Annotated in this window: 57 protein-coding genes, 1 tRNA gene and 1 pseudogene (1 of these 59 only partly in view); 31 read left to right on the top strand and 28 right to left on the bottom strand. The window is 71.6% G+C overall.

Annotation, left to right across the window (positions count from 1 at the left end):
- From AB0J46_RS14545 to AB0J46_RS14505, 9 genes are all read left to right on the top strand, one after another.
- Window positions 1-1,462, top strand: the 3' portion of a protein-coding gene (locus AB0J46_RS14545) for a CTP synthase (RefSeq protein WP_364331099.1). The gene continues 203 nt to the left of window position 1, outside the view; the window shows 1,462 of its 1,665 coding nt (coding positions 204-1,665); its start codon lies off the left edge, out of view; the stop codon is at window positions 1,460-1,462.
- Window positions 1,459-2,070 carry an NUDIX hydrolase gene (locus AB0J46_RS14540; protein ID WP_364331096.1) on the top strand — a complete coding sequence of 204 codons (612 nt, stop codon included), beginning with the start codon at window positions 1,459-1,461 and terminating at the stop codon, window positions 2,068-2,070. Before AB0J46_RS14545 ends, AB0J46_RS14540 begins: the two co-directional genes overlap by 4 nt.
- A 15-nt stretch (window positions 2,071-2,085) precedes the next feature.
- Window positions 2,086-2,991, top strand: a complete 906-nt coding sequence (locus AB0J46_RS14535; protein ID WP_352358212.1) for a site-specific tyrosine recombinase XerD — start codon at window positions 2,086-2,088, stop codon at window positions 2,989-2,991.
- 117 nt (window positions 2,992-3,108) lie between these two features.
- Window positions 3,109-4,050, top strand: a complete 942-nt coding sequence (locus AB0J46_RS14530) for a ParA family protein (RefSeq protein WP_352358210.1) — start codon at window positions 3,109-3,111, stop codon at window positions 4,048-4,050.
- Window positions 4,047-4,868: a segregation/condensation protein A gene (locus AB0J46_RS14525; RefSeq protein ID WP_364331091.1), complete on the top strand. Its 822-nt coding sequence runs from the start codon at window positions 4,047-4,049 to the stop codon at window positions 4,866-4,868. The genes AB0J46_RS14530 and AB0J46_RS14525 overlap by 4 nt, the downstream gene beginning before the upstream one ends.
- A 310-nt stretch (window positions 4,869-5,178) precedes the next feature.
- Window positions 5,179-5,700 carry an SMC-Scp complex subunit ScpB gene (scpB, locus tag AB0J46_RS14520; RefSeq protein WP_364332229.1) on the top strand — a complete coding sequence of 174 codons (522 nt, stop codon included), beginning with the start codon at window positions 5,179-5,181 and terminating at the stop codon, window positions 5,698-5,700.
- On the top strand, window positions 5,697-7,736 hold the full coding sequence (locus AB0J46_RS14515; protein WP_364331088.1) for a pseudouridine synthase: 2,040 nt from the start codon (window positions 5,697-5,699) through the stop codon (window positions 7,734-7,736). Before scpB ends, AB0J46_RS14515 begins: the two co-directional genes overlap by 4 nt.
- Before the next feature lie 71 nt (window positions 7,737-7,807).
- A complete protein-coding gene (gene aroH, locus AB0J46_RS14510; protein WP_357968329.1) occupies window positions 7,808-8,167 on the top strand; it encodes a chorismate mutase in 360 nt (119 codons plus the stop codon).
- A 91-nt stretch (window positions 8,168-8,258) separates the two neighbouring features.
- A complete protein-coding gene (locus AB0J46_RS14505; RefSeq protein ID WP_358293739.1) occupies window positions 8,259-9,353 on the top strand; it encodes a prephenate dehydrogenase in 1,095 nt (364 codons plus the stop codon).
- Between the two features lie 63 nt (window positions 9,354-9,416).
- Here the strand turns inward: AB0J46_RS14505 and AB0J46_RS14500 are convergent, their stop codons facing one another.
- Window positions 9,417-10,271 carry a glycosyltransferase gene (locus AB0J46_RS14500; protein ID WP_364331084.1) on the bottom strand — a complete coding sequence of 285 codons (855 nt, stop codon included), beginning with the start codon at window positions 10,269-10,271 and terminating at the stop codon, window positions 9,417-9,419.
- A 118-nt stretch (window positions 10,272-10,389) separates the two neighbouring features.
- On the opposite strand from AB0J46_RS14500, the gene AB0J46_RS14495 reads away from it, so the two are divergent.
- From AB0J46_RS14495 to aspS, 5 genes are all read left to right on the top strand, one after another.
- Entirely contained in the window at window positions 10,390-10,995 is a 606-nt protein-coding gene (locus AB0J46_RS14495) for a TetR/AcrR family transcriptional regulator (protein ID WP_364331081.1), read from the top strand.
- 13 nt (window positions 10,996-11,008) lie between these two features.
- Window positions 11,009-12,367 (top strand): carotenoid oxygenase family protein, encoded by a 1,359-nt coding sequence (locus AB0J46_RS14490; RefSeq protein WP_364331078.1) that lies wholly within the window; start codon window positions 11,009-11,011, stop codon window positions 12,365-12,367.
- Between the two features lie 54 nt (window positions 12,368-12,421).
- The gene (gene cmk / locus AB0J46_RS14485; protein ID WP_358293734.1) at window positions 12,422-13,078 is read left to right on the top strand and encodes a (d)CMP kinase; all 657 of its coding nucleotides are present in this window, start codon (window positions 12,422-12,424) and stop codon (window positions 13,076-13,078) included.
- Between the two features lie 36 nt (window positions 13,079-13,114).
- Window positions 13,115-14,506, top strand: a complete 1,392-nt coding sequence (gene der, locus AB0J46_RS14480; RefSeq protein ID WP_364331074.1) for a ribosome biogenesis GTPase Der — start codon at window positions 13,115-13,117, stop codon at window positions 14,504-14,506.
- Between the two features lie 272 nt (window positions 14,507-14,778).
- Window positions 14,779-16,035, top strand: coding sequence for an aspartate--tRNA(Asn) ligase (aspS, locus tag AB0J46_RS14475; RefSeq protein WP_364331071.1), 1,257 nt, complete (start codon window positions 14,779-14,781; stop codon window positions 16,033-16,035).
- 24 nt (window positions 16,036-16,059) lie between these two features.
- Here the strand turns inward: aspS and AB0J46_RS14470 are convergent, their stop codons facing one another.
- The 3 genes from AB0J46_RS14470 to AB0J46_RS14460 are packed head-to-tail and all read right to left on the bottom strand — an operon-like array spanning window position 16,060 to window position 18,794.
- Complete coding sequence (locus AB0J46_RS14470) at window positions 16,060-17,616, bottom strand: MFS transporter (RefSeq protein WP_364331068.1); 1,557 nt, start codon at window positions 17,614-17,616, stop codon at window positions 16,060-16,062.
- A gap of 5 nt (window positions 17,617-17,621) precedes the next feature.
- Window positions 17,622-18,275 carry an LppX_LprAFG lipoprotein gene (locus tag AB0J46_RS14465; RefSeq protein ID WP_364331065.1) on the bottom strand — a complete coding sequence of 218 codons (654 nt, stop codon included), beginning with the start codon at window positions 18,273-18,275 and terminating at the stop codon, window positions 17,622-17,624.
- 60 nt (window positions 18,276-18,335) lie between these two features.
- Complete coding sequence (locus AB0J46_RS14460) at window positions 18,336-18,794, bottom strand: MarR family transcriptional regulator (RefSeq protein ID WP_352321897.1); 459 nt, start codon at window positions 18,792-18,794, stop codon at window positions 18,336-18,338.
- Between the two features lie 80 nt (window positions 18,795-18,874).
- On the opposite strand from AB0J46_RS14460, the gene AB0J46_RS14455 reads away from it, so the two are divergent.
- On the top strand, window positions 18,875-19,801 hold the full coding sequence (locus AB0J46_RS14455; RefSeq protein ID WP_364331061.1) for a cation diffusion facilitator family transporter: 927 nt from the start codon (window positions 18,875-18,877) through the stop codon (window positions 19,799-19,801).
- 8 nt (window positions 19,802-19,809) lie between these two features.
- Here AB0J46_RS14455 and AB0J46_RS14450 read toward each other — a convergent pair whose 3' ends face one another.
- The 3 genes from AB0J46_RS14450 to AB0J46_RS14440 form a co-directional block, all read right to left on the bottom strand.
- Window positions 19,810-20,403, bottom strand: a complete 594-nt coding sequence (locus tag AB0J46_RS14450; RefSeq protein ID WP_364331058.1) for a 4'-phosphopantetheinyl transferase superfamily protein — start codon at window positions 20,401-20,403, stop codon at window positions 19,810-19,812.
- 17 nt (window positions 20,404-20,420) lie between these two features.
- Window positions 20,421-21,122 carry a hypothetical protein gene (locus tag AB0J46_RS14445; RefSeq protein WP_364331055.1) on the bottom strand — a complete coding sequence of 234 codons (702 nt, stop codon included), beginning with the start codon at window positions 21,120-21,122 and terminating at the stop codon, window positions 20,421-20,423.
- 103 nt (window positions 21,123-21,225) lie between these two features.
- Window positions 21,226-22,620, bottom strand: coding sequence for an aminopeptidase P family protein (locus AB0J46_RS14440; protein WP_364331052.1), 1,395 nt, complete (start codon window positions 22,618-22,620; stop codon window positions 21,226-21,228).
- 139 nt (window positions 22,621-22,759) lie between these two features.
- Here AB0J46_RS14440 and AB0J46_RS14435 point away from each other — a divergent pair, with 139 nt between their 5' ends.
- From AB0J46_RS14435 to AB0J46_RS14415, 5 genes are all read left to right on the top strand, one after another.
- Window positions 22,760-23,188 (top strand): CBS domain-containing protein, encoded by a 429-nt coding sequence (locus AB0J46_RS14435; protein WP_364331049.1) that lies wholly within the window; start codon window positions 22,760-22,762, stop codon window positions 23,186-23,188.
- Window positions 23,189-23,234: 46 nt separating this feature from the next.
- Window positions 23,235-23,828 carry a hypothetical protein gene (locus tag AB0J46_RS14430; protein WP_364331046.1) on the top strand — a complete coding sequence of 198 codons (594 nt, stop codon included), beginning with the start codon at window positions 23,235-23,237 and terminating at the stop codon, window positions 23,826-23,828.
- On the top strand, window positions 23,825-24,541 hold the full coding sequence (locus tag AB0J46_RS14425; protein WP_364331043.1) for a carbohydrate kinase family protein: 717 nt from the start codon (window positions 23,825-23,827) through the stop codon (window positions 24,539-24,541). The genes AB0J46_RS14430 and AB0J46_RS14425 overlap by 4 nt, the downstream gene beginning before the upstream one ends.
- 75 nt (window positions 24,542-24,616) lie before the next feature.
- A complete protein-coding gene (locus AB0J46_RS14420) occupies window positions 24,617-25,390 on the top strand; it encodes a cyclase family protein (protein ID WP_364331040.1) in 774 nt (257 codons plus the stop codon).
- Entirely contained in the window at window positions 25,387-27,066 is a 1,680-nt protein-coding gene (locus tag AB0J46_RS14415; protein WP_364331037.1) for a thiamine pyrophosphate-binding protein, read from the top strand. Before AB0J46_RS14420 ends, AB0J46_RS14415 begins: the two co-directional genes overlap by 4 nt.
- Before the next feature lie 22 nt (window positions 27,067-27,088).
- On the opposite strand, the gene AB0J46_RS14410 is transcribed toward AB0J46_RS14415, so the two are convergent.
- Genes AB0J46_RS14410 through dhaK form a run of 3 tightly spaced genes read right to left on the bottom strand, consistent with a single transcriptional unit; the run spans window position 27,089 to window position 29,093 of the window.
- Complete coding sequence (locus AB0J46_RS14410) at window positions 27,089-27,451, bottom strand: phosphoenolpyruvate--protein phosphotransferase (protein ID WP_364331034.1); 363 nt, start codon at window positions 27,449-27,451, stop codon at window positions 27,089-27,091.
- Between the two features lie 11 nt (window positions 27,452-27,462).
- On the bottom strand, window positions 27,463-28,113 hold the full coding sequence (dhaL, locus tag AB0J46_RS14405) for a dihydroxyacetone kinase subunit DhaL (protein ID WP_364331031.1): 651 nt from the start codon (window positions 28,111-28,113) through the stop codon (window positions 27,463-27,465).
- A complete protein-coding gene (gene dhaK, locus AB0J46_RS14400; protein WP_364331028.1) occupies window positions 28,113-29,093 on the bottom strand; it encodes a dihydroxyacetone kinase subunit DhaK in 981 nt (326 codons plus the stop codon). Before dhaK ends, dhaL begins: the two co-directional genes overlap by 1 nt.
- Before the next feature lie 155 nt (window positions 29,094-29,248).
- On the opposite strand from dhaK, the gene AB0J46_RS14395 reads away from it, so the two are divergent.
- Window positions 29,249-29,995, top strand: a complete 747-nt coding sequence (locus AB0J46_RS14395; RefSeq protein ID WP_352358146.1) for a lysophospholipid acyltransferase family protein — start codon at window positions 29,249-29,251, stop codon at window positions 29,993-29,995.
- 25 nt (window positions 29,996-30,020) lie between these two features.
- On the opposite strand, the gene AB0J46_RS14390 is transcribed toward AB0J46_RS14395, so the two are convergent.
- Together AB0J46_RS14390 and AB0J46_RS14385 are read right to left on the bottom strand one after the other, a co-directional pair.
- On the bottom strand, window positions 30,021-30,827 hold the full coding sequence (locus AB0J46_RS14390) for a serine/threonine-protein kinase (RefSeq protein WP_352358144.1): 807 nt from the start codon (window positions 30,825-30,827) through the stop codon (window positions 30,021-30,023).
- Between the two features lie 56 nt (window positions 30,828-30,883).
- Window positions 30,884-32,137, bottom strand: coding sequence for an MFS transporter (locus tag AB0J46_RS14385; RefSeq protein WP_364331025.1), 1,254 nt, complete (start codon window positions 32,135-32,137; stop codon window positions 30,884-30,886).
- 65 nt (window positions 32,138-32,202) lie between these two features.
- Between AB0J46_RS14385 and AB0J46_RS14380 the strand changes: the two genes are divergently transcribed.
- Window positions 32,203-32,811, top strand: a complete 609-nt coding sequence (locus AB0J46_RS14380) for a helix-turn-helix domain-containing protein (RefSeq protein ID WP_364331022.1) — start codon at window positions 32,203-32,205, stop codon at window positions 32,809-32,811.
- A 58-nt stretch (window positions 32,812-32,869) separates the two neighbouring features.
- On the opposite strand, the gene AB0J46_RS14375 is transcribed toward AB0J46_RS14380, so the two are convergent.
- Window positions 32,870-33,493 carry a DJ-1/PfpI family protein gene (locus tag AB0J46_RS14375; RefSeq protein WP_364331019.1) on the bottom strand — a complete coding sequence of 208 codons (624 nt, stop codon included), beginning with the start codon at window positions 33,491-33,493 and terminating at the stop codon, window positions 32,870-32,872.
- 4 nt (window positions 33,494-33,497) lie between these two features.
- Window positions 33,498-34,460 carry a DJ-1/PfpI family protein gene (locus AB0J46_RS14370; protein ID WP_364331016.1) on the bottom strand — a complete coding sequence of 321 codons (963 nt, stop codon included), beginning with the start codon at window positions 34,458-34,460 and terminating at the stop codon, window positions 33,498-33,500.
- 127 nt (window positions 34,461-34,587) lie between these two features.
- On the opposite strand from AB0J46_RS14370, the gene AB0J46_RS14365 reads away from it, so the two are divergent.
- Window positions 34,588-35,040 carry a helix-turn-helix domain-containing protein gene (locus AB0J46_RS14365; RefSeq protein WP_364331013.1) on the top strand — a complete coding sequence of 151 codons (453 nt, stop codon included), beginning with the start codon at window positions 34,588-34,590 and terminating at the stop codon, window positions 35,038-35,040.
- Between the two features lie 21 nt (window positions 35,041-35,061).
- The gene (locus tag AB0J46_RS14360; RefSeq protein ID WP_364331010.1) at window positions 35,062-35,640 is read left to right on the top strand and encodes a PIN domain-containing protein; all 579 of its coding nucleotides are present in this window, start codon (window positions 35,062-35,064) and stop codon (window positions 35,638-35,640) included.
- Between the two features lie 58 nt (window positions 35,641-35,698).
- On the opposite strand, the gene pruA is transcribed toward AB0J46_RS14360, so the two are convergent.
- Complete coding sequence (gene pruA / locus AB0J46_RS14355) at window positions 35,699-37,324, bottom strand: L-glutamate gamma-semialdehyde dehydrogenase (protein ID WP_358293699.1); 1,626 nt, start codon at window positions 37,322-37,324, stop codon at window positions 35,699-35,701.
- Window positions 37,325-38,242 carry a proline dehydrogenase family protein gene (locus AB0J46_RS14350; protein ID WP_364331007.1) on the bottom strand — a complete coding sequence of 306 codons (918 nt, stop codon included), beginning with the start codon at window positions 38,240-38,242 and terminating at the stop codon, window positions 37,325-37,327.
- 76 nt (window positions 38,243-38,318) lie between these two features.
- On the opposite strand from AB0J46_RS14350, the gene AB0J46_RS14345 reads away from it, so the two are divergent.
- Complete coding sequence (locus AB0J46_RS14345; protein ID WP_364331004.1) at window positions 38,319-39,386, top strand: helix-turn-helix domain-containing protein; 1,068 nt, start codon at window positions 38,319-38,321, stop codon at window positions 39,384-39,386.
- Here the strand turns inward: AB0J46_RS14345 and AB0J46_RS14340 are convergent.
- The 3 genes from AB0J46_RS14340 to AB0J46_RS14330 all read right to left on the bottom strand — a co-directional run bounded on the left by AB0J46_RS14340 (window position 39,371) and on the right by AB0J46_RS14330 (window position 43,248).
- On the bottom strand, window positions 39,371-40,093 hold the full coding sequence (locus AB0J46_RS14340) for a glycoside hydrolase family 16 protein (RefSeq protein WP_364331001.1): 723 nt from the start codon (window positions 40,091-40,093) through the stop codon (window positions 39,371-39,373). The genes AB0J46_RS14345 and AB0J46_RS14340 overlap by 16 nt on opposite strands.
- 112 nt (window positions 40,094-40,205) lie before the next feature.
- Complete coding sequence (locus tag AB0J46_RS14335) at window positions 40,206-41,309, bottom strand: glycosyltransferase (protein ID WP_358293693.1); 1,104 nt, start codon at window positions 41,307-41,309, stop codon at window positions 40,206-40,208.
- A 106-nt stretch (window positions 41,310-41,415) separates the two neighbouring features.
- Window positions 41,416-43,248, bottom strand: a complete 1,833-nt coding sequence (locus tag AB0J46_RS14330; protein ID WP_364330998.1) for a SpoIIE family protein phosphatase — start codon at window positions 43,246-43,248, stop codon at window positions 41,416-41,418.
- Window positions 43,249-43,306: 58 nt separating this feature from the next.
- Between AB0J46_RS14330 and AB0J46_RS14325 the strand changes: the two genes are divergently transcribed.
- A complete protein-coding gene (locus AB0J46_RS14325; protein WP_364330995.1) occupies window positions 43,307-44,029 on the top strand; it encodes a GAF and ANTAR domain-containing protein in 723 nt (240 codons plus the stop codon).
- A gap of 4 nt (window positions 44,030-44,033) precedes the next feature.
- On the opposite strand, the gene AB0J46_RS14320 is transcribed toward AB0J46_RS14325, so the two are convergent.
- Window positions 44,034-44,390 carry an STAS domain-containing protein gene (locus AB0J46_RS14320; RefSeq protein WP_358294288.1) on the bottom strand — a complete coding sequence of 119 codons (357 nt, stop codon included), beginning with the start codon at window positions 44,388-44,390 and terminating at the stop codon, window positions 44,034-44,036.
- A 175-nt stretch (window positions 44,391-44,565) separates the two neighbouring features.
- On the opposite strand from AB0J46_RS14320, the gene AB0J46_RS14315 reads away from it, so the two are divergent.
- Together AB0J46_RS14315 and AB0J46_RS14310 are read left to right on the top strand one after the other, a co-directional pair.
- Entirely contained in the window at window positions 44,566-45,339 is a 774-nt protein-coding gene (locus AB0J46_RS14315) for a SigB/SigF/SigG family RNA polymerase sigma factor (RefSeq protein WP_352330971.1), read from the top strand.
- 37 nt (window positions 45,340-45,376) lie between these two features.
- Window positions 45,377-45,790: an ATP-binding protein gene (locus AB0J46_RS14310; protein WP_352330973.1), complete on the top strand. Its 414-nt coding sequence runs from the start codon at window positions 45,377-45,379 to the stop codon at window positions 45,788-45,790.
- Window positions 45,791-46,047: 257 nt separating this feature from the next.
- Here the strand turns inward: AB0J46_RS14310 and AB0J46_RS14305 are convergent, their stop codons facing one another.
- The 4 genes from AB0J46_RS14305 to AB0J46_RS14290 all read right to left on the bottom strand — a co-directional run bounded on the left by AB0J46_RS14305 (window position 46,048) and on the right by AB0J46_RS14290 (window position 48,388).
- Window positions 46,048-46,242 (bottom strand): hypothetical protein, encoded by a 195-nt coding sequence (locus AB0J46_RS14305; RefSeq protein ID WP_358293688.1) that lies wholly within the window; start codon window positions 46,240-46,242, stop codon window positions 46,048-46,050.
- A 5-nt stretch (window positions 46,243-46,247) separates the two neighbouring features.
- Window positions 46,248-47,396 carry a hypothetical protein gene (locus AB0J46_RS14300; RefSeq protein WP_364330990.1) on the bottom strand — a complete coding sequence of 383 codons (1,149 nt, stop codon included), beginning with the start codon at window positions 47,394-47,396 and terminating at the stop codon, window positions 46,248-46,250.
- Window positions 47,397-47,402: 6 nt separating this feature from the next.
- Complete coding sequence (locus tag AB0J46_RS14295) at window positions 47,403-47,948, bottom strand: hypothetical protein (protein ID WP_358293686.1); 546 nt, start codon at window positions 47,946-47,948, stop codon at window positions 47,403-47,405.
- A gap of 71 nt (window positions 47,949-48,019) precedes the next feature.
- Window positions 48,020-48,388, bottom strand: a complete 369-nt coding sequence (locus tag AB0J46_RS14290; protein WP_357993900.1) for a hypothetical protein — start codon at window positions 48,386-48,388, stop codon at window positions 48,020-48,022.
- 150 nt (window positions 48,389-48,538) lie between these two features.
- Between AB0J46_RS14290 and AB0J46_RS14285 the strand changes: the two genes are divergently transcribed.
- A tRNA-Pro gene (locus AB0J46_RS14285) sits at window positions 48,539-48,612 on the top strand.
- Between the two features lie 81 nt (window positions 48,613-48,693).
- Here the strand turns inward: AB0J46_RS14285 and AB0J46_RS14280 are convergent.
- The 4 genes from AB0J46_RS14280 to AB0J46_RS14265 form a co-directional block, all read right to left on the bottom strand.
- Window positions 48,694-49,908 (bottom strand): site-specific integrase, encoded by a 1,215-nt coding sequence (locus AB0J46_RS14280; protein ID WP_364330986.1) that lies wholly within the window; start codon window positions 49,906-49,908, stop codon window positions 48,694-48,696.
- Window positions 49,908-50,168 carry a helix-turn-helix domain-containing protein gene (locus tag AB0J46_RS14275; RefSeq protein WP_364330983.1) on the bottom strand — a complete coding sequence of 87 codons (261 nt, stop codon included), beginning with the start codon at window positions 50,166-50,168 and terminating at the stop codon, window positions 49,908-49,910. The genes AB0J46_RS14280 and AB0J46_RS14275 overlap by 1 nt, the downstream gene beginning before the upstream one ends.
- Before the next feature lie 694 nt (window positions 50,169-50,862).
- A complete protein-coding gene (locus AB0J46_RS14270) occupies window positions 50,863-51,399 on the bottom strand; it encodes an NUDIX hydrolase (RefSeq protein ID WP_364330980.1) in 537 nt (178 codons plus the stop codon).
- Complete coding sequence (locus AB0J46_RS14265; protein ID WP_364330977.1) at window positions 51,368-52,666, bottom strand: hypothetical protein; 1,299 nt, start codon at window positions 52,664-52,666, stop codon at window positions 51,368-51,370. Before AB0J46_RS14265 ends, AB0J46_RS14270 begins: the two co-directional genes overlap by 32 nt.
- 259 nt (window positions 52,667-52,925) lie before the next feature.
- Between AB0J46_RS14265 and AB0J46_RS14260 the strand changes: the two genes are divergently transcribed.
- Together AB0J46_RS14260 and AB0J46_RS14255 are read left to right on the top strand one after the other, a co-directional pair.
- Window positions 52,926-53,249, top strand: a complete 324-nt coding sequence (locus AB0J46_RS14260; protein WP_364330974.1) for a hypothetical protein — start codon at window positions 52,926-52,928, stop codon at window positions 53,247-53,249.
- Window positions 53,250-53,653: 404 nt separating this feature from the next.
- Window positions 53,654-54,408 (top strand): annotated as a pseudogene (locus AB0J46_RS14255) (IS30 family transposase); the annotation flags it as partial.

Below are 54,408 nucleotides of genomic sequence, written 5' to 3'. Positions count from 1 at the left end.
CGACGGCTCCGAGACCGACCTCGACGTCGGCCACTACGAGCGGTTCCTGGACACCGATCTGCACGGCTCGGCCAACGTCACCACCGGCCAGGTCTACTCCAACGTCATCGCCAAGGAGCGGCGCGGCGAATACCTGGGCGACACCGTCCAGGTCATCCCGCACATCACCAACGAGATCAAGGACCGCATCCGGGGCATGGCCGGCCCCGACGTCGACGTCGTGATCACCGAGGTCGGAGGCACGGTCGGCGACATCGAGTCGCTGCCGTTCCTGGAGGCCGTCCGCCAGATCAGGCACGAGGTCGGCCGCGACAACGTCTTCTTCCTGCACGTGTCGCTGCTGCCCTACATCGGCCCGTCCGGCGAGCTGAAGACCAAGCCGACCCAGCACAGCGTGGCCGCGCTGCGCAGCATCGGCATCCAGCCCGACGCGATCGTGCTGCGCTCCGACCGTCCGGTCCAGACGGCGATCAAGCGCAAGATCAGCCTCATGTGCGACGTCGACGAGGACGCCGTCGTCTCGGCCGTCGACGCCGCCTCCATCTACGACATCCCCAAGGTGCTGCACGCCGAGGGCCTCGACGCCTACGTCGTGCGCCGCCTCGGCCTGCCCTTCCGCGACGTCGACTGGAAGGAGTGGGAGCAGCTCCTGCGCCGCGTGCACCGCCCGGCCAAGGAGGTCACGATCGCGCTGGTCGGCAAGTACATCGACCTGCCCGACGCGTACCTGTCGGTCACCGAGGCGCTGCGCGCCGGCGGTTTCGCCAACGACGCGCGGGTCAACATCCGCTGGGTCAAGAGCGACGACTGCGAGACCCCCGAGGGCGCCGAGCGCGAGCTCGACGGCGTCGACGGCGTGCTGATCCCCGGCGGGTTCGGCGTGCGCGGCATCGAGGGCAAGATCGGCGCCATCCGGCACGCCCGCGAGGGCCGGATCCCGCTGCTCGGCATCTGCCTCGGCATGCAGGGCATGGTCATCGAGGCGGCCCGCAACATGGCCGGCATCGAGGACGCCAACTCCGCCGAGTTCGACCCCGACACCAAGCACGCGGTCATCTCCACCATGGCCGACCAGGAGGACGTCGTCGCCGGCGAGCGCGACATGGGCGGCACCATGCGGCTCGGCAGCTACACCGCCAAGCTCGGCGAGGGCACCCTGGCCAGGCAGCTCTACGGCGGCAAGGCCAAGGCCGACGAGCGCCACCGTCACAGGTACGAGGTCAACAACGCCTACCGCGAGCGCCTGGAGAACGTCGGCCTGGTCTTCTCCGGCCTGTCGCCCGACGGCCGCCTGGTGGAGTACACCGAGCTGCCCGTCGACGTGCACCCGTTCTTCATCGGCACGCAGGCGCACCCCGAGTTCCGCTCCCGTCCCACCCGGGCCAACCCGATGTTCAAGGGCCTCATCGGCGCCGCCCTGACCTACGCCGACAGCCGAGTGAGCACCAAGGTCGGCAAGTGAAGATCCAGGACACGCCCGAGGCGTGGGACGTCGTCGCGTCCAAGGAGCACTTCCAGGGCTACGTGATCAAGGTCGTCACCGACACGGTCAGGATGCCCCAGGACGAGGTCGCCGACCGCGACTACGTCGTCCACCCCGGCTCGGTCGCCGTACTCGCGCTCGACGACCACGACCGCGTCCTGATGATCAGGCAGTACCGCCACCCCACCCGGCAGCTCATGTGGGAGCTGCCGGCCGGCATCCGCGACGTGGCGGGCGAACCGCTCGCCGACACCGCGGCCCGCGAGCTCGCCGAGGAGTCCGGCTACCGCGCCGACACCTGGCACACCCTGGTCGACCTGCGCTCCTCTCCCGGCATGACCGACGAGCGGATCAGGGTCTTCCTCGCCCGCGGCCTGAGCAGGATCCCCGACGAGGAGAACACCTTCGTCCACCGGCACGAGGAGATCGGCATGCCGGTCGAATGGGTGCCGCTGTCCGACGCGGTCGAGAAGGCGCTCATGGGAATGATCCACAATTCCCCGGCTGTGGCCGGTATCCTCGCCGCATATGCGGCTTCGGTTGAGGGATTCGCCCTGTTGCGCCCCGCCGACGCCCCGGAGGCGTGACGGAAGGACCATGTCGTGGAGGCGGTGCTCTCCAGCTACCTCGCCCATCTGGCGGTGGAGCGGGGCCTGGCTGCCAACACGCTCGCGTCCTACCGCCGTGACCTGCGGCGATACTTCGAACATCTGCAGGCGCGCGGGCGGCTGAAGCTCGACGAGGTGGGGGAGGCCGACGTCCAGGCCTTCCTCGCCGCGTTGCGCGAGGGCGACCGGGAACATCCCGCCCTCGTCGCCAGCTCGGCCGCGCGGGCCGTCTCGGCCGTACGGGGGCTCCACCGGTTCGCCCTGCGCGAAGGCGTCACGGCCCACGACCCCGCCCACGAGGTACGCCCGCCGCGCCAGCTCCGCAGGCTGCCCAAGGCGATCGCCGTCGACGAGGTCGAACGCCTCATCGCCGCCTCCGGCCCCGACGGCGCCCCGCTCACCCTGCGCAACCGCGCCCTGCTGGAGGTCCTGTACGGCACCGGCGCCCGCATCTCCGAAGCCGTCGGCCTGGCCGTGGACGACCTCGAACCCGACCAGGTGCGACTGCGCGGCAAGGGCGGCCGCACCCGCGTCGTCCCGCTCGGCCGCTACGCCCGCTCGGCGCTCGACGCCTACCTCGTCCGCGCCAGGCCCGGCCTGCTGGCCCACGGCCGCGGCACCCCCGGGGTCTTCCTCAACGCCCGCGGCGGCCGGCTGACCAGGCAGGGAGCCTGGGAAGTGCTCCAGGCCGCGGCCGAACGCGCCGGCCTGGCCGGCATCAGCCCGCACGTCCTGCGCCACTCCTTCGCCACCCACCTGCTCGACGGCGGCGCGGACGTCCGGGTGGTCCAGGAGCTGCTCGGTCACGCCTCCGTCACGACCACGCAGGTCTACACCCTGGTGACGGTCGACAAACTCCGCGAGGTCTACGCCGCGGCGCACCCGCGCGCCCGGCAGTGATCTATAGTCTTTTGCGCGTGCGCGGTGCCCCGGCGTGCCGCCTTGCCGCGTTTAGTGGTGACGCCATAGTGTCCGTCCGGACGGTCCGGTTCGGGATCGTCAGGGAGGTTCGAGCTGGTGACTGTGACGACCAAGGGTTCGACCCCGGGGACCCCCGACAACCCCTGGGGTGACACCAAGACCAACGCGCCTTCCAACGGCGTCAACCTGGGCCCCACCCAGCGCCCGCGGCCGGTGTTCCCTGAACCGGTCCCGCCGCAGGTGCACGGGCCGGCGCGAGTGGTCGCGATGGTCAACCAGAAGGGCGGCGTCGGCAAGACGACCACCACCATCAACCTGGGCGCGGCGCTGGTCGAGTGCGGGCTGAAGGTGCTGCTGGTCGACTTCGACCCGCAGGGCGCGCTCTCGGTCGGCCTGGGCATCAACCCGCTCCAGCTCGACCTGACCGTCTACAACCTGCTGATGGACCGCGGCGTCACCGCCGAGGACGTCCTGCTGGAGACCGGCGTCGAGGGCCTCGACCTGCTGCCCAGCAACATCGACCTGTCGGCCGCCGAAGTGCAGCTCGTCACCGAGGTCGCCCGCGAGCAGGTGCTCGGCCGGGTGATCAAGCCGCTGCTGCCGCACTACGACGTCTGCCTCATCGACTGCCAGCCGTCGCTCGGCCTGCTCACCATCAACGCGCTGACCTGCGCCCACGGCGTCATGGTGCCGCTGGAGTGCGAGTTCTTCGCGCTGCGCGGCGTCGCGCTGCTCATGGACACCATCTCCAAGGTCCAGGAGCGGCTCAACGAAGACCTCGAGATCGAGGGCCTGCTCGCCACCATGTACGACGCCCGTACCCTGCACGGCCGCGAGGTGCTGGCCCGCGTGGTGGAGGCGTTCGGCGACAAGGTGTTCCACACGGTGATCAACCGTACGGTCCGCTTCCCCGACGCCACCGTCGCCGGCGAGCCGATCACCACCTTCGACCCGTCGTCCCTCGGCGCCAACGCCTACCGCGAACTGGCCCGCGAGGTGCTCTCGCGCTGGCCGGCTCCTGCGACAATGGCCAGGTGACCGCAGAGCAGACCGAGGCCCCCCAAGGCTTCCAGGTACACCTGGACGTCTTCGAAGGCCCCTTCGACCTGCTCCTCGGCCTGATCGCCAAGCACAAGCTCGACATCACCGAGGTCTCGCTCTCCAAGGTCACCGACGAGTTCATCGCCTACATCCGGTCCAAGGGCCCGGAGTGGGACCTCGACCAGACCAGCCACTTCCTGCTGGTCGCGGCCACGCTGCTCGACCTGAAGGCGGCCCGGCTGCTGCCCTCCGGCGAGGTGGAGGACGAAGAGGACCTCGCGCTCCTGGAGGCCAGAGACCTGCTGTTCGCCCGGCTGCTGCAGTACAAGGCGTACAAGGAGGTCGCGAAGGTCTTCGCGGGGCGGATGGCCGAGGAGGCGTTGCGTTTCCCCCGCACGGTGTCGCTGGAGCCGCAGTTCGCCAACCTGCTGCCCGAGCTCATCCTCGGCATCGGGCCCGAGCAGCTCGCCCGCATCGCGGCCAAGGCGTTCACCCCGAAACTGCCGCCCACCGTCAGCGTCGGCCACATCTACCAGCCGCTGGCCAGCGTCAAGGAGCAGGCGGCCATCCTGGTCATGCACCTGCGCAGGCTGCGCCGGGCCACCTTCCGCGCGCTGACGGCCGACTGCGAGGGCACCTTCGAGGTCATCGCCCGCTTCCTGGCCGTGCTGGAGCTGTTCCGCGAGTCCGCGGTGACGTTCGAGCAGGTCGAGGCGCTGGGAGAGCTCCACGTGACCTGGACGGGCGCCGACGACGGCGACGTCGCGGTGGGGGACGACTACGAGGAATCCGCGGAGAAACCATCGAATGACTGACAACCCCAACCCCCTGCCAGGCCCCCGCAAGGCCCCCGACTCGGGGTCGCCGCTGCCCGCCTGGATGACGCTCCCGGGCTCTCTCGTCCAGCCGTCGTCGCCGGAGGAGGCGTCCGCCCTGCCCGCCGGCCCCGACCTGCCGGTCGCGCCGCCGAAGCCCTCGCCTGAGTCGCCGGCCCCTGAGTCGTCCTTCACCGAGTCGCCTTCCGTGGGCCCCGAGCGGCCCGCGGACACCGCCGCCGACCTGGAGGAAGAGCAGCAGGGCCCGGAGGAGGGCGTTCAGGCGGAAGGGCCCGCTCTTGAGACGGCCCTGGAGGCCATCCTGATGGTCGTCGACGAGCCCGTCGCCGAGATCACGCTGGCCCAGGTGCTGGAGCGCCCCACCCACGAGGTCGCTTCGGCACTCAGGGGGCTGGCGGCGGAATATACGGCCGCCGGGCGGGGTTTTGATCTGCGGGAAGTCGCGGGTGGCTGGCGTTTCTACACGCGGGCCGACTGCGCGGCGCTGGTCGAGCGGTTCGTCCGCGACGGCCAGCAGACGCGGCTGACCCAGGCCGCGCTGGAGACCCTCGCGGTCGTGGCCTACCGGCAACCGGTGAGCCGCGCCCGTGTCGCCGCCGTACGCGGCGTCAACAGCGACGGCGTCATGCGGACGCTCGTCGCCAGGGGGCTGGTCGAGGAGGCCGGCACCGACCCGGAGAGCCAGGCAGTGCTCTACCGGACAAGCTCATACTTCCTGGAACGTCTGGGACTGCGGGACCTGAGCGAGCTTCCCGAGCTCGCCCCCTTCCTCCCCGACGACGTGGAGAACCTCGAGGAGACAACAAAGTGATCAACAGGCGCAGCACCCCGTCCGGTGATGGACGCGGTCGTGGACGTACCGGCGGCTCCGGCCGCGGCGGGCGTCCCGCCTTCCGCTCCGACGACAACCGCCGCGACGACAACCGCCGCGACGGCTCCGGCGGCGGCTTCGGCGGGGACGACCCCCGCCGCGACTCCCTTCGCGCCGACCGCGGCGGCGCCCGCGCCCGCTTCGGCGACCGCGACGACCGCCCCCGCCAGGACTCCGGCTTCCGCGGCGGCGACCGCTCCGGCCGCCCCACCTCCGGCGGCGACCGCTCCGGCCGCTCCGGCGGCGAGCGCTCCGGCTTCGGTGGTGACCGTTCGGGTCGCCCCGGTTTCAGTGGTGACCGTTCGGGTCGTCCCAGCTTTGGCGGTGACCGTTCCGGTCGCCCCGCTTCCGGTGGTGACCGCTTCGGGCGTTCCGGTGGCGACCGTGACGGCTACTCGCGCGGCGACCGCGCGGACCGTCCGGCGCGTGACGACCGCGGCGACCGCTTCCGCGACGACCGTCCCCGTGACGACCGCGGTGACCGCGGCCCGCGCGGCGGCGACCGTTTCGAGCGTCCCCGCCGTGAGGGCGGCGACCGTTTCGAGCGTCCGCGTCGTGAGGGCGGTTTCGAGGGTCCGCGTCGTGAGGGCGGGGACCGGCCGCGCGGTGAGGGCTTCGGCGGAGCTTCCCGGTCCGGCGACCGGGGCAGGTTCGGCGACGACCGGCGCGGCGGTTACGGCGGCGACCGGCGCGGTGAGCGCGGCGGTCACTCCGGTGGCGAGCGCGGCGGGTACTCGGGCGACCGCGGCGGATACTCCGGCGACCGTGGCGGCTCCGGCGAGCGCGGTGGCTTCTCGAATGACCGCGGTGGCTTCTCGGGTGACCGCGGCGGGTTCTCCGGCGGTCGTGGCGGATCCTCCGCGGGTCGCGGCGGCTACGCGGGCGAGCGGCGCGGGGAGCGTGGCGGTTACGCCGGCTCCCGTGGCGGCGGGCGTCCCGTACGTGGTGGCGACGGCGAGCGTCAGGACCGCGGCGGATTCCGTGCCGACCGCGGCGGGCGCAGGGACGACGCTCCCAGGTCCGCCTCCGCCGGCAACACCCGCGCCCGTTTCGGCAGGCGCGAGGACAACCCCCGCGGGCAGCAGCCGCGCACCCCGAGGCGCGACGACGTGCAGACGCTCGGCGGCGGACGTCGTACGGTCGGCGCTGAGAGTCCCCAGGCCAGGCGCGTCAAGGCCGCCCGTCAGCCGCTGCGCGACCGGGCTTTCTACGACGACGACTACACCGACGAGCGCGACACCACCGAGGTGCCCAACGGCGTTCGCCTGCAGAAGGTGCTCGCCCAGGCGGGCGTGGCCAGCAGGCGCGCCTGCGAGGAGATGATCGGCGACGGCCGCGTCACGGTCAACGGCCAGGTCGTGCGCCGCTTCGGTGCCAAGGTCGACCCCGCCGCCCAGGTCATCCACGTCGACGGCAAGCGCATCCCGACCGCCCCCGACCTCGTCTACTACGCACTCAACAAGCCGATCGGCGTCGTGTCCACCATGGACGACCCGCAGGGCCGCCCGTGCCTGGCCGACTACGTCGAGGAGCTGGCGCCCCGCCTGTTCCACGTCGGCCGGCTCGACACCGAGACCGAGGGCCTGCTGCTGCTCACCAACGACGGCGAGCTGGCCAACCGGCTGACGCACCCGAGCTACGGGGTGCAGAAGAAGTACTGGGCCAAGGTGCCGGGGCCGATCCCGCGCGACCTGGGCCGCAGGCTCAAGCAGGGCATCGAGCTGGAGGACGGCATCGCCAAGGCCGACAGCTTCGCCATCGTCCAGGAGCACGGCCAGCAGGCGCTGGTCGAGGTGGTACTGCACGAGGGCCGCAAGCACGTCGTGCGGCGCATGCTGGAGGAGGCCGGTCACCGGGTGATCGACCTGGCCCGGATCGAGTTCGGTCCGGTGAAGCTGGGCCGCACCAAGGCCGGCACGGTCCGCGCGCTGAGCCTGAAGGAGGTCGGCGAGCTTTACGCGGCCGTGAAGCTGTAATCTGGCCGGAACGCAGGGGCCCGTGCGCATCTCCGCACGGGCTCTCCCGCTATGGAAGGGGAAAAGGGCGCATGGTGCGGGCGATCCGCGGGGCGATCCAGGTGGATGCCGACGACCGCGACTCGATCATCCAGGGGACGACCGAGCTGGTCCAGGCGATCATGGAGCGCAACAGCCTGACCACCGACGACGTGATCAGCGTGCTGTTCACCGCCACCCCCGACCTGACCTCCGAGTTCCCCGCCCTCGCGGCGCGGAAGCTGGGTTTCCACGACGTGCCGCTGATCTGCTGCACCGAGATCGGCGTGCCGGGGGCGCTGCCGCGCGTGGTGCGCCTGATGGCGCATGTGGAGACCGACCGTCCGCGGGCAGAGATGCAGCATGTGTATCTGCGGGGCGCGGTGGCGCTGCGGCAGGACATCGCCCAGTAGGCGACCGGCGTGAGCCGGATCGTCGCGCGGCACGTGCCTGACGGACACGGCAGGCAACACTCTCACTAGCCCGATAAATCAGGACATCGATATGGCCTCGGAACTCCGTACCGTGCTCGTCGTCGGCACCGGTCTCATCGGCACCTCGGCGGCCCTGGCGCTGCGCAAGCACGACGTGCGCGTGCTGCTCGCCGACCGTGACGCGGCCGCCGTGCGGCTGGCCAGGGAACTGGGCGCGGGCGAGGAGTGGGAGCCGGAGCGGCTGCCCGCAGGCCAGGTCGACCTGGCGGTCATCGCGGTGCCCCCGGCGCACGTGGCCGACGAGCTGCTGAAGCTGCAGAGCCGCGGCGTGGCCCGGTTCTACACCGACGTCGCCAGCGTCAAGGCCGAGCCCATCCGCATGGCCGCGCGGCTCGGCTGCGACCTGACGACCTACGTCGCCTCCCACCCGCTGGCCGGGCGGGAGAAGTCCGGTCCGGGCGCGGCCAGGGCCGACCTGTTCCTCGGCCGGCCGTGGGCGCTGTGCCCGACCGGCGAGGCCGCCGACGACGCCAGGGCGGCGGTGCTCAAGCTGGTCGAGCTGTGCGGCGCCAACCCCGTCGAGGTGGGCGCGGAGGAGCATGACCGCGCGGTCGCCGTCGTCTCGCACGCCCCCCACGTCGCCGCCTCGGCCGTGGCGGCCCGCCTGGCCGACGCCACCGAGGTCGCGCTCGGCCTGGCCGGGCAGGGGGTGCGCGACGTGACCAGGATCGCGGGCGGCGACCCCGGGCTCTGGCTCGGCATCCTGTCGGGCAACGCGACCCCGGTCGCCGAGGTGCTGGAGGCGGTCTCCCGCGACCTGGCCGAGGCCGCGACCGCGCTGCGCTCCCTGGCCGAGGGCGACGGCACCGCGAGCGGCGACCTCACCCAGCTCCTCAAGCGCGGCGTCGCCGGGCACGGGCGCATCCCGGGCAAGCACGGCGGCCCCGCTCCGGCGTACGTGGTCGTCCAGGTGGTCATCGGTGACCGTCCCGGCCAGCTCGCGCGGCTGTTCCAGGTGTGCGACGAGGTCGGCGTCAACGTCGAGGACGTGCGGCTGGAGCACGCGCCCGGGCTGCCCCTGGGCATCGCCGAGCTGTGGGTCCAGCCGGACGCGGCCTCCCCGCTCGCCGACGCCCTGCGCGAACGCGGCTGGCAGGTCCCCTGACGTCCCCTGACCGGGGACGCTGAGCACGACGCGACGGGCGGGCGCCGGGCCCCGCCCACGGCGTCAGCCGGCCGTGCGTTCCAGTCTGCGGCGGGCGCGTTCCACGGCGACCGGCAGGCCGCGCCGGGCGGCCAGGGCCCTGGGCAGCCGCCGTACGGCGGTGCGCAGCCCCTCCCGGCCCGCCGGACCGCCCAGCAGCGCCTCCAGGGACCGGCGCGCCACCACCGGCCAGGGACGGCGCAGCACGGCGGTCAGCACGGCGTTGCGCGCCGCCAGCGCCTGCCTGCCGCGCGGGTCGCGGGCGGGGGAGGGGTGGTGGTGGGCGACGACGTCGTCCACGTAGGCCAGCCCCCAGCCGCGCGCGGCCAGGTCCACGGCCAGCCGCTCCTCCTCGCCGAAGAAGAAGATCACGTCGTCGAAGCCGCCCGCCTCCAGGAACGCCTCCCTGCGCACGACGGCCCCGCAGGCCAGGAAGCCCAGCACGCTCGGTCCCGGCAGGTCGTCCTCGACGCCGAGCGGGGAGTCGCGCATCGCCTCCGACACCGCGTCCAGCCGCTCCTGCGGCCCGACCAGCACGCGCGCGCCCAGCACGGCCAGGCGGGGATGGGCGTCCAGCACGTCGGCGGCCAGTTCCAGGGCGCCGGGCGCCCACCAGGAGTCGTCGTCGGCGAAGGCGACGTAGGGCGTCTCTGCCAGGCGCACGCCGACGTTGCGGCCCGGCGCGCCCAGATTGGCCCCCGCCTCGACCACCTGGACGTCGGGGAAGTGCTTGCGGACGAACCCGGCGGTCCCGTCGGAGGAGCCGTTGTCGACGAGGATCACCGGCCTCGGGTGGCGGGGGATCGTCCGGGCCAGCGTTCTGACCCGGTCCCTGGTGGCCACCACGACCGTGACCCGCGCTCGGTTCGTCTCCGTCACGCCGGACCTCCTTACCTGGGCGGACGCCCTTACTCCTGGCCGGCGGCATTGACGGCGGGGCGCAGGGGGCGTAAAAAGGTCGGTAACAGCGTTACCGACAAGAAACGGTGTTACTCACATGGCGGTCACCGCGTACCGGCAAGCCCAGCAGGAAGGCCAGAGCGTGGTCAGGACGGCCATCCTCGACGCCGCCAAACACCTGCTCGTCGCCGAGGGCCCGGCGGCGCTCACCGTCCGGCGCATCTCCGGCGAGGTCGGCTGCTCCACGAAGGTGATCTACACCCTCTTCGGCGGCAAGGACGGCCTCAGCGAGGCGCTGTGGCTGGAGGGCTTCGCCCGGCTGGAGGCGCGCCTGCTGGCCGTCCCCGCCCAGGAGGACCCGCTCCCGGCGCTGCACGCGGGCCTGGCGGCCTACCGCGAGTACGCGCTGGACGAGCCCGACTACTACCGGGTCATGTTCCAGAACGCGATGCACGGCTTCCAGCCCGCCCCCGACGCGGTCGCGACCGGCCGGCGGACCTTCGACATCCTGGTCGAGGCCGTGGCCGCCTGCCTGGAGGCCGGACGGCTGCGCGGGGCCGCCGCCGGCGAGATAGCCGACGTGCTGTGGATGGCGATCCACGGCGCGGTGAGCCTGGAGATCTCCGGCTTCTTCGACAGCGCCGAGGCGGAGCGGCGCTACCGGCTGCTCTACACCTCCGTGCTCACGCCGTTCCTGACCTGAGAGGAAGCGCACGATGACCAGCACCCCCTTCCGCAACGGCTTCGCACCCGCGACGGAGGAGATCACGGCCTTCGACCTGGAGGTCACCGGCCGCATCCCCGCCGAGCTCGACGGCCGCTACCTGCGCAACGGCCCCAACCCGCTCAGCCTCGACGACCCGGCCGCCACCCACCTGTTCATGGGCCAGGGCATGGTCCACGGCGTGCGGCTGCGCGGCGGGCGGGCCGAGTGGTACCGCAACCGGTGGGTGCGCAACGCCGAGGTGGCCCGCCGGCTGGGCGAGCCGCCGGCGCCGGGCCCGGTGCACGCGGGCATGGACTTCGCGGCCAACACGCACGTCATCGGCATCGCCGGGCGCACGTTCGCGACCGTCGAGGCGGGCGGGCTGCCGTACGAGCTGGGTTACGAGCTCGACACGGTCGGCGCGTGCGACTTCGTCGGCGGCCTGCCCGGCGGGTACGCCGCCCACACCCACCTCGACCCGGTCACCGGCGAGCTGCACGCGATGGCCTACTTCGCCGGCTGGGACCACCACCAGCACATCGTGATCGACCCCAAGGGCGTGGTGGCCCAGGTCAGGGACATCCCGGTCGCCGACCGCCCGATGCTGCACGACTTCGCGCTGACCCGCCGGCACGTCGTGATCTACGACCTGCCGGTCACGCTCAGCATGGCCCACGCCGAGCGCGGCGCGCCGCTCCCGTACGCGTGGGACGACGCCCGGCCCGCCCGGCTCGGCCTGCTCTCCCGCGAGACCGGCGACGTGCAGTGGGTGGAGATCGACCCCTGCTGGGTCTTCCACACCCTCAACGCCTACGACGACGGCGACCAGGTCGTGGTGGACGTCGTCCGCTACCCCAAGCGGTTCGTGGACGCCCGGCTCGACCTCGGCGGCGCGCCCACGCTCGACCGGTGGCGCATCGACCCCGGCGCGGGCCGGGTCACCACCACCCGCCTGGACGACCGCCCCCAGGAGTTCCCCCGCATCGACGAGCGCCGCACCGGCGGCCCGTACCGCTACGGCTACACCTCGGCCGCCGCCGACCTGCACGACGTGATCTACCCGGCCGCCGAGCTGGAGGACCTGCCGGACGAGGCGTTCGACAACACGCTCATCAAGCACGACCTGGAACGCGGCACGCAGGAGGCGCGGCGGTTCGGGCGCGGCGCGTACGTGGGGGAGCCGGTCTTCGTGCCCTCCGGCGCCGCCGAGGACGACGGCTACCTGCTCACCTACGTCAACGACCCGGCCAGGGGAGCGGCCGACCTGGTGATCCTGTCGGCCCAGGACTTCACCGGCGAGCCGGTCGCGGTCGTGCACCTGCCCGCCAGGGTCCCGCTCGGCTTCCACGGGAGCTGGATCGCGGACTGACCGGAGGCGGTAGCCTCTTCAGGTTGGGGAAACACACGTGAAGAGGGAGAGGCCGTGTCCGGTCTGGTCGTCGCCATGGACGGTCCTTCGGGGTCGGGCAAGTCGAGCGTGTCGCGCGGGGTCGCCCGTGCGCTGGGCCTGCGTTACCTCGACACCGGGGCCATGTACCGGGCGATGACGTGGTGGATGCTCCGGCAGGGCGTCGACCTGGCCGATCCCGAGGCGGTCGCGGCCCGTTGCGGCGAGCCGTCCATCGTCTCCGGCACCGACCCCGAGGGGCCGACGATCCTGGTCGACGGCGTCGACGTGGGCGGGCCCATCCGGGAGGCCGAGGTGACCGGCTCGGTCTCCGCCGTGGCCGCCGTCCCCGAGGTGCGCAGGCGGCTCGTCGCGCTGCAGCGGGAGATCGCCGGCGCCGGTGACATCGTGGTCGAGGGCCGCGACATCGGCAAGGTCGTCTGCCCCGACGCGCCCGTCAAGGTCTACCTGACGGCCAGCGCCGAGGCCCGTGCCCGGCGCAGGAGCGCCGAGCTGGCCGGCTCGACGGTGGAGGCGCAGCAGGCCGCCATGGAGCGGCGTGACACCCTGGACTCGACACGTAAGACGGACCCACTCTCGATGGCGGATGGCGCCGTCGAGCTCGACACCACCGCGCTGAACCTCGAGGAGGTCATCGCGGAGGTGCTGAGGCTGGTCAAGGAGCGCACCTGACCTCCAGGTGCGGTACTCACCTAAGGATGAACAAGCATGTCAACGGGGGATTGGGTCGAGGCTGACCTCGACGAGCTGGAAGTCACCGAGCACGGCGACACCACGCCTCTGCCGGTCGTGGCCATCGTGGGCCGCCCCAACGTGGGCAAGTCCACGCTGGTCAACCGCATCATCGGCCGCCGCGAGGCAGTCGTGGAAGACGTGCCGGGCGTCACCCGCGACCGCGTCACCTACGACGCCAACTGGCGCGGCCGCCGCTTCACCGTCGTCGACACCGGCGGCTGGGACCCTGACGCCACCGGCATGAACCTGCGCATCGCCGAGCAGGCCCAGGTCGCCGTCGAGCTGGCCGACGTGATCGTGTTCGTGGTCGACGCCACCGTGGGCGCCACCGACGCCGACGAGATCGTGGGCGCGGTGCTGCGCCAGTCGGGCAAGCCGGTGCTCCTGGCCGCCAACAAGGTCGACAACCAGCAGCTGGAGCTGGAGGCCGCCGCGCTGTGGGCGCTCGGCCTGGGCGAGCCCTACCCGGTCTCCGCGCTGCACGGCCGCTCCAGCGGCGACCTGCTCGACGTGGTGCTCGACGCGCTGCCCGAGACGCCGCAGCTGACCTTCGGCGGCGAGCGCGGCCCTGCCCGCGTGGCGCTGCTCGGCAAGCCCAACGTGGGCAAGTCCTCGCTGCTCAACAAGCTGGCGGGGGAGGAGCGGGTGCTGGTCGACCCGATGGCGGGCACCACCCGCGACCCGGTCGACGAGCTGATCGAGCTGGGCGGGCGCACCTGGCGCTTCGTCGACACCGCCGGCATCCGGCGGCGCGACCGCGAGCTGCAGGGCGCCGACTTCTACGCGGCCATGCGCACCCGCGCCGCCCTGGAGCGGTCTGAGGTGGCGATCGTGCTGATCGACGCCAGCGAGCCGCTCACCGAGCAGGACCTGCGGATCATCGGCCTGGTGATCGAGTCGGGCCGGGCCATGGTGGTGGCCTTCAACAAGTGGGACCTCGTCGACGAAGACCGCCGCTACTACCTGGAGAAGGAGATCGACCGGCAGCTCGTGCGCACCCCGTGGGCGCTGCGGGTGAACATCTCCGCCAAGACCGGCCGCCACATGGACCGGCTGGTGCCGGCGCTGGAGAAGGCGCTCGACTCCTGGTCCACCCGGGTGCCGACGGCGCGGCTCAACGCGTTCCTCACCGAGCTGGTGCACGCGACGCCGCCGCCCGTCCGGGGCGGCAAGCAGCCGAAGATCCTGTTCGCCACGCAGGCGTCGGTCGAGCCGCCCAAGTTCGTGCTGTTCACCTCCGGCTGGCTGGAGGACACCTACCGGCGCTTCATCGAGCGGCGCATCCGCGAGGAGTTCGGGTTCGCCGGCTCGCCGATCGACGTCACGATGAAGATCCGCGAGAAGCGTCCCAAGAAGGACAAGTAACGGCGTTGCCGTATCATCTACGGCAACACGTGGACGGAGACGAGTAGCCAGCGGGCCGCACGGGCCCAGAGAGCCGCCGGCAGCTGTGAAGGCGGTCCCGTGTCCGCTGGTGAAGACACTCCCGAGTGCGGGGAGGAAATGCCCCGCCGGCTGACCCTCGTCATCGGGTCGTGGAGGCCGCCCCTCGCGGGCGGCGAAAGTGCGGTGGCACCGGGAGCTCCCTTCTCCCCCGCACTCCCAAGGGGTCATGCATTTCCTGCAGAGGAGCTGTAATGATCTCTCGTGTCCTGTCGGCGTCGCTCGCTGAGCACGCCGGCCGACGAGTGACGATCGCCGGCTGGGTCCATCGCCGCCGGCACCTGAAATCCGTCTCCTTCCTGGTCGTACGCGACCGTGCCGGGCTGGCCCAGGTGGTCAGCGCGGACGGGGAGCTGCCGCCGGAGGAGAGCGTCGTCCGGGTCACCGGCACAGTGACCCCGGCCGGGCAGGCGCCGGGCGGGGTCGAGCTGACCGCCCCGGAGATCGAGGTCCTGGCCGAGCCCGCCCAGGCGCCGCCGTTCGACCTGTACCGGCCGGTCGTGGCCGCGACGCTGCCGACGGTCCTCGACCACGCGCCCGTCGCGCTGCGGCATCCGCTGCTGCGGGCGCCGCTGGAGATCTCGGCGGCGAGCGTGGCCGGGTTCCGCGAGACGCTGGACGGCCTCGGCTTCACCGAGATCCACACGCCCAAGATCGTGGCCTCGGCCACCGAGTCCGGCGCGAACGTCTTCGGCATCGACTACTTCGGCCGCCGCGCCTACCTCGCGCAGTCGCCGCAGTTCTACAAGCAGACGATGGTCGGGGTGTTCGAGCGGGTCTACGAGGTCGGGCCGGTCTTCCGCGCCGAGCCGCACGACACCGTCCGCCACCTGGCCCAGTACACCAGCCTCGACGCCGAGCTGGGCTTCGTGGCCGACCATCGGGACGTGATGGCCGTGCTGCGGGAGGTCGTCGCCGGCATGGTGGAGTCGGTGCGCCGCCGGGCCGCGTCCGCCGTCGAGGCGGCCGGGGCCGTGCTGCCCGCCGTGCCCGCCGAGATCCCGGCCGTGCACTTCACCGAGGCCCAGCGGCTGACCGGCGAGGACGAGCCCGACCTGTCACCGGCCCAGGAACGCTGGTTGTCGGACTGGGCGCTGCGCGAGCACGGGTCGGAGTTCCTGTTCGTCACCGGCTACCCGATGTCCAAGCGGCCGTTCTACACCCATCCCGACCCGGCCAGACCGGGCTACTCCAACGGCTTCGACCTGCTGTTCAGGGGCCTGGAGCTGGTGACCGGCGGCCAGCGCCTGCACCGGTACGACGACTACGTCCAGGCCCTGGGCGGGGACGTGGAGCCGTACGAGGGCTACCTCCAGGCGTTCCGGTACGGGATGCCGCCGCACGGCGGGTTCGCCCTCGGCCTGGAACGCTGGACGGCCCGGCTGACCGGCGCCGCCAACATCCGGCAGACCACCGCATTCCCCCGCGACCTGCACCGCCTGTCGCCCTGACCGGCGGCCCGGCCTGACCGGCGATCAGAGCTCGGGGTCGGGGGCGGCGTCCGCGAGGGCGGGCGCCGCCTCCGGCAGGGCGCGGCGCGGCATGAGCAGCGCCACCGCCGCCCCCAGCAGGCAGACGAACGCCGTGAGCAGGAACATCTCGGTGTACTCGACGTGCAGGGCGGCATCGACCTGGGCCAGGTAGTCGGCCAGCCGCCGCTGGTAGGTCTGCGCGTCCACACCGAACGGCAGCGGCGTGTCCAGGTTCGCGGTCAGCGACTGGAACCGGTGGAACCCCCACGCCGACACGCCCGCCACGCCGACGAGCATGCCCATCATCCTGGCCACCACGACCGCCGCCGAGGCGACGCCGTGCTGGACGGCCGGGCTGACCCGCAGGACCGCCGACGAGACCGGCGCGATCACCAGGCCGAGGCCGAGCCCCGCCACGACCAGGTCGGCGTCCACGGCCAGGCCCGCTCCGGCCAGGTCGAGCGGCCAGCGGCTCATCAGCCAGTACCCGGCCGCGGCGAGCAGCAGGCCGGGCACCGCCACCGCGCGTTCGCCGGCCCGCCGGGCCAGCACGCCGCCGAGCAATGCGCCCACGGCCAGCGCGCCGAGGAACCGGGCCAGGACCAGCGCCGCGCCCAGAGCGTCCTTGTCCAGCAGCGTCTGGGCGGCGAACTGCACGAACACCATCGTCACCAGCAGCGCCGCGCCCGCCAGGAAGCTCACGCCCAGCGTCGCCAGCAGCGGCGACTTGCGGGCGGCCGACAGGTCGAGCAGCCGGACGGGGGAGCGGATCTCCCACCAGACGAAGACGCCGCCCGCCACCGCCCCGGCCGCGATCACCGGCGGACCCCACGGCGGCAGCACGGTCGTGGCCGGGTCGGGGTTGTACAGGCCGACGACCAGGAGGGCCAGCGCCAGCGCCAGCAGGGCGCCACCGACGACGTCGACGCGGGCCGTGCCGGAGGGCGGCCGGGCCGGGACCGTACGCTGCACGGCGACGGCGGCCAGGGCGGCGAGGGGCACGTTGACCCAGAAGATGGCGTGCCAGCCGCCCAGCTCCACGCCCGCGACGGCGACCGGCGGGACCAGCGCCAGCACGCCGCCGTACAGGGGGCCGAGGGCGCTGCCCAGCTCCTGCGCCGCGCCCACCGCGCCCAGCGCGAGCGGCCGGTCGCGCGCCTCCCACAGGTCGCCGATCAGCGCCATCGTGATCGGCAGCAGCGCCCCGCCCGCCACGCCCTGCACCGTACGACCCGACACCACCATCGCCTCACCGGCCGCCAGCGCGGTCAGCACCGAGCCGAGCGCGAACGCCGCCAGGCAGGCGTGGATCAGCGGCCGCCGGCCGTAGCGGTCGGAGAGCTGGCCGAGCAGGGGCATCGCGGCGACGTAGCCGAGCAGGAACCCGGTGACGACCGGTGTGACCCGCTCCAGGTGGTTCTGCGGCACGCCGACGTCGTGGGCGATGTCCATCAGGACCGTCACGACCACGTAGGCGTCGAGCGCGGCCAGCAGCACCACCGCGCCGCCCGCGCCGAGCGCGACCCGGCGGGCGCGGTCGGCCGGGACGTTCCGGCTCACCGGGCTCATCCGGACGGGGGCGGCGTGATCGTGACCGGCGCGTCGTAGTCGCTGAACGTCACCGTCACCGTGCCGTTCTGCAGCGGCAGGCTCGCCTTGGTGAGCCTGCCGGTGGCCTTGTCGATCCAGACCTTGCCGTTGACGCCCTGCGTGACGCCCGGGACGATCTGCCCGACGACCTGCCCGGAGAACGTCGTGGCCACCCGGTACGAGCCGTCCTCGACCGCCTCCACCTTGGGGTCGGTCGCCGAGGCGAGCAGCTGCGCGATGCCCTTGCCCGGATCGAGGATCACCGACGGGTCGTAGAACTGGGCGAGCTGCTGCCTGGTCATCGTCTGGAAGCCGCCGGTCGGCCCCTTGAAGTGCACGGTGTCGCCGATGAGGGCGAAGGTGATCTCCTGCAGGGTGCCCAGCACCTCCAGCGTGATCGTGCCGTCGGCGTCGCCCGCCGAGGTGAGCCTGCCGTCGGCCTTCTTGAGCGGCACGTTGGGCTTGCCCTCCGTGGCGATCGAGAAACCGGCCGACCTGACGGCCTTCATGGCCTCCGCGGACTTCTTCATCACCTCGGGCCCGGCGGGGAGCTCGTCACCCCCGCCGCCCCCCGCGGAGCAGGCCGGCATCAGCGCGAGCACGACAACGATCAGCAGCTTTCGGAGCATGAGCGGATCGTAGCGAGCGCCCGGGAACGCCGGTGAGCCGTCGCCGATATCGGTTGGGCCTCAGCGCAGCTTCTTCAGGTGGTCGACGATGGGCCCGAACGCCTGCTCCAGCGCCTCCAGCTGGTCGTCGGTGAGCCGGTCGACGAAATGCTCGCGCACGCTCGCGACGTGGTCGGGCGCCACCCGCTGGATCGTCGCCCAGCCCTCGTCGGTCAGGACGGCGAACGTGCCGCGCCGGTCGTCGCGGCAGTCTTCCCTGGTGACCAGCCCTTTGGCCTCCATACGGGAGATCTGGTGCGACAGCCTGCTGCGCGACTGGATCGTGGCGTCGGCCAGGTCGCTCATCCGCATGCGCCGCTCGGGGCTCTCGGAGAGGTTGACCAGGATCTCGTAGTCGTTCAGCGAGAGCTGGTGCTCCTGCAGCTCGCGGTCGAGGCGGTGCATGAGCAGTTTGTGCAGCGCGAGATGCGTACGCCAGGCACGCTGTTCGGCGGGGGAAAGCCAGCGGGGCGCGCTCATGATCCCCAATCTATCGCACGCCCCCGACGATGCGGCTACCTGCGGGGGGCCGCCGCGCAGGGCCGCCGTACAGTGATCTGATGGAGGAGAAGTCGGGGGAGAGCCTGGCGACCGTGCTGGTCGCGGGCGCCGCGAACCTGACCATCGCCCTGGCCAAGCTCGTCGCGGGGCTGATCGGCGGCTCGGCCGCGATGTTGTCCGAGGCGGCCCACTCGGCCGCCGACACGATGACCGAGCTGCTGCTGCTGGTCTCCGTACGCCGGGCGGGCAAGCCGCCCGACGAGCGCCACCCGTTCGGCTACGGCAAGGCGGGCTTCTTCTGGGCGATGATGGCGGCGGTCGCGACGCTGGTCGGCGGTGCGGGGTTCTCCGTCACCCACGGGCTGCACGAGATCAGCCACGGCGAGAAGCTGGGCAACCTCACGCCGTCCTACGTCGTGCTGGCCGTCTCGTTCGTGATCGAGGGCGTCTCGTTCACGAAGGCGTACTCGCAGTTGCGCGCCGAGGCCGGCCGGTACAAGGTGCATCCGGTGCGGCTGGTGCGGATCACGTCCGACACCGCGCTCAAGGCCGTGCTGTTCGAGGACGCCGCCGCGCTGGTGGGCCTGGTGATCGCGGCGCTCGGGCTGCTCGGCTCGCAGTGGTCCGGCTCGGCCCTGTGGGACGGCGCGGCCTCGGTCGCCATCGGCCTGCTCCTGCTGGTGGTCGCGCTCATCCTGATCCAGTCGAACCTGTCGCTGCTGATCGGCCAGGCCGCCCCCAGGCAGATCGAGGTCGGCATCCGCGCCGTGCTGCTGGCCCAGCCCGAGGTGGACGACGTGGTCGAGCTGCTGACGATGATGATCGGGCCGGGCTCCATCATGATCGCCGCCAAGATCGACTTCCGGGACGAGGCGAGCGCGGCGGGCGTGGAGATCGCCTGCGACGAGATCGACCGGCGGCTGCGCGACCGCTTCTCCGGCGTCACCCTGGTCTTCCTCGACCCCACCCCGACCCGCCGCCGCTGACCGGGCCCTCAGAGCGCCGGGACGGGAATCCGCTCGGCCGGCGTGTCGGTGACGACGGCGACCCTGATGTCCGGGGCGGCCCGCCATTCCAGCAGGTGACCGAACGGCAGCGGGTCGACGCCGGTCGTGCGCAGCTCGTCCAGGGTGAGCTCGCCGCGTTTGACCAGGGCCTCCTTGCGGGTCCAGTGGCGGATCAGGTCGTCGTTGCCGGTCACCAGGGCGCGTTCGGCGGGGGTGAGCGCGTGGTCGGCCAGGCCCTCGTTCAGCGGGCCCGTCGGCACGTGCTCGGCGTCCACGCCGACCCGGCCGGGGCCGGCCGCGGCGCACACGTAGCCGCGGGTGTGGCTGAAGCTCACGCCCAGATCGGGGGCCTCGCGCAGGTACGGCCTGCCGTGGCCGGGGCCGTGCACCTCGCAGTGCTGCAGCAGGGTCAGCCCCTCCGGCGGCAGATCCAGCACGGCCGCGGCGCACAGGCGGACGAGCAGGTGGGCCGCGACGAAACAGGCGCGGTCGGCGGGGAAGACGAACCGGTCGGCGCGTTCGCGCTCGGCCTCGGTCAGCCACGTCTCGGGGGCGCGCACCTCTTCGGGGCGGCCGCCCATTGCCAGGGGGACGATCGTCAGTCCTTCTTCGCCGCGGGGTCGTCGAGCTTGTACTGGTCCTCCGAGGCCGCGCCGAGCACGGTCACGTCCTGGACCTTCCAAGCGCCCTTCTGCTTCACAAGCGTGATCTTAAGGTGCGAATCCTTCACCGAGCGAATCGCCTGCGCGGTGTTCACCTGCTGGTCCACGACGACGATGGCGTGCGCGGTGGCCTCGCCGGCGTCGGCCAGATAGACCTCGCGGACCTTGGCCTGGGAGACGGCCTTGAGCTTGACGATCACCTGGGACATCGCGCCGCCGAACGCCGCGTCGTAGGTGGCCTGGAAGTCGCCCGTGGCCTGGGCGGACAGGGACGAGCGGGTGCTCTGGAGGTCCTTGTAGTCGTAGCTGAGCAGGGCCTGGCCGAAGGCGCTCGCGGCGCCGGAGACCTCCAGGCGCAGGGCGCGCTCGCTCTCCAGGCGGGCCAGCGCCTCCCGGGCCCGGGAGGCGTCGATCCACTGCGGCACGGCCGCGGCCGCGACGGCCGCCGCCAGCATCGCCGCCAGCGCGCCGAGCACCCGCCCCCGCGTGAACCGCCCGGCCACCGTCGCACCCGCCCCCGCCGCCTCCCGGCCGCTCTCTGCCTCGGCGGAAGCCTCGGTGAGAGCCTCGGTGGCGGTCTCCGGAGGTGCCTCGGTGTCCGGGATGGCGGGGGCGGTGAGGTGGCGGTCGGCGGTCATGGTGACTCCTCACGGCGGCGGGCTGCCCGGCCCGCCGCGATCCAGCCCACGATGCCAGCCCAGGACGCACCTTGTCAGTCGCCCACGAAAAGTGACCGGGCCGTCACGAACGGACGACGTTCATCCAGGACTCGATCTCGTCGGGGTGGCGGGGGAGGGCCTTCGACATCAGGGTGGCGCCCTCGGCGGTGACCACCAGGTCGTCCTCGATGCGGATGCCCATGCCGCGCAGCTCGGCGGGCAGCGTCAGGTCGTCGGGCTGGAAGTACAGGCCCGGCTCGACCGTCAGGACGTTGCCCTCCTCCAGCACGCCGTCGAGGTAGACCTCGGCCCGCGACCTGGCGCAGTCGTGCACGTCGAGGCCGAGCATGTGGCCGCTGCTGCACAGCGTGTAGCGCCGGTACAGGCCCGACTCCATGAGGGCGTCGGGGGAGTCCTTCAGCAGGCCCCAGTCGTGCAGGCCCTCGCAGATGACGCGCATGGCCGCCAGGTGGAAGTCGCGGAAGCTCGCGCCGGGCTTCAGCGCCCCGATGCCGGCGTCCTGGGCGGCCAGCACCAGCTCGTACGCCTGCCGCTGCGCCGGGGTGAACCGGCCCGACAGCGGGAACGTCCGGGTGACGTCGGCGGTGTAGAGGGTGTCGGTCTCGACGCCGGCGTCCAGCAGGAGCAGGTCGCCCTCGGCCAGCGCGCCGTCGTTGCGGATCCAGTGGAGCACGCAGGCGTGGGCGCCGGAGGCCACGATGCTGTCGTAGCCGACCGCGTTCCCCTCCAGGCGCGAGCGCAGCCCGAAGACGCCCTCCAGGTAACGCTCGCCGCGCGGGTGGCCGAGGGCCGCGGGCAGGGCGCGCACGACGTCCTCGAAGCCGCGCACGGTGGCGTCCACGGCCGACTGCAGCTCGCCGACCTCCCACTCGTCCTTGACCAGCCGCATCTCCGACAGGAACACCTCCAGCTCGGCGTCGCGGCCGCCCGCCGGCACCAGCGCGTCGACGGAGGCGTCGACGCCGCGCAGCACCCGGGCCGGGCCCTCGGAGCGCAGGTCGCGGATATGCGCGCACTCGATCTGGTACAGCTCCGACGCCTCGGCCAGGTCGGGCCTGCGGCCCACCCAGAACTCGCCGTAGCGGCGGTCGCGGTAGAACTCCTCGCCCTCCTCGCGCGGCGAGCGCGGGCGCACGTACAGCACGGCCTGCCCGGACGGCTCGATGACCAGCACGTCGCCGGGCTCGCCCGCGCCCGTCAGGTAGGAGTACGCGCTGTGCGGACGGAACCGGTAGTCGCTGTCGTTGCTGCGCACCTTGAGCGTGCCCGACGGGACGACCAGCCGCTCACCGGGGAAGCGCGCGGCCAGCGCCGCCCTGCGCCGGGCCGCCCAGGGAGCGATCGGCAGCGCGGTCACGCCGGTGCGCCGGGTGTCGGCCCAGCCGGTGCGCATGAACGCGGCCAGCTCCGGGGTGATGGGCAGGTCGTGGCTTCCGGTGTTGAGCTGCTCGGTCATCGATGCCTTCCACGTCGTCGGAGATGCGGCAAGTCAGCCTACGTGACCGCTTGACGGGGTCCCCACTCGGTTGTTTGCCTGTGAGGACCGGGCATAAGCCGGCCCTCGGCCGGGGACAACGGGAGCAGAGGTGGTGCACATGCTCATCGGGACGATCCTGCGCAACAAGGGAAGCGCTGTCACCACGGTGGCGCCGGCGGCGACAGTACGGGAACTGCTCGGCAAGCTCGCCGACCACAACATCGGCGCGGTCGTCGTCTCCACCGACGGCACGACGATCCAGGGGATCGTCTCCGAGCGCGACGTGGTGCGGCGGCTGCACGACCGGGGCCCCGAGATCCTCGACGCGCCGGTCTCCTCGATCATGACGACCGAGGTCCGCACGGCCGGGCCCGGCGACAACGTCGACGAGCTGCGCCGCACGATGACCACCCACCGGTTCCGCCACATGCCCGTGGTCGAGAACGGCCGCCTGGTGGGCATCGTCAGCATCGGCGACGTGGTCAAGAGCGCGATCGAGGAGCTGGAGACGGAGAAGGCGTCGCTCGTCGACTACCTCCACCGCTGACCGGGGCGTTGACAGGGGCGTCGATGGAGATGGCACCCTTGGGTCCGTGACGTACGGCCCCCCTGAGCCCCCTCGGGCGACGAGCAGTCCGCCGATCATCCTGCTCGTGTCCGGGCTGGCCGCCGTGGTGGCCTTCATCCTGGGCATCTTCGTCGGGTACGGCGCGGAGGGCTCGTCGGCCTCGCCGGCCCCCAGGGTCACGGTGACGGTCGAGGGCACCGGGCCGCCCTCGGCCTCCGTCCCCGCCACCCAGCCCGCCCCGACGGACGCCCCGCAGACCGGCCCCCTCCAGACGGACCCCCTCCAGACCGGCCCTGCTCAGACCGGCCCGGCCCAAACCGGTCCCACGCAACCTGGACCGGCACAGACCGGTCCCACGCAGCCCGGACCCGCGCAGACCGGGCCGATGGCCGGGATGCGCACGTTCGTCGTGGGCGTGGACATGCAGCCCGGCACCTACCGGACGACCGGTCCCGTCGCGGGCTCCACGAACTGCTTCTGGGCCCGGCTGAACAGCACGTCCCCCGACCTCGGCGCGGTGATCAACGCGGGCGCGCCGACCGGCCCGGCGAGCGTCACCATCGAGCCGGGCGACAAGGCGTTCCAGACGGCCGGATGCGCACAGTGGACCAAGGCGTGACGGCTGCCGTGACCGGTGGGTTCGACCTCCTGGTCGTCGGCGACGCCAACCCCGACATCGTGCTGACGGGCGCGCCGCGCGACCTGGCGTACGGCCAGCGCGAACAGCTCGTCGCGGGCGGCGACCTGGTCCTCGGCGGGTCCGGCGCGATCACCGCGTGCGGGGCCGCCAGGCTCGGCCTGCGCACCGCCTTCGCCGGCGTTTCGTGCTCGGCGCGCTGGCCGAGCGCGGGGTGGACGTCTCCCACTGCGTCTCCGACCCCGAGCACCACGGCCATGACCGTGGTGCTCGCCGACGGGACGGACCGGGCCATCCTCACCTCGCCGGGCTGCCTGCCGTACCTGACCGCCGCGGACGTGCCGCGCGGCCTGGCCCGGCACGTGCACGTGTCGTCGTACTTCCTGCAGCCGGGACTGGCGGACGGGCTGCCCGCGCTGCTGGCGGAGCTGCGCGCGGCGGGCGCCACGACCTCGCTGGACACCAACGACGACCCGGCCGGCCGCTGGGACGGCCTGGCGGACGTGCTCGCCGCCACCGACGTGTTCCTGCCCAACGCCGGCGAGGCCAGGGCGATCGCGGCCCGCCTGTCCGGCGTCCGTGACGGGCCGCTGGAGGCCGTCGCGGCGCGGCTGGGCGCCCTCGGACCGGCCGTCGTCGTCAAGGACGGCGCGGCCGGCGGCACCGCCGCCCAACCCACCTGGGACGACCTGTGAAGACCGCCCCGCCGTGTCGTTGCGCGGGTGAGTCCCGCTGGAGGAGGATGCGCTCAGCCCAACAAGGAGGATGACATGTCGGTGTTGCAGAGCTTCCTGGACAGCGTGCGCGGCGGTGCCATCGAGGTGGTCGACCTCACCGCGCCCCTGTCCTCCGAGACGCCGATCCTCCAGTTGCCCGAGCCGTTCGGCAACACCATCCCGTTCCGGCTGGAGGAGATCAGCCGTTACGACGACCGCGGCCCCGCCTGGTACTGGAACGACATCCACACCGGCGAGCACTCCGGCACCCACTTCGACGCGCCCGTCCACTGGGTCACCGCCCGCGACGGCCAGGACGTCTCCCAGGTGCCCGTACGCAGCCTGATCGCGCCCGCGATCGTGCTCGACTTCGCCGCCGAGGCGGCCAAGGACCCCGACTTCCTCCTGCAGATCGACCACGTCAAGGAATGGGAACGCGCCAACGGCCCGCTGCCCGACGGCGGCTGGCTGCTCTACCGCACCGGCTGGGACGCCCGCTCCGCCGACCAGGCCGCCTTCCTCAACGCCGACGAGACCGGCCCCCACTCGCCGGGCATCTCGGTCGAGTGCGCGTCCTGGCTGGCCGCCGAGACCCCGATCCTCGGGCTCGGCGTGGAGACCGTCGGCACCGACGCCGGGGCCGCCCACTCCTTCGACCCGCCCTTCCCCTGTCACTCCTTCCTGCTCGGCGCGGGCAAGTACGGCCTGACCCAGCTCCGCAACCTCGACCGCCTGCCGGTGACCGGGGCCGCCGTGGTCGCCCCGCCGCTGCCCATCGTGGGCGGCTCCGGCAGCCCCGTCCGCGTCCTGGCCCTGGTGGAACGTTGACCGTCCCGGAGACGGCGGCCGCTGCGGTCGGCCGGGCGCTGGCCGCCGGCGGCGTCCGCACGGCGTTCGGGGTGGTCGGCAGCGGCAACTTCCACGTCACGAACGCGCTGGTCGAGCACGGCGTGCGGTTCGTCGCCGCGCGGCACGAGGGCGGGGCGGCGACCATGGCCGACGCCTACGCCAGGATGAGCGGCGAGGTCGGCGTCGTCACGGTCCACCAGGGGCCCGGGCTGACCAACGCGATGACGGGGATCGCCGAGGCGGCCAAGAGCCGTACGCCGATGATCGTCCTGGCCGGTGAGGCGACGGACGCGCGCTCCAACTTCCACATCGACCAGGACGCCCTGGCCGCGGCGGTCGGCGCGGTCCCCATGCGCCTCACGGACGCCGCGCGGGCCGAGGAGCAGGCGCTCGAAGCCTTCCGCGTGGCCTCGCAGGAACGCCGCACGGTCCTGCTGAACCTGCCGCTCGACGTGCAGTCCGCCCCCTCCCGCTCCCGCGCCCCCGCACCTGCCCTGACCGGCGCGGCCGGATCCGACCGGGCAGCCGCACTGGACACGACGGCCGGATCCGACCGGGCAGCCGCGGACGACGCGACGGCCGAGCTGCGGCGGCTGCTGGCCGGGGCGCGGCGGCCGGTGTTCGTCGCGGGCCGTGGCGCCCGGCACGCCCGCCGCGAGCTGGAGGCGCTGGCCGACCGCACCGGCGCCCTGCTGGCCACCTCCGCCGTCGCCAAGGGCCTGTTCCGCGGCAGCCCCTGGGACCTCGACGTGAGCGGCGGCTTCGCCACCCCGCTGGCCGCCGAGCTGATCCGCGGCGCGGACCTGATCGTCGGCTGGGGCTGCGCCCTCAACATGTGGACGACCCGCCACGGCACGCTGATCCCGCCGGAGGCGAAGGTGGCGCAGGTCGACCTCGACCCGGCGGCCGTCGGCGCGCACGTCCGGGCCGACCTGGGCGTGGTCGGGGACGTCCGCGCCGTGGCGGCGGCCCTGACCGGGCCGGGCGGCGCCGCGCCGGGTTACCGGTCGGCCGAGCTGGCCCGGCGGATCAGGGACGAGGGGCGCTGGCGCGCGGTGCCGTACCGGGACGAGAGCGGCGCGGGCCGCATCGACCCGAGAACGCTCACCATCGCCCTGGACGACCTGCTCCCGAGCGAGCGCGTCGTGTCCGTCGACTCGGGCAACTTCATGGGATACCCCTCGATGTTCCTGGACGTGCCGGACGCGGGCGGGTTCTGCTTCACCCAGGCGTTCCAGTCGGTCGGGCTCGGCCTGGCGACCGCGATCGGGGCCGCCCTGGCCCGTCCGGACCGGCTCCCGGTGGCCGCCCTGGGCGACGGCGGCGCGTTCATGGGCATCGCCGAGCTGGAGACCGTCGTCCGGCTGGGGCTGCCCATGGTGGTCGTGGTCTACGACGACGAGGCGTACGGGGCGGAGGTGCACCACTTCGGGCCGCACGGGCATCCGCTCGGCACGGTCCGCTTCCCGCCCGCCGACCTGGCCGCGATCGCCCGGGGCCACGGGTTCGCGGCGGTGACCGTCACGGACGCCGCCGGGCTGGCGGGCGTGGCCGAATGGCTCAAGGGGCCCAGGGACCGCCCGTTGCTGGTGCACGCCAAGATCACCGGGGAACATGGCTCCTGGTGGCTGGAGGAGGCCTTCAAGGGCCACTGAGCGGGGCCAGGGACGGGGGCGGTCAGAGTTTGCGGTAGGTGCGGGCCTCTTCGGCGGCGGCCAGCACCTCCGCCAGTGACCCGCCCGTGCACGCCGCCACGCACGCCGCCACCGCCCCCTCCACGAACGGCACGTCCGCGATCACCACCCGCCCGTCCTCCTCCAGCAGCCGGGCGGTCAGCACCGAGCTGCCGAGGTCGGGGATGATCAGCACGCCGTCGCCCCGGTCCACGCTGCGCACCGCCTGCTCGACGAGGTCGAAGCTGGTGCCCAGGCCGCCGTCCGCGGTGCCGCCGGCCGCCGCCACCGGCACGGGCTCCGCGGCGATCCCCAGGGCCAGCGCCGCCGTCTCGGCCGCCAGCCCGGCACTGTGCGAAACCAGCACCACCCCGACCATCAGCCCTCCGCCCGCCCCTGGCCCGCTGCGCGGTTCCGGGCCACCGTGGCCAGGGCGCGCATGATCAGGGCCGCCGAGGCCGCTCCCGGGTCCTCGTGGCCCACGCTGCGTTCGCCCAGGTAGCTGGCCCGGCCCTTGCGGGCCTGGAGGGGGATCGTCTCGCGCGCGCCCTCGGCCGCCGCGTCCGCCGCCCGTTCGAACGCCTCCAGCGCCCCGATGCCGTCCCGTACGGCCAGGGCCAGCGACCGGGAGGCCGGGACCAGCGCGTCCACCATGGTCTTGTCGCCCACGGCCGCCTTGCCCAGCCGTTCCAGCGCGACCACTCCCTCCTCGAACGCCGCCTCGAAGCGGGCCAGCGTCACCGGGGACTCCAGCGTCCGGCCCATCTGGCGGAACATCGACCCGTACAGCGGGCCGGAGGCGCCGCCGACGCGGCGGATGAGGGCCGTGCCCGCGTCGGTCAGCACCTGCCCGGGGGAGCCCGGCGGCCGGTCGGCCAGCGCCTTGGCGACCTCGGTGAAGCCGCGGTCGAGGTTCGCGCCGTGGTCGGCGTCGCCGATGGCCGCGTCGAGGTCCGTCAGCCGTTCGCGGTCGCGGCGGACCAGCCGGGCCGCCTCGTCGAGCCAGTCCGCGAAGAAGCGGGTGTCCATCAACGCCCCCAGCGCAGCGCCGGGGTCTCGACGGGCGCGTCCCAGAGCCGGATGAGCGGGTCGTCGACCCGGCACACGGTGACCGAGAAGCCCTGCATGTCCAGGCTCGTCACGTAGTTGCCGACGAGCGAGCGGGCCACCCGCGCGTCCTTGCCCTTCACGAACGCCGCGACCTCGGCGAACAGCACGTACAGCTCCATGAGCGGGGTGCCGCCCATGCCGTTGACCATGACCAGCAGGTCGCCGCGGAGCGGCAGGTCGCTGTGCAGTGCCTCCATGGCGACGGCGGCCAGCTCGCGGGCCGAGGCCATCGGCGCCCGCGTGCGGCCGGGCTCGCCGTGGATGCCGATGCCCAGCTCCACGTCCGTCTCGGGCAGGTCGAACGTCGGCTTGCCCGCCGACGGCGTCGTGCACGAGGTCAGCGCGATGCCGAAGGACCTGCTGCGCTCGTTCACCTCGGCGGCCACCCTGGCCACCTCGGTCAGCGGCGCGCCCTCCTCGGCCAGCGCGCCGGCGATCTTCTCCACGAACAGCGTCGCGCCCGTGCCGCGCCGCCCGGCCGTGTAGAGCGAGTTCTGGACGGCCACGTCGTCGTCGACCAGCACGGAGGCCACGTCGTTGTCCTCGGCCAGCTCGGCGGCCATCTCGAAGTTGAGCACGTCGCCGGTGTAGTTCTTGACGATGTGCAGCACCCCGGCGCCGCCGTCGACGGCCTTGGTGGCCTCGATGATCTGGTCGGGCACGGGCGAGGTGAAGATCTCGCCGGGGCAGGCGGCGTCCAGCATGCCGTGGCCGACGAACCCGGCGTGCAGCGGCTCGTGGCCCGAGCCGCCGCCCGACACCAGCCCCACCTTGCCGGGGCGCGGCCCCGCGGCCCGGTAGACCACGCGGTTCTGGACCCTCAGCGCGGGATGGGCCGCGGCCATGCCGTTCAGCGCGTCCTCCACCACGGAGTCGGCGGTGTTGATGAGCTTCTTCATGGTCAAAACATCTGCCCGTTCTCACGGGAGGGCAAGCGCCGCCGCGTGAACAGGGGGGATGTCCTACGATCTCGTGACCCGAGCCGATCTTTTCCGGGCGGGACGAGGTCTCCCGGGTGGCCTGCCGACCGGCGTGAGTAGGCTACCTTCTGCTCATGGCTGAGATTGTGTACCCGCCGGTGATCGCCGCCGCGCGGACCCTCTTTCGCGTGCTCGACTACCGCTTCCACATGGAGGGCACCGAGCACGTGCCGCGGACCGGGGGAGCGGTGCTGGTGAGCAATCACATCAGCTATCTCGACTTCATCTTCGCGGGGTTCGCCGCGGTGCCGTCCAAGCGGCTGGTGCGCTTCATGGCCAAGCAGGACGTCTTCGACCACCGTGTCTCCGGGCCGCTGATGCGCGGCATGCACCACATCCCGGTCGACCGCGGGGCCGGGGCCGGCTCGTACGCCACCGCGCTGCGCAAGCTCAAGGCCGGTGAGGTGGTGGGCGTCTTCGCCGAGGCCACGATCAGCCGCTCCTTCACCGTCAAGGAGATCAAGAACGGCGCGATCCGCATGGCCCAGGCCACCAACGTGCCGGTCATCCCGGTCGCCCTGTGGGGCAGTCAGCGATTGTGGACCAAGGGCCGCCCCAAGCAGCTCACCCAGCGGCACGTGCCGATCACCATCCTGGTGGGTGAGCCGTTCCACCCCAAGCGCGGGGAAGACGTCAACCAGCACACCGTCGACCTGCACACGCGCCTGTCGGAGCTGGTCGACCGGGCGCAGCGCACCTATCCCGAGGTGCCGCCGGGCGTGTGGTGGCAGCCCGCGCACCTGGGCGGCACCGCGCCCACGCCCGAGGAGGCGGCCGCCATGGACGCCGCCGAGGCCGAGGCCCGCGCCCAGAGGGACTGAGCCCGCCTGAGCCCGCCTGAACCGGTCAGATGGCGGCCTGGTAGGCGCTGGCGCGCATGCCCGCCAGCAGGCCCGCCGTCTGCTCCGGCGTGTAGCGGCGCACCGGGTCGTGGTGGAGCAGCCCCTCGATGAGCGGGCGCATCACCCCGGCCCGCCGCGGCGGCGGGTACGGGCCGCTGCGGGCCATGCCGAGCACCGTGGCCGCGTCCTGCCCGGGGTAGGGCGGCTGGCCCTCGACGGCGCTGTAGAGCGTCGCGCCGAAGGACCACATGTCGGCCTCCTTGCTGGCCGGCCCGCCGTGCAGCCGCTCCGGGGCCATGAACGCGGGCGTCCCGCGCAGCCGCCGCGAGGTCGTCATGCGGATGTCGCCCTCGGCCGTGGCGATGCCGAAGTCGGTCAGCACCACGCGGTCGCCGGTCAGCATCACGTTCGCGGGCTTGACGTCGCGATGGAGCACGCCGGCCTTGTGCGCGGTGCGCAGCGCGGCGAGCAGGTGCTGGCCGATCGCCACCACCGACTGCGCGGGCAACGTGCCCACCTGGGAGAGCAGCTGGTGGAGTGAGAGCCCGTGCAGGTACTCCATCACGATCCAGAGCTTGCCGCCCACTTCCATCAGGTCGTGGACCGTGACGATGTTGGGGTGCGTCAGGCCGGCCGCCATCCGGGCCTCACGCAGCACCCGGCGGCGAACCATCTCGGCCTCACCGGCCAGAGTCAGCTCCTTCAACGCCACCTCTCGGTGGAGGAGCCGATCGAACGCCCGCCAGACGACTCCCATACCCCCACGACCGGCCTCCTCGTTCAGGAGGTACCGTCCGCCGATCTCCCGCATACCATCCCCTCAAGCTCGGGGATAATCATGTCATCTCCGCACACGGCATAGGGTGCCTAACGTGATCTGGATATGTCGGGAAGTGTAGGTTCGCTGGTCAGCGCCGCAGAAATTCGCCCAGGCAGGGCGCGCCACACGAGCCCTACCGCCACCAGGCACAGCCCCGCGGCCCCGGCCAGGACGGCGGCCAGCCCGAACAGGTCACCCGCCAGGCCGCCGAGCGCCGCGCCCACCGGCATGCCGCCCATGCCGACCAGCCGGTAGGCGGAGTTCACCCGTCCCAGCATCTCGCCGGGGATCAGCCGCTGGCGGATCGAGACGACCAGCACGTTGGCCGCCGCCCCCGTCACGCCCCACACCACCGCGACCGGGTACAGCGCCCACGGCGACGGCACGAGCATGGGGACGAGCAGCAGCAGGCTGCTGACCAGCCACGCCCCGACCAGCGTGCCGGCCTCGCCGATCAGCCGCGTGACCGGCCCGGTCAGCGGTGAGCCGAGCACCGCGCCGGCCGCGAACGCGGTCATCATGAGGCCGTAGCCGCTCGGGTCGAGGCCGATGCGCGACCCGTCGCCGACGGCCCACAGGACGAAGACGGCGAAGTATCCGGCGCTGGCCAGGTTCAGCATGCCCGCGGAGATCGCCAGTTTGCGCAGCAGCCGGTGGGCCCACAGGTAGCGCAGCGCCTCGGCGATGTCGGCGCGCAGCGGGCGGCGCGGCCCGGACGCGGCCGGAGCGGCCCGGAAGGAGCCGGCCATGCCGGTCAGCAGCAGGGCGGCGGCGGCGTACAGGAGGGCGGGGGCGCCGAAGAGGGCGGCGGGCAGCAGGCCGGCGAGCAGCCCGGCCACCGGCGCGCCGACGAAGTCGTTGCCGACGGTCTGGACGCCGACGATCCGGGCGTTGGCCCTGGTGAGGTCGTCCTTGGCGACGGTCATGGGCAGGACGGACTGCGCCGAGGTGTCGGCGAAGACCTCGCTCACCCCGGCCGCGAAGACCACCGCGAGCAGCGTCCACAGGTTCAGCAGGCCCGCCGTCGCCAGCAGCGCAGCCACCGCCAGCACCGCCGTACGCGCGGCGTTGGCCAGCGTCATGATCCGGCGGCGGTCGACCCGGTCGGCCACGGCCCCCGCGTGCAGCGCCAGCAGCAGCCAGGGCGCGGTCGCGGCGGCCCCGGCCAGCGACACCAGCGTGGGGGAGCGGGTCATGGACACGGCCAGCAGCGGCGCGCCGACCCGCAGGACACCGTCGGCCAGGTTCGACAGCGCGGTGGACGACCACAGGAACCAGAAGGCCCGCCCGAGACGGTTCACGACTCACTCCGATAGTGTGTAAAGAAAAGTGTGCATAGATTCCTTTGCAAAGATAGGCTTGCACAGTGACAGACGGCAAGGGCTTTTCCGCCCGTACCCTCGACGCGAAGGCGCTGAAGTCGTTCGCGCACCCGCTGCGGCTGCGCATCTACGAGCTGCTCGACGAGCACGGCCCGGCCACCGCCACCGGCCTGGCCGGCCTGCTCGGGCAGAACACCGGGGCCACCAGCTACCACCTGCGCGAGCTGGCCCGCCACGGCATGATCGAGATCGCGCCCGAGCTCGGCCGGGGCAAGGAGAAGTACTGGCGGATCACGCCCGGGGGCTTCAGCTTCGGACCGGCGAAGGACAACCCCGAGGAGGTCGACGCCGCGCTGAGATTCCTGCTGGACGACATGGTCCGGCAGCGCGGCGCGGAGCTGACCCGGTGGCGGGAAGGCGCGCTGCGGGCTCCCGAGGAATGGGTTCAGGCCGGCGTGTTCGCCCGCCGCTCGCTGCGGCTCACCCCCGAGGAGACGGCCGACCTGCGCGACCGGGTGCTGGAGGTGCTGGACCGCTTCCGCCGCCTGTCGGACGGCAGGGACGCCCCCGCCGACGGCGCCCACGTCGTCGTGCACTTCGACGTCCTGCCGCTCGGGGCCACGGGCGACCCGCCCGCGCAGGACCGGTCCTGACCCCTGCGACGCGCGGCGCCCCCGTCCCCGGAGGGACGGGGGCGCCGTGGCCGGACGGTCAGGAGAGCAGGCTCATGGCCCGCTCGACGGTGCCCTCGGGCGCCTTGGCGGGCGAGCCCGCGTCGAACGGCGGCTGCGGGTCGTACTCGATCGCGAGCTGCACCGCCTGGGCCGTCTCGACGCCGTCGGCCTGGGCCAGCAGGGTCAGGGCCATGTCGATCCCGGCCGACACCCCGGCGGCCGTCACGATCTTGCCCTCGGTGACGACGCGCTCGCCCGCCGGCTCTGCGCCGACGCCCGCCAGGCCGTCCAGCACCGCCCAGTGGGTGGTCGCGCGCACGCCCTTGAGCAGCCCCGCCGCGCCCAGCACGTACGAGCCGCTGCACACCGACGTCGTCCACCGCGTGTGCTCGTGGGCCTCGCGCAGCCAGCCGAGCAGCGCCTCGTCCGACATCGCCTCCAGGGTGCCGGGCCCGCCGGGCACGATCACCACGTCGGGACGCGGCAGGTCGGCGTAGGAGGCGGTGGCGGCGATCGACAGGGTGCCCTGGTCGTCGGTCACCGGCCCCACCTCCCCGGCCACGAACGTCACCGTGACGCCGGGCGCGAACGCCAGCACCGTGTAGGGGCCGACCGCGTCGAGAGCGGTGAAACGGGGATAAAGCGGGATTGCCACATGCATGGTGTCATTTCTCCTTCGACTGGAATCTGCGGCGGTGCTCGCCCGGCGACACCCGCCAGTGGCGGCGGAAGACGCGGTAGAGGGTCTCCGGCGTGCCCAGGCCCGCCTCCCTGGCCACGGTCTCCAGGGGGTGCCCGGTGACCTCCAGGAGGCGTCTGGCGGCGTCGGCGCGGCTGCGTTCGACGTACCGGCCGGGTGGCAGGCCGGTCTGCTCGGTGAAGACGCGGGAGAAGTGCCGTTCGCTCATCCCGACGCGCCGGGCGAGCGCGGGCACGCTCAGGTCGGCGGCCGGGTTGGCGTCGATGTAGCCCTGCAGCTCCCGCAGGGGGAGGCTGCGCGGCGTCATGGCCCGCATCGGCGCGCTGAACTGGCTCTGCCCGCCCGGCCGGTGCAGGTAGACGACGAGCCCGCGGGCGACGTCGCGGGCCAGCTCGTGGCCGTGGTCCCTGGCCACCAGCGCGAGCGCGAGGTCCACGCCGGACAGCACGCCCGCCGAGGTCCACACGTTGCCGTCCTCGATGTAGAGCGGGTCGGGGTCCACCTCGACGTCGGCGTAGCGGTGGCGCAGGTCGTCGGCCGACAGCCAGTGGGTGGTGGCCCGGCGGCGGCCGAGCAGCCCGGCCTCGGCCAGCAGGAAGGCCCCGTTGCAGACCGAGGCCACCCGTCCCGCCCGCGCGGCCAGAGCGGCGACCGCCCCGACCAGCGCGCGGTCCTCCAGCTGCCGGGGCACCGACAGCCCGCCGGCCACCATGAGCGTGTCGATCGGCCCCGACACCTCGCCGAGCGCCCCCGCCATGACGGTGACCCCGTTCGACGCGCTCACCGCCCCCGCCGCCACACCGGCCACCTCGACCCGGTAACCCCGTCCCCGGGCGATCAGGTCGGCGGTCGCGAACACGTCCGCCGGCCCGGCCATGTCCAGCAACTGGAAGCCCGGGAAGACGACGATCACGATCCGTCGCTGCATGCCTTCATGCTGGTCGCGGCCCTGCATTGGCGTCAATGACACAAACCTTGCACATTACGCCACCCGCTCCCGCCTGCTGGCAGTGGCGGGTTACACTTATTACAGATATCGAGGGTCGGAGGTGGTCATGCCCCGCAGCGGCGTCCTGGCCGGCGCGACGCGCGTCGAAGCCGACAGCGGTGACCGCAAGCTGCTCGAACATCTGGAGGCGACGGCTGCCGCAGGGAACGCGTCGCTGGTGCTGCGCGGGCCGGACGGCACCGACCTCGTGCTGCCGCGCTCGTTGGTCAGGCTCCTGGTCGCCGCGGCCCACGACCTCGGCAAGGGACACGCCGTCTGGGCCCTGCCCGCCGAAGTCCTGTTGAGCCCCAACGAGGTCGCGGAGTTGCTCGGCCTGTCGCGTCCCTTCGTCGTGCGACTGCTGGACGAGGGCGAGATCCCCGCGCAACGTCTTCCAGGCAGCCGCCATCGTGTCGTTCGCCTGGAAGATGTCCTGGAGTTCCAGGATCGCCGGGAGCGTCGCGCCGAAGCCCGTCGCAGGATCATGGAGGTCGCCGAGGAGGCGGAACTACCCTACTGATCTCCCGAGGGATGTTGGCTGATGGCGCGGGTCTTCGTCGACACCAACGTGCTGTTCCCGTTCTCGCTGATGGACCTCATGCTCGCGCTGACCGAGGACGCCGTGCACACGTGGGTCTGGAGCGATCACCTGCTGTCAGAATGGGAACGTGTCATCGTGCGCGAGCAGCACCGCTCTGCCCATGCGGCGGCGCGCATCGGGGAGGTGATCCGTGAGTTCTTCGCCGACAGCCGGATCTCCGAGGACGACTACAAGCACCTGATCGATCAGATGGAGGGCCCCGACCTCGACGACCGCCATCATATGGCTGCCGCGATAGCGGGTCGCGCCCGGACTCTGGTCACCTGGAACGTCACGGACTTCCCGGCGTCGTTCCTCGGCCGCCACGGGGTGAGCGTCAGCACTCCCGATGCGTACCTGTGCTCGCTGCTGAGCCGCAGTTCGCGTGAGGTGCTGGGCGTGCTGGCCCGGATGGCGGCGGGGAAACGCCGTCCGCCCATGACCACGTACGACGTCCTCACTGCGCTGGACAGGGCAGGGGTTCCCGGCTTCGCCAGAGGAGCGCGGAATTTGCTGACGATCGTAGAGGGCGGTTTCTGATGAGAATTGGAGACGGCCGGCACCCCTGTGGGGGTGCCGGCCGTGGCTCTTGGGGGCGTCAGCCCATGTGGGGGTAGCGGTGGTCGGTCGGCGGGACGAAGGTCTCCTTGATCGTGCGGGCGTTCACCCAGCGGATCAGGTTGAAGATCGAGCCGGCCTTGTCATTGGTGCCCGAGGCGCGCGCGCCGCCGAACGGCTGCTGGCCCACGACCGCGCCCGTCGGCTTGTCGTTGACGTAGAAGTTGCCCGCCGCGAAGCGCAGCCGCTCCGAGGCCGCGGCGATGGCGTACCGGTCCTGGGCGATGATCGAGCCGGTCAGCGCGTACGGGGCGATGCCCTCCATCTGGTCGAGCACCGTGTCGAAGTCGCGGTCCTCGTAGACGTGCACGCCGAGGATCGGCCCGAAGTACTCCTTGACGAAGATCTCGTCCGTCGGGTCGGCGCACTCCAGGATGGTCGGCTTGACGAAGTAGCCGACGCCGGAGTCGTAGGAGCCGGTGAGCACGTCGATGTTCGAGGCGGCCCGGGCCCGGTCGATGGCGTCCTTGTGCTTGGCGAAGGCCCGCTCGTCGATGACCGCGCCCATGAACGTCGACAGGTCGGCTGCCACGTCGCCCACGGTCAGCGACTCGGCCACGCCCACGAAGTCGTCACGCATGCGGTTCCACACCGAACGCGGCACGTACGCCCGCGAGGCCGCCGAGCACTTCTGGCCCTGGTACTCGAAGGCGCCCCTGACGAGGGCGGTCGAGAGCACCGCCGGGTCGGCCGACGGGTGGGCCAGCACGAAGTCCTTGCCGCCGGTCTCGCCCACCAGGCGCGGGTAGCCGTGGTAGGAGGCGATGTTGGCGCCGATCGTGCCCCACAGGTGCTGGAAGGTGGGGGTCGAGCCGGTGAAGTGCACGCCGGCCAGGGCCGGGTGCGTCATCGCGACCTCGGAGACGGCCTGCCCGTTGCCGGTGACCATGTTGATCACGCCCGGCGGCAGCCCGGCCGCCTCCAGCAGGCGCATCGTGTGGTGCGCGGCGAGCTGCTGCGTCGGCGACGGCTTCCAGACGACAACATTGCCCATCAAAGCGGCAGAAGTCGGCAAATTTCCGGCGATGGCGGTGAAGTTGAACGGCGTGATCGCCAGCACGAACCCCTCAAGGGGCCGGTACTCCATCCGGTTCCACACGCCGGGCGACGAGATCGGCTGGTCGGAGTAGAGCTGACGGGCGTAGGTCACGTTGAAGCGCAGGAAGTCGATCAGCTCGCAGGCCGCGTCGATCTCCGCCTGCTGCGCCGACTTCGACTGGCCCAGCACGGTGGCCGCGTTCAGCGTCTGGCGCCACGGGCCGGCCAGCAGGTCGGCGGCCTTGAGGAAGACCGCGGCCCGCTCGTCGAAGGACAGCGCCCGCCAGGCGGGCGCCGCCCGCAGGGCGCTGTCGATGGCGTCCTGCACGTCCTGAGCCGTAGCGTCGTTGGTACGGCCCAGGACGGAGGCATGGTTGTGCGGCTGCACCACGTCGATGGGCGCGCCGCCGCCGAGCCGCTGCTCGCCGTCGATGGTCATGGTCAGGTCGACGGGGGAGCCGGCCAGCTCCTTGATGCGGTCCTCCAGTGCCGAACGCTCGGCGCTGCCCGGCGCGTAGCCGAGCACGGGCTCGTTCACGGGGACGGGGACGTTGCTGATGGCATCCATTTACTTACCCCCAAGGGCACGAAGGAAGAAGGCGACGTTGGCGGGGCGCTCGGCCAGCCGGCGCATGAAGTAGCCGTACCAGTCGTCGCCGTAGGGGACGTACACGCGGACCGTGTGGCCGGCCCCGGCCAGGGCCTCCTGCCGGTCGGTCCGGATCCCGTAGAGCATCTGGAACTCGTGGTCGCCGAGCGTGCGGCCGAAGCGGTCGGCGAGCAGCTCGGTGATGGAGATCAGCCGGTCGTCGTGCGTGGCCACCATGGGGTAACCCTTCCCCGCCATGAGGATGCGCAGGCATCGCACGTACGCCTTGTCCACGGCCTGCTTGTCCTGGTGCGCGACCGAGGCGGGCTCGCGGTAGGCGCCCTTGACCAGCCGGACGCGCGAGCCCTCGTGGGCCAGGTCGCGGCAGTCTTCCTCGCTGCGGAACAGGTAGGCCTGGATCGCCACGCCGGTGGACGGGTAGTCCTCGCGCAGCTTGCGCAGGATGCCCAGCGTCGAGTCGACGGTGGTGTGGTCCTCCATGTCGAGCGTCACGGTCGAGCCATTGGCCGCGGCGGCGGCGCAGATCTCGCGGGCGTGCTCCAGGGCCATGCCGTCGTCGAGCCGCTGCCCGACCGCCGACAACTTGACCGACACCTCGCCCCGGGTGCCGAGCTGGAGCGGCTTCAGCGCCTCCAGCAGCGTCACGTACGCCTGCGCCACGGTCTCGGCGGCGCGCGCGTCGCGCGTCTCCTCGCCGAGGTGGTCGACGGTCACGGCCAGGTTGGCGTCACGCAGCCGTTCGATGGCGTTCCGGGCCTCCTGGACGCTCTCGCCCGCGACGAACCGGTCCACCACCTTGCGGGTGAGCGGAAAGCCTGACACGGAACGGCGCACGACGCCGCTCCCGGAGGCGGCAAGGAGCAGTTGACCCAACATGCCTCAAGTCTAGAAAGCCCAGGTCAGAGGGGGCCATGAACGCGCGTAACGATCGATGTGGCAGGCTGTCATACAAATGCACAACACGTCCGACCTTCAGGAAATCGTCGACGAGATCGCCGCCACGCTCGGGGCGTCCGCGACGCTGGAGGACCGTTCGTTCCGGCTGCTCGCCTACGGCGCCCAGCACGGCGACATCGACACGGTCCGCCAGGAGTCGATCCTGCGCCGGCGCGCCACCGGCGAGGTGCGCGACTACTTCGAACGCTATGGCATCGCCAGGGCCGGCGGCCCGGTCAGGATCCCGGCCGACGCCGAGCTCAAGGTGCTGGCCCGGGTCTGCTGGCCGCTGCGGCACGGCGAGGTCACCTACGGCTACCTGTGGCTGCTGGATTCCGGCAGCCTCGCCGACGAGGCGCTGCGCCGCGTCGCGCCGCTGGTCGCCAGGGCCGCCGCGGCGCTCGCCCAGGAGGCCAGGAGCCGCCAGGACCTCGGCCGCGGCCTGCTCGCCCTGCTCTCCGCCGACCCCGAGGAACGCGCCGCGGCCTCCATCGAGGTCCCCGGCCCGGTCACCGCGGTCGCCGTGCGCGAGTCCAGCGAGCGCGTGGCCGCCCTCTGGACGCTCCCGCGCGGCGTGCTGGCCCGCACCGGCTCGCCCGTCGCCCTGCTGGCCCCCGCCCACCTGGCCGGAGAGGTCGCGCAGACCCTGCAGAGCGCGTACGGCACCGCCGCCGGCATCGGCGCCCCCAGGAACGACCCGGCCGAGGCGTGGCAGAGCTGGCGCGAGGCCCGCCAGGCGCTGCGCATCGCCGAGCACTTCCCCCGGCACGCCCCCATCGCCCGCTGGCAGGACCTGGGCGTGCACCGCCTGCTGGCCCGCCTCGGCCGCGCCGACCTGCGCGAGCTGGCCGCCGAGACCGCCGCCCTCGACGCCGAGCTGGCCCAGACGCTGGAGGTCTACCTCGATCTCGGCGGCCACGCCCAGAAGACGGCCGCCGAGCTGGGCGTCCACCGCCAGACCCTCTACTACCGCCTGGGCAAGGCCGAACGCCTCCTGCACCGGGACCTGTCCGACGGCGACGACCGGCTGACCGTGCACCTCGCGCTGAAGGCGGCCAGGCTGCTGCCTCAGGACAGCCGGTAGACCTTCACCCAGTCCACGTACATCGACACCGTCGCGGGGGTGGAGGAGTCGCGGCAGCGCGGCTCGCACACCACGTCGTTCTGCAGCGCCAGGCCCATGCGGTCGCCGTCGGGCACGTACGGGCCGCGGTAGTCCCACACCTTCCTGCCGTCCAGCCAGAACGTCAGCCGGCCGGGCAGCCAGTCCACGGCGGCGGTGTGCCAGCGGGTGAAGTCGGCCCGCAGCTGCCGTTGCGCCCGGCCGCGCCCGCCGTGCACGAAGATGCCGCCGCCCTGCCGGCGCGGGTCCACGATCTCGGCGAAGTCGACCTCGGCGTAACCGTCGCCCTCGCCCTGGGCGGTGGGCCACAGCAGCGCGACCGGCGTGTAGCCGTTGCCCGCCTCGGCCCTGAACCGCACCTCCCACCTGCCGTAGCGCTGGGTGAGCCGGGTGGCCACGCCGCCGGACAGATCCTTGCCGCCGTACCGGCCGCCCTTGAGGCGCAACATCCCGCCTGCGACCGTGGCGGCCCGGCCCGTACGGGGGTTACGGGCCGCGTCCGGCGAGTGGTAGACCATCCACCTGCCCGTGTCGACCGAGGAGCCGTCGAAGTTCTCGACGAGGACGGGCGCGCCCCACCTCGACGTCTCCGCCTGTGCGCTCTGGGGCAGGGCGAGGGCCGTGATCAGCGCCGCCACCGCCGCCCGCTTCGAACCGCGAGTAGACATGCGGACCATCGAAGCAAAGATCTCACTCCGGTAACAAGGGCCCCTTCCGGACAAGCTCCGGGAACGGCGAGAGGCGGGCGGCTTCCGCCGCCCGCCTCCCGCGCGGTCTCCGTCAGACGCAGGCCGACTCGTAGACGCGGACCAGTTCCTGGCTCACGCGCTCCCAGGAGTAGCGCGAGCGCGCCCGGTCGGCGCCGGCGTACCCGAGCGCGGTGCGCAGCGTCGGGTCGCACAGGATCTCGCGGGCCAGCCGCGCGGTGCGCGCCGGCCGGTCCGGCGGGACCAGCAGGCCGGTCACGCCGTCGATCACGGAGTCGAGGTGGGCGCCCACGGCCGAGGCGATCACCGGCACGCCGCAGGCCATGGCCTCCAGCGCGACGACGCCCGTCGCGGCCTCGCGCGGCACCGACACCACGGCGTCCGCGCTGCGCATGAGCTTCGGCACCGAGGCCCGCTTGACCTGCCCCAGCAGCGTCACCCGGTCGGCGACGCCGAGCTGCTCGGCCAGGGCGCGCAGCCGGCGCGCGTCCCTGTCGTCGTCCAGTTCCTCGGGCTCGGGGCCGCCGGCGATGACCAGCTCGACGTCCGTCAGCCCCTGCAGCGCCCGCACCGCCGTGTACGCCCCGCGCTCGGGGGACAGCGGGCCGACGTGCAGCAGCCGCTTGCGGGCGCCCTTGGTGGCGATCGCCCCGCGCCGCTGGAAACGCTCGGTGTCCACACCGTGTGGCACGATCGCGATGTTCCCGCGCGGCACGCCCAGCCTGATCAACGCCGACTCCTCGTCGCCCGAGCCGGCGATGACCGCCTTGGCCCGGCGTCCGAGCGCCCGCTCCAGCTTCTGGTGCGCGGCGTCCACGGTGTGGAAGGTCTGCATGACCGGAACGTCCAACCCCTTGGCGCCCGCCACGGCGGCGAGCCCCCCGGTCCACGAGTGGGCGTGGATCACGTCCGGGCGCTCCTGGTTCCAGCGCTTCATGAGGTGCTCGCCCACGTCGTTCAGGTACGGCACGACGTCCTCGGGCGTGAGGTCCTTGGCCGGGCCCACGTCGATCTGCTCCAGAGTGACCCCCGGGGCCACCCGCGTCTTGGGCTTGCCCTCGGCGTCGTCACGGCGGGAGTAGATGGTGACGTGGTGTTCGCGGCCCAGCTCGCGCGCTACGGAGAGAATACGGTGGCGCTGGTTTCCCTTGGCGGACGCGACGATCGCAATATTCATGGCACACCTCAGCGTGGAAAAGCCTTCAAGGTGTGCCTGCGTCTTAGGCACGTTGTTCTACGGAAAGACAATACCCATGTTTAGCCGGATAGCAAACCCCCGCAGATCAGACACCCTTGAGGGCCAGGACGACGATCTCGTCCCACACCTGGCCGCCCGAGAAGGCGTGCCGGTCAGCCTCCACCGCCTTGACCACGGTGGCCGGTGACTGGCCCGCGCAACGGCCCAGCACGTCGGCCAGCCGCTCCTCGCCGTACGGCTCGCCGGCGTCGTTCCTGGAGGAGATCAGGCCCTCGGAGTAGAGCACCAGCGTCTCCCCGACGGAGACGGTCAGCTCCTGCACGCCCGTCTCGGCCACAGGGGAGATGCCCATCGGCACGCCGCCGCCCGCCGCGAAGCGCACGTTGCCGTCGGGCTGCAGCAGCGCCGCCGGATGGTGACCGGCCGAGGAGAGCTGGATCGTCCGGCCCTTGACGAACCCCACCACGGCCATCACGAACATGCCCGTGCCCTGCGCCACCAGAGCCTCGTTGACCTTGCGCATCACCAGGTCGGGATGGGACTCCCAGGTGCTGAGCACCCGCAGCCCGCCGCGCACCATGGCGCTGACCGAGGCCGCCTCCTCACCCTTGCCCGCCGCGCCGCCCAGGGCGAACCCCCAGCCGCCCGCGACCGGGAACACGTCGTAGAACTCCGCGCCCACCGACGCACCCGGATGGTAGACCGCCGACGCCTCGTAGCCGGGTACGTCGGGCAGGTTGCGCGGGGCCACGCTGGCCGACAACGCGTCGGCGGCCCGCGAACGGCTCTGGAAGCTCGACTGGGCGCGTACGGCCAGGCCGAGCTGCATCCCGACGTCCTGCAGCACGCCGAGGTCGGCCAGCGAGAACGGCGGCCGGTCGTGCGTGCGCACCAGCGTCAGCACCCCGTCGGACTGCCCGATCGGCACCGACAGCAGCGAGCCGGCGCCCATCGCGGTCAGCAGCGGCCCGTCGGCGGTGAAGCCGAGCAGCGACTCGTCGTCGACCATCTCGTGCACCACGCCCGAGCCGCGCTCCAGCACCTGCATCACCACCTGGCTGCCGGCCGGGTCGGCCGACTCCACCAGCCGCACCAGCTCGCCCAGCGGATGGTTCTTCGGCGCCACCACCACCGAACGCCGCGGCAGCCCGTCGCGCACCAGGTCGGCGATCACCCAGTCGGCCCACTCGGCCGCCAGCAGGCGCGTCGTCCGCGGCAGCGCCACCGGGCGCAGCAGCGCCTCCTCGTCCAGCAGCAGCCCGCCGACCCTGGCCAGCAGGTCCTGCCGTTTGGACGCGGCCAGCAGCAGCGCCCCGTCGGACTGCTCGGGCCGCCGCCCTCCGGGCTCGGGGAGCTGCACCTCGGTGGGCAGCGCCACGGCCGCCACCATCTGCTGCGGCTCGCCCGGCATCGTCACCCGCGTCAGCGCGAGCTGCACGGTGTGCGTCCGCCCCTGGTGCGCCAGCCGCGTCTCGAACGCCGACGGCTGCCCGGTCTGCAGCACCGAGTTCAGGTGCGAGCGGAACGCCGCCCGCCTGGAGACGTCCACCAGCAGCGGGAACGACCGCCCCACCAGGTAGCCGTCGGGGCTGCCGAGCACCCGCGAGGTCTCCGGGTTGATCCGCCGGACCACCCCGCCGCCGTCCAGCACGATCACCGGCACCGGGAAGGCCCGGAACACCTGGCGCAGCAGCTTCAGCTCCCGCTGGGTGCCGTCCTTCTTGCTCGCGGCGCGCTTGGGCGCCTTGCGCAGCGCCTCGCGCGCCTCGGCGAGCAACTCGGCGGCGGTGTCCAGTTCGGCCAGGGCCGCGTCGAGCGTGGGCGCGAGGTCGGTAGGGTAGGCGGTCCTCGCCTCACGCAAGGACGACACGCGTCCCGCCAGCGCGTCCAGAGCGTGTTCGAGGTCCGGCATGGTCATCCTTTGACGCTACGCCACCGGGGATAACGGTAGCCATAAGGGGTAGGGGCTTCTTGCTATGGAATCGACCGCGATGATCACTCCCGGGCTCGCCCGAGACCTGGCGGCGCTGGGGCGACTGGGTGAGGACACCTCCACGGAGAGCGTGTTGCGCGGCCTGACCACGGCGCTGGCGGCCGGTGTGCCCGGGTGCTCGGGCGGCTCGGCCGAACACTGGCGCGACCAGCGGGTGCTGGTCTCCGGCTCGCACAGCGAGCTGATCATGCTGGTCGAGGGCGAACGCGAACTCGGTGAGGGACCGTCCCTGGAGGCCCGCCAGAGCGGCGCCCGGGCGAGCCTGAGCGACGTGCTGAGCGACAGCCGCTGGCCCCGCTACAACGCACTGGCGACCCGCTGGGGGGTGCGTTCGGTACTGATCGTGCCCATCGAGGTGGCGCCGGCGCAGCTCATCGTCGGACTCTACTCCGTGCGCCCGGGTGCCTTCTCCCCCCAGGCCGCCCACTCGCTGGCCGACATGCTGACCGAGCAGGTCGGGGTGGCCATGGCGAACATGTGGGAGTTCGAGGAGGTGCGCACCGACGCCGCCCAGCTCCAGGAGGCCCTGGCCGGCCGGTCGGTCATCGACCAGGCCAAGGGCATCATCATGCAGACCAGCGGATGCACGGCCGAGGCCGCCTTCGAGGAGCTGCGCAGGATCTCGCAGCACCATCAGGTCAAGGTGGCCGATCTGGCCAGGCTCCTGGTGGAGGAGCACCAGCGCAAGTCGACGCGTCGCTCATAGGGCCTCAGCCGATGGCGGCCAGGGCGTCGTCGAGCGTGTCGTACAGCGGCAGGCGCTGGGCCAGCCCGGTGATCCACATCACCTTCGACTTGGAGTACTCCACGCCGACCAGCGCGAACTTCGCACGTGAGGCGAGGCTCGTCTGCCAGTGATGGACGATCAGCCCGAGTGCCCGCGAATCCATGAACGTCACCCCGGCCAGATCGAGTATCAGGTCGGCTCCGGCCAGCGACAGGTAGTCGGCGAACTGCTCACGCGTCGTGGCGTCGAGCACACCGTCGACCTTGACGACGGTGATCTCGCCGACGGGCGATGACGTCAGGCTCAGGGCGGCCACGGGCCCCTCGCCGTTTTCGGGCATTGTCACGAAGCAACCCTACTGTCACCACGCGACCGAGGAATACTTCCCGCGGCAGGGGGGAGACTGGGACCGAAGTCCAGCAGAGGGCTTCCGTCTCGAGAGTAGAGCGAGGCGTGCCTCTGCCTGGGCTTTTCTGCTGGCGGAGGCCGCCCTGCGACCCATATGAGGAGCAGCGATGGCTGTGCAGGAGTACGTCCTCGAGGAGATGACCGCGGAAGAACTCCTGGCTGAGATGGTCAGGGAAGACACACCCGACAGCCACAGGGAACGGCTGCGCGAGCGCATCGTGGAGATGCACCGGCCGCTGGCCATGGAAATCGCCAGGCGTTACCGTTACCGGGGCGAACCTCTGGAGGACCTCCTCCAGGCCGCGTACGTCGGCCTGATGAAGGCCGTCAACGGCTTCGACCCGACCCTCGGCCACGCCTTCAGGGGCTACGCGGTCGTCACGATGACCGGTGAGGTCAAGCGGCACTTCCGCGACCGCACCTGGGCCATCCGGGTCCCGCGTCTCTACCAGGAGCGACGGTCCGAGCTCAACCGGCTCGTCGCCGACCTCAGCCAGGACCTCGGCAGGTCCCCGACCGTGGCCGAGCTGGCCGCGAAGATGAACATCTCGGAGGAGGACGTCCTGCTCACCCTCGACGCCTCGGCCGCGTACAGCACGCTGTCGCTCGACGCGCCGCTCGGCACCGACGACGACGCGGCCTCGCTCGGCGACGTCATCCCCGAGGACGACGACACGCTGAGCACCATGGTCGACCGCGAGGCCGTCAAGCCGCTCATCGACGCGCTGCCCAGCCGCGAGAAGCACATCCTGCTGCTGCGCTTCTTCGGCAACATGACGCAGGCCGAGATCGCCGCCGAGTTCGGCATCTCGCAGATGCACGTCTCACGGATTCTCCGTAAGGTACTCGACCAGCTTCGCAGTGAGCTGCTGGTCGGTTAGCCGCTGGCCGGCTGCTGAGAGAAAGGCGAGTCGCCGGGTGAACGAGGACGTCGAGCCTCAGTCGGGCTACACGAGCCCGCCACCCGGCGTGCCCGTGAAGGAGCTGCGCTTCCGCCTGCCGGACCTGCCGGAGGTCCGGCAGTTCGCCGAGGACGAGGCCCGCGCCGTGGGGATGCCCGAGGAGGCGGTCGGCGACTTCGTTATCGCGGTCAACGAGGTGGCGACCAACGCGGTCACGCACGGGGCCGACCGGGCCGCCATGCGGACCTGGGTGATCAGCGGGGACCTGGTGGTCGAGGTGCACGACGAGGGCTTCTGGAAGCCGGGGCCGCTGCCGGGGGCGGTGGGGGGGATGGGGTTGTGGGTGGCGCGGCTGCTGTCCTCTGATTTCACGTTGCGGGTGGGGAGCGGGGGGAGCACCGTGATCATGAGGTTTCCTGGCAAGGGGTGACCCTCGGGGAAGCCGACTTCGGCGCCTGGCCCGGTGCGCCGGGCCTGTCTTCGTCGATCTCGACGTTGACTCTTCTTCATTCCGTGCCGCCCCGGGTCCGCCCCGGTGTTTCTGGATATTTAGCGCTATTTAGTTCTTTGGGGTGTTTGGCTGTTTCGGTGTTTCGGTGTTTCGGGTGGGAGGCCGGTCGGCCTCCCACCCTGAGCGCGCGCTCAGCGGCTGCTCACCGCTGGTTCGGCGGCTGGTCGGTAGCCTGCTCAGCGGCGGCTGCGGCCGCGCCAGTGGCCGGTCCCGCCGCGGATGCTCGCCGTGCCGACGCCTGCCTGATGCAGGGCCAGCAAGGTCAGCCCCAGCAGGACGAACGTCATGCCGGAGATCCCGCCGATCTTCACACCCACGAGGTCGAGCAGGAAGCCCAACCCGAAGATGATCGCTGCGACGACTGCGAGCATGCCGATCACCTCCTCGTTTCAGCGGACAGATTGTGGGTGGACAGCGCGAGCAGCCGCTCCAGGACGTTGCGGTAGTCGCGGAACGCCTGACGCAGGTCCTCGGTGTCGGGGGAGTCGACGTCCTTCCAGCGTTCGCGCAGAGCGCCGGTACGGCTGGTGAGGGAGTTGGTCAGCGACTCCACCACCTCGCCGACCAGGCCGTCCGCGCGCTGGATCGCCTCGGCTGGGTCGTCCACGAAGGACGCCTGGACGTCCCGCCAGCGGGCCTGCACCTCGGCGGGGTCCTGATCGAACAGGGCGACCTCCAGAGGGGCCGCGTGCGAGGGAACGTCATCGACCGGAGCGCCCTCGACGGGTGCTCCCTGGACGGGCGCTCCTTCGAGGGGAGCCCCCTCCACCGGCCGCCCGCCCTCGCCGAACTCACCGTCGGTGAGATCGTTGTCGGTGCGACGGCTGTCGGTGCGACGGCTGTCGGTGAGACCGCCGTCGGCCGTCAGCCCGTCGCGGGCCGCTCCAGCAGGGGTCAGGTCGTCACGCGCCAGATCATCGCGCGCGAGATCGTCGTCGTCCCGCTCGCCGTGAACCAGGACGTCGTCGCCCTGGGCTCGCCTGTCATGGGCCAGCTCGCCGTGAGGCCGATCGCCGTGCACCGACCTGTCCTCGGGCCGGTCGCCGTGGACCAGCACATCCTCGGACCGGTCGCTGTGCACCAGCACGTCGTCGGACCGGTCGTCGTGGCGTGCCCCGGTTTCGGACAGCACGTCCCGGGAGGTCTCGTGCCTGGGCGTCTCGTCGGCGGGGACGCCGGCGTGAGCGGGGTCGGGGTCGGGGGAGCGGTGGTCGGGATTGTGTCCCAGAGGGGTCTCGCGGTGCGGCTCGGTCGGCAGGTCGCCGGCGTCGCCGGTGCTCGCGTAGGGGTCCTTGTAGGACGGCTCGTCGTCATGGTCCCGGTCGGGGACCGTGGGGGCGTACCCGTGGCTCGCCGGGGTGTGACCGGCGTCGTTCGGGTAGCCGCCGTCGTGCCGTCCGGTGGTGTCGTCGTAACGGTCGCCGGTCCCGTCGGTGAGGTCCCGGTGCTCGTCGTCCCTGCCGGCCTCGTCCGACCGCTGCGACGGGACCTTGAGCTCGTCCTCACTTCTTCTGCTGCTGCTCATCTACGTTCACCGCCCTCGCGTGGTCTCGTGCAGCAGTTCCTCGAACAACGCGCGGTAATGAACCATGGCCTGCCGGAGCTCCTCGGTCGAGGCTTCCTTCCTGGCCGCCCGCCCGCTGATCTCGTGGGCCGTCCTGTAGTGGTCGAGAGTGGCCGCGTGCCCGACCGACAGATCGGACAGCCGCTGCTCGAAGTCGTCCGTGGGGTAGCCGCGGTCCGCCATCACCGAGGTGACGAGCTGGTCCGCCTCGGTCACCGCGAACCCGGGGGCGTCGACGAAACGCTCCTGGACCTCGGTCCACCGGTTGGCGTACGCGTCGCGCGTCTCCTCCGGCAGCGGCCGGATGTCGAGCTCGGAATGGCGCTGCTCGCGGGCGATGAGCTCCCGCTCGGCCTCACGCCGGTTGTCACTCTCGGCCACCGTACGCTCGTACTCAGGGCCGAAACGTTCGCGGAGACGGCTGCGGCGTTGCTGCTGTAGCACGACATAGCCCACTGCGGCGAGCGCCACCACCGCGACCACGACGACGGCCACCCAGATCAAGGTGGTCATTGATGTTCGCCTCCGGTCTCTGTAATGAGACCTGCGACTGCCCACGATCAAGGCCGTCGAAACTCGCGTGCTCAGTGAGCTGCAAGCCCTTTCCTGGCGGCCTCCAGCACCGTCGCGACATGCGAGCCCGCAGCTGACGCCGGAACCTCACTGAACCCCTCAGCCGCGTCGTACCGGACGTCGAGCCCCGCGTCCACGAGCCGCTGCGCCCACCGCAGCGCCGTGTTCAACCGCTCCGCCGCCGGCGGCTTCCCCTGCGCCGCCGCCGACAGGTTCCGCAGGTTGGTGGCCGGCCCGGACTGCGCGTGCACGCGCGCCAGCTTCCACGGTACGGCGGCACTGTGGTCGAGCATCGGCTTGGCCAGCCCGGCGGCCCGCTTGGCCTGGAGCACCCCCGACTCGGACACCCCGAAATGAGCGGCCAGCTCCTGCACACTCATCCCGCCGGCCACCAGCCGCGCCAGCTCCGCCCGATCAACGCTCGGCCTCCGCCCCACCACGCCCTCCGCTCCCGCTTTCCGTGTACGCGCCTGCCTCCGATGTGCGCTAAGGTTATGACGTCCCGCCCCGCAGGGGGCGGCCGACACAACCGGGACGTAGCGCAGCTTGGTAGCGCACTTGACTGGGGGTCAAGGGGTCGCAGGTTCAAATCCTGTCGTCCCGACGGTTGCGAAAGGCCGATCGACTTGGGCATAAGCCCAGGTCAATCGGCCTTTTCTCGTTCCTTGATCTTGAGAGTGATCTCCTAGGCAACTCGCAGCTGGGGACCACTTGGGGACCACGTCGCCGCCATGTGCGCGCTGAGCGCATTCCCGGCCTCGGCGATGGCGCTGAGGTCTGGATGAAGGTAGCGCTGTGTGGTCGTCAGAGACCCGTGGCCGGCGATCTTGCCAAGGACATGGACGGGGACCCCGGCGTCGGCCATCCACGTCAGTCCGGTGTGGCGGAGATCGTGACGGCGAAGATGTTCGTAGCCGAGCTGGGTGACGACCTCGTCCCAGTGCGTCGCGTCGCGCAGGACCGCGGTGCTGATGCGACCACCCCGTGGCCCGGTGAACAGTCGGGCCTCAGGATCATCAGTGTCGACGGCTGCGAGCCGGTTGGAGACGAGGCTCCGGATCTCGGCGATGATCGGCACCTTGCGGGCTCGTTTGCCCTTGGTCCCCTTGTCGGCCAGCCCGCCCGGACTCGGTGTGGTCTGCCGGCGCACTGTCCAGGTCCAGGTTCTTGTGTCGATGTCGCCGACCCGGACACCGGAGACCTCGCCGATGCGTGCGGCCGTGCACGCCGCGAAGATGACGATGTCTCCCCAGCCTTGATACTTGTCTCCGGAACGTTCCACAAGCGCCTGTGCCAGCCGTTCCAGTGCCGCGCGGTTGGGCAGCGCCAGGGCGCGCGGGTCGTCCAGCTCGTCCTCGGCCCGCTTGTACTCGTGCTGCCAGCCCGTCACGCGAGCAGGGTTGCGGTCGATGATGCCGTCGCGAACGGCCTGCTCCATGACGCGAACCAGGATGGCCAGGCTGTTCTTCACCGTGGAGCGGCTGCATTCGTCTGCGATCCATCCATGCACGACCCGGTCCACGAGGCCGTTGCTGATCATCCGTACGCCCAGGTACCCAAGAGCGGGGACCACGCGCTTGCGCCATCCCGACGTGTACGGAGCGAGAGTCTTAGGCTCCAGACCGCGCACCGCCAAGGGCATCACCCCCTCGCCGTACTCCTCGAGGGTGGAGGTGGCGGCCTTGGGGGCGATACCGCTTTTGGCCAGTTGCTCAATGGACTGGGTCCAGGCATCAGCAGCCTCTTGCGTGGTGAACGCCTCGGACTTGGACAGGCGCTGTCGCGTCGCCTGATCCCGCCAGCGCACTCGAGCCCGATAGGGCGAGACCTTGTCGGGCCGGTACTCGATGTCGATGGAGAGGGGCACTCCCATGGGCGGGAGTACCTTGGCCGAGGTCATCACGCCACCTCGGTCGGATCGATGCGGTGCTTGGCCAGCCATTGCTGAAGGTCGTGGACGCTGTAGAGGGTCAGGCGCGTTGTGAGCCGGACGAAGGGAGGCCCCTGCGGCGGCTTGGCCGAGCGCCAGCGGCGGAGGGTTGACGGGTCGACGGTGAGAATGGCTGCGACTTCCTCGGTCGTGCGCCAGAGGTGTGGCGCGTCGTTGTTCTGCGGGTCTTCGGCGGGAGTTGTTTGGAGGTCAGCGTTCTTCGATGGCACAGGTCCTTTGCTCCTTGGGAACGATGGCGCGAGGTGTTTCGCGCGCCCCGTCGTGCGGCCGTCTCATCCGTTGTCCGACGGCGTGCGGGGGATCTTCAGGTTAGGGGCCTGAACTTGATTCGGGAGGCCCTGAGCAGGCCCTTTGTGACTACTCGGTTAGGTTGCGGCCAGTCTTGGCCCGAGTCCGAGAGGGACTTCCCGACAGGGTGTGAGCGTGCTTAATGCTTGGATGCGCGATTGGTCGGTGGATCAGCCTCTGGAAGATGCCTCCGAGGTCGTCCACGACAGCTTGATCCGGGTCGGGACCGTCGCCGCTGGCCGCGGGTGACACCCGAGGATCTAACGGGCATGTCAGTGCTCGTCACGGGCGAATAGATCCTGGCGGTCGCCGTTACCGTCTCCGTGCTCAGCGCCTGAGGCGTCGCGTCGACGGTCAGGGCCGTGCTCGCGGCCAAGGGCATCGCGTCGTCGTGCCTACTCCAAGCCGGGGGGGTGGGGTCGGGCGGGCTGCCCCGGCGGCGGATCCCGACCATCATGCTTGCGATCGACGCGGTCGCTTCCCACGTGCGCGCACCTACCGACCGCGCAGGGCGAGGGGGCAGGACAATGGCTCAGAACAATCCCCGCTTACAGCGCGTTCTCTGAAACCCCTATTAGCGCGAGCGAGTTGTCTGTCCAGAAGGTGGGAGCCTGCTCAATTCTCTGACCAGGAACGTCCTTCTCCTTCCTCACAATAGAAGGCTTTCTCGCCGGAGATCGCGGCGATGGCGGAACGCGCTCGGTTCCAAACGTATGGGCGCAGTAGCTCGGCTGCCTCAGCTGCCGTGGTGAACCGAAATTCAGACAGCTCAGAGTCGACGATTCGGAGGGCACTGACCCGATCGCTTGGCAATACCCCTCCGTCGAAAATGAACATGAGAGAGTCATCCCAAGGTCCGTGTGGAGGTACCCAATCCACCACGAGGAGTTGGCCGATCTCCAAATCCAAGCCCAGTTCCTCTTTGATCTCACGTTGCGCTGCGGCAGCGGGGGGCTCGTTGGCTTCGGCCATGCCGCCAGGTAGATCCCAATCAGGTTTATAGGACGGATTCACGAGGAGAATTCGTCCGAGCTCGTCGCGAATCAGTACATCCGCTCCAACTCTCTTGCGCGCCTGGCGCGCGTTGCCTTCAGCAAGGTAGGCGTTCCATGCTCTGGGATCACGCTCGTACAGCGGTGCGTCCGGGTTCACGATGAGAGTCTCCCCACTGATACAACCAGTAACGCTCGCGAAGGGCACTATCGAGGATTCGGAGTGTGTCCGGCACTGAGACGTGCTTCTCATGGACTTGCAACTCCCTGCGCAGATCGGCCAGTTGTTGAGCGATGACGAACGAGCTCAGTGACCGAGTGTCCTCCACCGCCTCCTTTGCCCGTGCACACGCTTCGTCGACATGGTCTTGCGCGAGCATCACCTGAGCCAGGAGAAGTTGGCTGAGAGCTCGGCTGCGTGTTCGGTCCCGCGCTCGAAGCTCCAGCGCTCGGCTTCCCTGCCGTTGTGCTTCGCCCAGTTGTCCCAAGCTCAGCATCGCCCGTGCCGTGTCCAGCGCCAGAGTGCCCTCGTCGAACGGTCCCGCCCAGGGTGAGTGACTAGTCGCTTGCTCATAGGTCAGTGCGTCCTCGGCCCGGATCAGAAGCCGAGCGCAGGCATTGGACTCGCCCATGACCGCATGGGCGCGCGCGGCCATAGAGAGCAGACGTGCCTGCATCCTCGGGGCTGTCGTGCGACTGCCCAGCCTCGCCGTTCCCAGCTGGGCGAGCCGGATCGCTTCCTCAGCCTGTCCGCGATGCCGCGCGAGGTGGCTCATGCTGCCCATGATGTGGGCTTCGAGCTGCAGGTCCCCGCTGGTCTTGGCGAAGTCGAGCGCGCGGCAGAAGTGCCGGTCGGCGATATTGTCCTTGCCCGCATCATGAGCCATCCAGCCGGCCATCTCGGTGAATGCCGCCGCGGCAACGAACGCCCGCGGTCCGTCGGATCCGCCGAAGAGACGCGGCGCGATGTCAGCTTGGAGGTAGCCGAGAACACTGGCATAGAGATGGCCTCCGCCTACCTGCCGGTCAGCTTGCCGAAGGGAGCGCATCTTTCCGAGGTCGTTGTCGGTCTCCAGAGACAGACACGGCGCGCTAGGTTCGGCGGTCGCCGCGAAGAGGGTCGCCTCGTCCAGTTGGAATGCGGCGCAGTACAGCAGGCGATAGCGCTCACTCATCAGGGCAATGGAGCCGGATTCCCACCGGCGGATGGAACGAACGAGATCTCCGTGCTCGGGCAGATCATGTCGGTCCTCGCCGGCCGCCTCTCGGAGTTGTCTGGCCATGGCGTGGGTGTCCCATTTGCGGGCTTTACGTTCCGCCCGAATTCGGATCGGCCAGAACAATGGGTGGTCGGCCATGTCCGCCTCCTTGTCCGCCCGGTGCTTCGCTTGGGCCCTGGGCGTCTCATCTTCGCTGTTCAGCGGCAAGATTGCAGTCCTCGCCGCAGTTGTTGTCCGGTTTGTGTGGGACATGAGGAACGGGTTGCCGGGACTCGGTGGTGGTTGGACAACCTTCTGCAGAGGGGGCAGCTTTCGAGAAGCGTCTCGGGCGCGATACTTCTGTCAAGTCCATGCAGAGGGGACAGGCCCGGGATGACCTGGGGGAGAAGGTCAGGGACCACCCGCAGATCGGCAACGGACGTACGGGTTGTCCGCACAAGCTGATCCCCGCATCAGGAAGCGCGGCATGCTGGACAGCGTGGCGCCCGCTCCAGGTGAATCCCGCCCTGTAGTCCGCTTCGAGCACGTCTTCGACATGGTCCTCGCCTTCTTCCAAGGCCAGGTCGTCCCAACACAGAGCCCAACGGCGCACACCCCCCGGACAGTTTTCCGCGTGGCCGTCCAGCTTCACGAGGGCAAGCAGTCCCTCTCTCAGGACAGCCACGATGACGCCCTGTCGGCCGAGAAGCTGATCTCGGTACGCCCGCGCCCTGCCATGGCTGTGCAGGACGTCCACGACGGTCACCCGCATACCGATCTTCTGATGGGCGCTGGTCATGGCCTGTCCTGACAGACTCGCTCTGGAACAAGAACACGGTCCGGCGAGCACTGGTGATCGCTCCAGGCCCGGCGTTGTGCGTATGCGGAGAGTCGAATCAGCTGCACAGAGGCTGCAGACAGGCAGTGATGAGAGGACGTGTGTGTCATTCCGACAAGCAGAGCAAGGGCGGATTCAACTGATCGTCGCAACACCTTGATCCTGAGGAGCATGTTGTGGCGCAGGGAAGGGCGCGTGCGGCGATTCAGGCTGGTCGGCCGCCGCTTCGGTCACCGGGGCGGCCTCCGGTCAACCGGCGCGAGGAGAAGCAGCGGTTCTGGCGCCTGATCGCCGAGGGGAGGTCGAGTGAGGAGGCCGCTGTCGCGTGCGGCGTGTCGATGCCGTTGGGGCCGCGGTGGTTTCGTGAGGGTGGCGGCATGCCGCCGATCAGCCTGGAGCCACTGTCGGGTCGCTACCTGTCCTTCGCCGAACGCGAGGAGATCGCCCTGCTGCCCGCCAAGGACCGCGGGGTGCGGGAGATCGCCCGCACTCTGGGACGTGCCCCGTCGACGATCTCGCGGGAACTGCGGCGCAACGCGGCGACTCGCGGCGGCCGCCTGGACTATCGGGCCTCGGTCGCGCAGTGGCACGCCGACCGGCAAGCGCGCCGGCCCAGGAGGTGCAAGCTCGCCGACAACGACCGGCTGCGGCAGTACGTGCAGGACCGGCTGGCCGGCACGGTCCGCGCCCCGGACGGCAGCGAGATCGAAGGGCCGCAGGTCCGCTGGATCGGGCGACGGCATGGGCGCCGCCAGGACCGGCGCTGGGCGACGTCATGGAGTCCGGAGCAGATCGCGAATCGGCTGCCGGTCGACTTTCCTGAGGATGAAACGATGCGGATCTCGCACGAGGCCATCTACCAGGCCCTGTATGTCCAGGGCCGCGGCGCGTTGCGTCGCGAGCTGACGGCCTGCCTGCGTACAGGCCGGGCGCTGCGAGTGCCCCGGGCCCGGACCCGTGGCCGGGGCAAGAAGTTCGTCACCGACGAGGTACTGATAGGTGCGCGGCCCGCCGAGGTCACCGATCGGGCGGTGCCTGGGCACTGGGAAGGCGACCTGATCATCGGTCTGGGACAGCTCCGCGATCGGCACGCTGGTCGAGCGCACTACCCGGTACACAATGCTGCTGCATC

This window comes from Nonomuraea sp. NPDC049758, from assembly GCF_040674635.1.
In the GTDB taxonomy this organism is placed as follows: domain Bacteria; phylum Actinomycetota; class Actinomycetes; order Streptosporangiales; family Streptosporangiaceae; genus Nonomuraea.
This window is presented reverse-complemented; position numbering and strand designations above follow the sequence as displayed.

Excerpts from the sequence above, each read along its gene's own strand:
- aroH (WP_357968329.1), top strand. The coding sequence starts at position 7,808 with ATGGTGCGGGCGATCCGCGGGGCGATCCAGGTGGATGCCGACGACCGC.
- AB0J46_RS14505 (WP_358293739.1), top strand. The coding sequence starts at position 8,259 with ATGGCCTCGGAACTCCGTACCGTGCTCGTCGTCGGCACCGGTCTCATC.
- AB0J46_RS14495 (WP_364331081.1), top strand. The coding sequence starts at position 10,390 with ATGGCGGTCACCGCGTACCGGCAAGCCCAGCAGGAAGGCCAGAGCGTG.
- AB0J46_RS14490 (WP_364331078.1), top strand. The coding sequence starts at position 11,009 with ATGACCAGCACCCCCTTCCGCAACGGCTTCGCACCCGCGACGGAGGAG.
- der (WP_364331074.1), top strand. The coding sequence starts at position 13,115 with ATGTCAACGGGGGATTGGGTCGAGGCTGACCTCGACGAGCTGGAAGTC.
- aspS (WP_364331071.1), top strand. The coding sequence starts at position 14,779 with ATGATCTCTCGTGTCCTGTCGGCGTCGCTCGCTGAGCACGCCGGCCGA.
- AB0J46_RS14465 (WP_364331065.1), bottom strand. The coding sequence starts at position 18,275 with ATGCTCCGAAAGCTGCTGATCGTTGTCGTGCTCGCGCTGATGCCGGCC.
- AB0J46_RS14460 (WP_352321897.1), bottom strand. The coding sequence starts at position 18,794 with ATGAGCGCGCCCCGCTGGCTTTCCCCCGCCGAACAGCGTGCCTGGCGT.
- AB0J46_RS14455 (WP_364331061.1), top strand. The coding sequence starts at position 18,875 with ATGGAGGAGAAGTCGGGGGAGAGCCTGGCGACCGTGCTGGTCGCGGGC.
- AB0J46_RS14450 (WP_364331058.1), bottom strand. The coding sequence starts at position 20,403 with ATGGGCGGCCGCCCCGAAGAGGTGCGCGCCCCCGAGACGTGGCTGACC.
- AB0J46_RS14445 (WP_364331055.1), bottom strand. The coding sequence starts at position 21,122 with ATGACCGCCGACCGCCACCTCACCGCCCCCGCCATCCCGGACACCGAG.
- AB0J46_RS14440 (WP_364331052.1), bottom strand. The coding sequence starts at position 22,620 with ATGACCGAGCAGCTCAACACCGGAAGCCACGACCTGCCCATCACCCCG.
- AB0J46_RS14435 (WP_364331049.1), top strand. The coding sequence starts at position 22,760 with ATGCTCATCGGGACGATCCTGCGCAACAAGGGAAGCGCTGTCACCACG.
- AB0J46_RS14420 (WP_364331040.1), top strand. The coding sequence starts at position 24,617 with ATGTCGGTGTTGCAGAGCTTCCTGGACAGCGTGCGCGGCGGTGCCATC.
- dhaL (WP_364331031.1), bottom strand. The coding sequence starts at position 28,113 with ATGGACACCCGCTTCTTCGCGGACTGGCTCGACGAGGCGGCCCGGCTG.
- dhaK (WP_364331028.1), bottom strand. The coding sequence starts at position 29,093 with ATGAAGAAGCTCATCAACACCGCCGACTCCGTGGTGGAGGACGCGCTG.
- AB0J46_RS14395 (WP_352358146.1), top strand. The coding sequence starts at position 29,249 with ATGGCTGAGATTGTGTACCCGCCGGTGATCGCCGCCGCGCGGACCCTC.
- AB0J46_RS14390 (WP_352358144.1), bottom strand. The coding sequence starts at position 30,827 with ATGCGGGAGATCGGCGGACGGTACCTCCTGAACGAGGAGGCCGGTCGT.
- AB0J46_RS14375 (WP_364331019.1), bottom strand. The coding sequence starts at position 33,493 with ATGCATGTGGCAATCCCGCTTTATCCCCGTTTCACCGCTCTCGACGCG.
- AB0J46_RS14370 (WP_364331016.1), bottom strand. The coding sequence starts at position 34,460 with ATGCAGCGACGGATCGTGATCGTCGTCTTCCCGGGCTTCCAGTTGCTG.
- AB0J46_RS14365 (WP_364331013.1), top strand. The coding sequence starts at position 34,588 with ATGCCCCGCAGCGGCGTCCTGGCCGGCGCGACGCGCGTCGAAGCCGAC.
- AB0J46_RS14360 (WP_364331010.1), top strand. The coding sequence starts at position 35,062 with ATGGCGCGGGTCTTCGTCGACACCAACGTGCTGTTCCCGTTCTCGCTG.
- pruA (WP_358293699.1), bottom strand. The coding sequence starts at position 37,324 with ATGGATGCCATCAGCAACGTCCCCGTCCCCGTGAACGAGCCCGTGCTC.
- AB0J46_RS14350 (WP_364331007.1), bottom strand. The coding sequence starts at position 38,242 with ATGTTGGGTCAACTGCTCCTTGCCGCCTCCGGGAGCGGCGTCGTGCGC.
- AB0J46_RS14345 (WP_364331004.1), top strand. The coding sequence starts at position 38,319 with ATGCACAACACGTCCGACCTTCAGGAAATCGTCGACGAGATCGCCGCC.
- AB0J46_RS14340 (WP_364331001.1), bottom strand. The coding sequence starts at position 40,093 with ATGTCTACTCGCGGTTCGAAGCGGGCGGCGGTGGCGGCGCTGATCACG.
- AB0J46_RS14335 (WP_358293693.1), bottom strand. The coding sequence starts at position 41,309 with ATGAATATTGCGATCGTCGCGTCCGCCAAGGGAAACCAGCGCCACCGT.
- AB0J46_RS14330 (WP_364330998.1), bottom strand. The coding sequence starts at position 43,248 with ATGACCATGCCGGACCTCGAACACGCTCTGGACGCGCTGGCGGGACGC.
- AB0J46_RS14325 (WP_364330995.1), top strand. The coding sequence starts at position 43,307 with ATGGAATCGACCGCGATGATCACTCCCGGGCTCGCCCGAGACCTGGCG.
- AB0J46_RS14320 (WP_358294288.1), bottom strand. The coding sequence starts at position 44,390 with ATGCCCGAAAACGGCGAGGGGCCCGTGGCCGCCCTGAGCCTGACGTCA.
- AB0J46_RS14315 (WP_352330971.1), top strand. The coding sequence starts at position 44,566 with ATGGCTGTGCAGGAGTACGTCCTCGAGGAGATGACCGCGGAAGAACTC.
- AB0J46_RS14305 (WP_358293688.1), bottom strand. The coding sequence starts at position 46,242 with ATGCTCGCAGTCGTCGCAGCGATCATCTTCGGGTTGGGCTTCCTGCTC.
- AB0J46_RS14300 (WP_364330990.1), bottom strand. The coding sequence starts at position 47,396 with ATGAGCAGCAGCAGAAGAAGTGAGGACGAGCTCAAGGTCCCGTCGCAG.
- AB0J46_RS14295 (WP_358293686.1), bottom strand. The coding sequence starts at position 47,948 with ATGACCACCTTGATCTGGGTGGCCGTCGTCGTGGTCGCGGTGGTGGCG.
- AB0J46_RS14290 (WP_357993900.1), bottom strand. The coding sequence starts at position 48,388 with ATGAGTGTGCAGGAGCTGGCCGCTCATTTCGGGGTGTCCGAGTCGGGG.
- AB0J46_RS14280 (WP_364330986.1), bottom strand. The coding sequence starts at position 49,908 with ATGACCTCGGCCAAGGTACTCCCGCCCATGGGAGTGCCCCTCTCCATC.
- AB0J46_RS14260 (WP_364330974.1), top strand. The coding sequence starts at position 52,926 with ATGCTGGACAGCGTGGCGCCCGCTCCAGGTGAATCCCGCCCTGTAGTC.